Genomic DNA, 54619 nt, shown 5'->3' with positions numbered 1-54619 from the left:
GGCGCCGGCCTGCTGCTCCTCCCCGCCACTGCACGCCGCCAGCATCAGCGCCGCGGCGGCGGCGATACAGCCGCGCCGGCGCGCGCGCGTCCCGGCGCGCTCGGATTTGGAGCAACCCTGCGGCTTCGGCTGCCGATTCGTCATATCGCCTCACTCGAATAGCGGCGCCGCGGACGCCGTAATGCCAAGGATGCACACATATTGCAGTGCAACGAGCGGCGGGCCTAATGCAAAACGCAAGCGTTCACAATAGGCCGGAGCCGGTGTTTGCGGCGCGGCGTCCGAACGAGCTTCCGGAAGCGGTTCATTCGCCGCGGAATTCGGGCGAACGCTTTTCCAGAAAGGCCCGGCCGCCCTCCGCCGAATCCGCCGTTCCGCGGGCACTGCGCTGACACTCCGCCTCATTCGCCATGGCACCGGAATAATCATGGTCGAGCGAATATGCGACCGCGCGCCGCAACAGACCCAGCGCGACAGTCGGTCCCGACGCGAGCCGCTGCGCCAGCGCCAAGGCCTCGTCGTCCAGCGCACTATCGGCAACGACACGATGCACCATGCCCCATTCCACCGCGCGCTCGGCCGGAACGCGCTCGCCCAGCAGCATCATCTCCAACGCCCTGGCCCGGCCGATCAGGCGCGGCAACATCCAGGTCGCGCCTCCGTCCGGGATCAGACCGACATTGACGAAAGCCTGAAGAAAATAGGCCGAATCGCAGGCGATGCACAAGTCGGCGGACAGCGCCAGGCTGCACCCGATACCGGCCGCAGGCCCCCGAACGGCGCTGACGACCGGAACATTCAGATCGGCGATCGCCTGCAGCGTGGGGTGGTAATGCTCGGTCAGCGCCGCATGGGTCGCAGCCCCCGGATCCTCGGCGTCGAGCGCGCCGGCGCCGATATCGGCGCCGGAACAGAACCCCTTGCCCTCGCCCCGGATCAGAACCGCACGCGCACCGTCCAGATCGGCCAGCACCTCCCGGAGCCGGTCGAACATCGCCGGCGGCGCGGCGTTCAGCCGTTCCGGCCGATTGAGCGACATGACCAGCACGTTGCCGCGGCGCTCGGTCAGGATCATGGGCTCGTCGGTCATGTTTGCCGTCCTTTCGCGTCCGTGCGATACTCGGTCTTCAAAAACGCATAGATCGCGGGAGAGTGCAATGGCGACGGCAGCACTGGAAAAGACCGGCATCGGCGAGGCGGAATGGGAAGCACGGCAGCAGCTCGCCGCATGCTACCGCATATTCGACATGCTCGGCTGGTCGGAAATGATCTACAACCACATCACGTTGAAGGTGCCGGGCGAGCGCAACGCGTTCCTGATCAATCCCTTCGGCCTGCACTTTTCGGAAGTGACGGCATCGAACCTCGTCAAGATCGACATCGACGGTAACAAGCTGGACGACAGCTCCTACCCCGTCAATCTCGCCGGATTCACGCAACATGCCGTCTTTCACCGACACCTGTCCGATGCGCATTGCATTATGCACACGCATACGACGGCGGGCATGGCGGTCAGTTCGGTGGCAGGCGGGCTCCGGCCCACCAACTTCTATGCCTGCAATTTCGTCGGCCAGATCGCCTATCACGATTTCGAGGGCGTCACCGTGCGGTCCGAAGAGGGCGAGCGGATGATCGAGCATCTGGGCGACAAGCGCGCGATGTTCCTGAGAAATCACGGCATCCTGGTCATGGGACGCACGCTGCCCGAAGCCTTCATCAAGCATTGGAGCCTGCAACGCGCCTGCGAAATCCAGGTCGCGACCGCTTCCATGGGGACGCCGCTGGAGGTGCCGGACGAAGTGGTTGCCGTCCACCAGCGCGATCTTTCCAAGGTGGCAATCCCCGGCGGTGTGGGAAAGGCCGACTACGACGCCATGGTCCGCCTGGTCGACCGGATCGACACCAGTTGGCGAACCTGACTTTCGCGGCGGCGCCGGCTGTGGAATACACGGCCTCGCAATGACCAGTTTCACCGTCAACAACCAGCCGGTCCATTACGAACTCGATCCCGCGACGCCGCTATTGTGGGCGCTGAGGGACGCATCGAACCTGACGGGCACGAAATATGGATGCGGCACGGGAGATTGCGGCGCATGTACCGTCGATATCGACGGCGAAGCGGTGCGCGCCTGCCAGGTATCGATCGCCGCGATCGAGGGAACGTTCGTCACCACGATCGAAGGGCTGTCGCGCGACCGCACCCATCCGGTGCAGCAGGCGCTGATCGATGCCAACGTGCCGCAATGCGGATTCTGCATTTCAGGTATCGTGATGGCCGCGTCGGTGCTGCTGCGCAAGAACCGTGACCCTTCCGAACAGGAAATAGCGGACGCGCTGACAAATATCTGCCGCTGCGGCATATATCCGCGTCTCGCCACCGCGATCCGACAGGCCGCCGCCATCGCACGCGGGGACGAAACCGCTCCGCCGCCGCCGCGCCCCGGCATCGACGCGGCCGAAGCGGCCCGCAAGGTCCCGGCGCTGACGCCGCCGCCGCGCTGAACCTTTCGATTGGCTTTCGCCAGAGTTCAGACACGGCTCATCGACATTGTGGCATTCCCCGGACATGAACCGCCGGTCCGTGCCGGCGAGCGGAGAGAAGCATGTTGAACAAGACCATTATCGCCGCCCTGCTTGCCGCGACCGCCCTCGGCCCGACGCTGGCAACCGCGCAGGAGCGTGCGGCCATGATCAAGCGCCCGTCCGCCGACCGGGCGCAGCATCGTTCGGAACGGCCGCACCGGGACCGCGTGGCGAGGACCGCAGTGCCGGCAAGTTCGGCCCGATCGACCCTGATCGCGTCCGCCAGGACAGCACAGGACCGGGATCGTCGCGATTCGCGTCGGGCGCGCGGAGGTGATCGACGCGATAAACGGGAAGGCCGTCGCGACGATAACCGCGACCGCCGCCAGGACCGCCGCGTGGAACGTCATGACCGCGGTGCCGACCGCCGCGATTCGCGTGAAGATCGGCGCGATCGGCGGCGGGAGTGGGGGCGCAGCTATGCCGATCGCACCGATCACTATCGGTATGACTGGAACGCGCACGATCGGATGCGCTGGAACCGGAGCTGGCGGTCGGACCGGCGATATGACTGGCGCGACCACAGATCACGCTATCGCTCGACCTATCGCATGCCGCGTTACTATCCGCCTCGCGACTATCATTATGGGTATCGCCGGTTCGCCATCGGCATCGACCTCGGCCCGATGCTCTACCAACAGCGCTACTGGATCAACGATCCCGGCCAGTACCGCTTGCCACCGGCTTATGGGCCGTACCGCTGGGTGCGCTATTACAATGACGCCTTGCTCGTCGACATTCGATCCGGCGAGGTCGTGGACGTGATCTACGACATTTTCTGGTAACACTGGCGACAGGAGGTGGGGCCGGTGCGCCGGATGCGCATCGGTTCCTCTTGCATTTCGCGCGGCAGACGGCACATTGCGCGCCCGTGAATATTCTAGGCACCAAGAGAAATGCGGGCGCCGCCGTCCGCGAGCATATCGGCAGGCAGGTTGCGCAGCGGCTGGACGCCAATCCCGCCGCAAAGAAGGCGCAGATCGATTCGGCGCAGATCTATTATGTGCCCGGCTATCTGAGCGAGCGCGATTGCGACACGCTGATGCGGTTGATCGACGCTGGCAGCCGCCGTTCGACCATCCTCACCGACAATTACGATCCCGAGTTTCGCACCAGCGACAGTTGCGACCTCGATCGCTGGTCGCCGGAAATCCGTCCGATCGACGAACGGCTCGCTTCGCTGCTGGGCATCGACCCGCATAATGGCGAGACCCTGCAGGGGCAGCGTTACGCGCCCGGTCAGCAGTTTCGCGCCCATCACGATTTCTTCCACGAAACCGAGAGCTATTGGGAGCGGATGAAGCAGGAGGGCGGTCAGCGCACCTGGACCGCCATGATCTACCTCAACGATGTCGAGGAAGGCGGCGCGACCTGGTTTCCGCAGGCGGGTGTGCGGTTCAAGCCAAAGCGCGGCCTGCTTCTCGCCTGGAACAACATGAAACCGGACGGCACCCCCAACCACAAGACGCTGCACGAGGGCATGGCCGTAGTGAAGGGCACGAAATATATCGTTACCAAGTGGTTCCGCGAGAGCGCCTGGTTGAAGTAAGGCATCGGCCATGGAGCCGGTCCTCAACATTACGCGATCCATTCTCGGCCAGCCATGGCGCTGGCGCGGTCTCGCCGCCGATGCTCGTGATCCGGCTTTCCGGCCCGACGACCTTCTGACCCAATTGCTGCTCGCGCGCGGGTGCCGGCGGGAGGAACTCGACGCGCACCGCGCACCCAGCATCCGCGGCTTCATGCCCGATCCGTCCATCTTTCGCGACATGGACCGCGCGGCCGAACGGATTGCCGATGCCGTAACTCGCGGTGAAAAGGTGGTGGTGTTCGGCGACTATGATGTCGACGGCGCGACCTCGGCAGCGCTGATGGTGCGCCTGTTGCGCGATCTCGGCCTTACGCCCGGCGTCTATATTCCCGATCGCCTGATGGAGGGATACGGTCCGTCGGGCGAAGCACTGGTCCGGCTGAAGCGGGATGGCGCGGATTTGATCGTGACGGTCGATTGCGGCGCCCAGGCGTTCGAGGCGCTGGAGATGGCGCACGCCGCAGACGCCGAAGTGATCGTCGTCGACCATCACAAATGCGCCGCCACCCTCCCCGTCGCGCATGCGCTGGTAAATCCCAACCGCCTCGACGATGTCGACGGAGCCGCGCACGGACATCTCGCGGCGGTGGGCGTCGCTTTCCTGCTGGGGGCCGCATTGCTGCGCACCCTGCGGCGGCGGGGCTTCTTCGCCGGGCGGCGCGAGCCGCGCCTGCTCGACCTGCTCGATCTCGTGGCGCTCGGCACCGTGGCCGATGTGGCGGCCCTGAAGGGGCTCAACCGCGCCTTCGTCGCCCAGGGCCTGAAGGTAATGGCGCAGCGGCGCAATATCGGCATCAACGCACTGATCGAGGCATCACGGCTGACCCGCGCGCCGACCGCCAGCGACTGCGGCTTTGCGCTGGGGCCGCGGATCAACGCCGGCGGCCGCGTCGGCCGGTCCGACCTCGGCGTTCGCCTTCTCACCACCCGCGACCCGGAAGAAGCCCGCGCGATCGCCGGGGAACTCGACGGCCTCAACGAAGAGCGGCGAGCGATCGAAGCCGCCGTGCAGGAAGCGGCCGAAGCGATCTGCGGCTCGAAGCAGAACCGCTCGGTTCTCGTGGTGGCCGGGCGTGGCTGGCATGCCGGCGTTATTGGCATCGTCGCCGGCCGCCTGAAGGAGAAATTCGGCCTCCCTGCCATCGTGATCGCACTCGACGAGGACGGCACGGGCAAGGGATCGGGGCGATCGATCCCCGGCGTCGACCTCGGCGCGGCGGTGCTGGCGGCAAAGGACAGCGGCCTGCTCCGGGCCGGCGGCGGCCACGCCATGGCGGCCGGGCTGACCATCGATGCCGACGCCGTTTCCGCCTTCGCCGATTTCCTCGACGCATGGCTGGGCGATGCGGTCTCCCGCTCGGTCGCGGACCGGGCGCTGCTGCTGGACGCCGTTTTGGCACCGGCGGGGATCAATCCGACCCTTGTCGAATCGCTCGACGTCGGCGGCCCCTATGGCATGGGCTGGCCCTCGCCCCGGGTTGCGGCCGGGCCGGTGCGGGTGGTGAAAGCCGATGTGGTGGGCAACGGCCATGTCCGCGCGATCGTCGCCGGCGACGATGGCCGCAGCATCAAGGCAATGGGCTTTCGCCAGGCCGAGACACCGCTGGGTACGGCGTTGCTGGGCGCGCCGCCCCACCGCCAGCTCTGGCTGGCGGGCCGCGCCAGAATCGACGATTGGGCGGCCCGGCCGGCCGCCGAACTGCATCTGGATGACGCGGCCTGGGCGGATTGAAAAAAGCGCGGCCGGGCGCTTGACCCCACGAGCGCATTTGCCTAGGTCGCGGCCTTCCACGCTTCGGCATGGCCCCTTCGTCTAGCGGTCTAGGACGCGGCCCTTTCACGGCTGAAACACGGGTTCGATTCCCGTAGGGGTCACCACCGGCAAGCGCAAAGCGAGCCTTTCTCTTGCTTTCTGGAAGGCGAGCCCCGGCATTCCCACGTTCATTCGTGTTCAGCCAAAGATGGGTGGAGCCGCATTACAGCGCATGGGAGAACACACCACCGAAGCTATGCCGTCCGCGAAGTAGCAGCCTGGCCGCGAAGTAGCAGGCTGGGATCGGACGGGAGAAGGAGCGAAGCTTCTGACTCACGTTCTGAGGACGTCTCGAGCGTCCAGTACCAGGACACGGGTCGGAGTTGGTCCGCACCGAGAGCGAATCCCATTCGGACTGCCTCTGACACCTCGTCGATGCCCCGGCTGACTTCACGGCTTCTGCGCCGTCCCAACATCCACTAAACCATTCGAACAATGGTGAGCCCTGCTGGGTTCGAACCAGCGACCTACTGATTAAAAGTCAGTTGCTCTACCGACTGAGCTAAGGGCCCGTGGGCGACAGCACGTAGGCGCGGGTGCGGGCGGGGTCAACCGCGTTTGGCGCGGGCGCGCAACTGCCGCACGGTATGCCCGCTCACCGGGTCGCGCCAGTCGGGTGCGACCTGCGCCAGCGGGTCGAGCACGAAGCGCCGTTCGCGAAAGAACGGATGCGGTATCGTCAGGCCGGGACCGCACCATGCGCCGCCGGACCACAGGACGATATCGCAGTCGAGCGATCGGGCGCCCCATCGTCTGCCCGGCCGCCGCTCAAAGGCTCGTTCCAGCCGCTTCAGCCGGGCGAGCAGATCGGGCGGGGCTTCGACGCTCTCGATGATCGCCACGGCATTGGCAAAGCGCCGGGCCGACGGGCCGACCGGGGCGCTGCCAATGATCTCCGACACCGCCACGACCCTTCCGAGGCGCGCGATCGCCGCCCGCAGCGTCGCCTGCGGGCTGCCGTGGCGCGTGCGCCGGTTCGATCCCAGCGCGATGGCGAAGCTTGTCGTCATGGCCGGCCCCGCTTATCCCGCTGCGATGTCCGTCGCCAGCCCCCTGCCCCATACCGAGCCACCGCATGATTGCCCGCGCTGCCCCCGGCTGGTGGATCTGCGGCGCGATCTGCGCGCGGAGCATCCCGATTGGTGGAACGCGCCGGTTCATGCCTTCGGCGACGAACGGGCCTGGCTCGGCATCATCGGCCTGGCACCGGGCAAGCACGGCGCCAATCGCACCGGGCGGCCCTTTACCGGCGACTATGCCGGCGACCTGCTGTTCGCGACACTGGACAAGTTCGGCCTGTCGCACGGCACCTATGCCTCGCGACCCGACGACGGACTGGCGTTGCACGGTGCGGTGATCGTCAACGCGGTGCGCTGTCTGCCGCCGCAGAACAAGCCGACGCCCAGGGAAATCGCCACCTGTCGTCCGTTCCTGGATCGGCAGATCGAGGCGCTGCCCGACCTGCGCGTGCTCGTAGCGCTCGGCCGGATCGCGCACGATTCGGTGCTGCGTGCCTTTGGCGAGAAACTGTCCGATCGGAAATTCGCGCATGGTGCGGAGCACCGGCTGAGCGGGCGGATCGTGCTGGTCGATAGCTATCATTGCTCGCGCTACAACACGAATACTCGTCGCCTGACGCCCGAAATGTTCGAGGCGGTGTTCGCGCAGGCGCTGGCGCATCGCGGTCCGTCCTGACGATCGACGCCGGCCATGCCATGATGCCGTCGTCGGTCGGGAGAACGCCCATGTCCTTTCTTACGCTGCTAGCCGCGCTCGCGGTGTCCCAATCGACGGCCGTGCCGGCCGGCGGCAGCGCGGCGGCCAGGCCGATGTGCCAGACCGCGGACGTGAAGGAGGTTACCGAGCCGTCGACCGCGCTTCACGTCAAGCCGCTCGAGGAGGAGCCGAAGACGCGTCAGGAAATCGCGGTGTTGCGATTCGAAAATGGCTGCATCGATCCCGTGATCGTCCGCGAGGATGTCGGCTGAGCAGGCGCCGGCGCGCCGATTCAGACATCCTGCACCAGCCGGCCGTATAGTTCCGGCCGCCGGTCGCGAAAGAAACCGAACGCCGCGCGGTGCCGCTTCACCCGATCGAGATCGATCGTCGCGCTCAACACGCCGGTCTCCTCCGCCCCGAATTCGGCAAGTAGGTCGCCGCGTTCGTCGCAGATGAAGCTGTGGCCGTAAAAGGTCTGCCCGTGCTCGGTGCCGATGCGGTTGGCGGCGATCACCGGCACCACGTTCGATACCGCATGGCCGATCATCGCGCGCCGCCAGAGCCGGCTGGTGTCCAGATCGGCATCGTGCGGCTCGCTGCCGATGGCGGTGGGGTAGAATAAAAGTTCGGCCCCCATCAGCATCATCGCGCGCGCCGTTTCGGGATACCATTGGTCCCAGCAGATGCCGACACCCAGCTTCGCTTGCGACGCGTCCCACACCTTGAACCCGGTATTGCCGGGGCGGAAATAGAATTTTTCCTCATATCCCGGCCCGTCGGGAATGTGCGCCTTGCGATAGACGCCGGCGACGCCGCCATCGGGGCCGATCATCGCCAGGCTGTTATAATGATGCGGGCCATCGGCTTCGAAGAAGCTGGTCGGGATATGGATTTCGAGTTCGGCGGCGAGCTTGCGCATCGCCAGCACCGCCTTGTGCTCGCCCACCGGCCGCGCATTGGCGAACAGGCCCTCATCCTCGACGCGGCAGAAATATTCGCCCTCGAACAGTTCGGGCGGCAGCACCACCTGCGCGCCGCCGGCCGCGGCTTCGCGCACCAGTTCGGACACACGGGCGATATTGGCGTCGATATCGTCGGTGAAGCCGAGCTGCAGCGCGGCGACGGTTATCTCGGTCATGGAAAACTCCTTGCGGGCGCGTGCGGGCGTCAGCGGCGGCGCGGAATCTGCTGGCTGATGCAATGAAAGCTGCCGCCACCCGTCAATATATGATCGGCGCGCAGGCCCACCACCTGATGTTCGGGGAACAGGGCCTCGAACGCCGCCACCGCGCGGTGGTCCGCCCGTTGGCCGTATAGCGGCACGACGACCGCCGCATTGCCGATATAGAAATTCATATAGCTCGCCGGCACGACCTCCGCCCCCTTGTTGAGGACACGCCCCGGCGAGGGCACCCGCACGACCTCCACGCCGAATATCTCCGCCGTGCGCGCCGCCGATTGATAGACGTGCCAGTTGGGATCGTTGTCGTCCGGTTCGGGCACCGCCAGCCGGTTTTCGCCGACGAACCGCGCCAGATTGTCGACATGGCCGTCGGTATGGTCGCCCACCAGGCCGTCGCCGAGCCACAGCACGCGGTCATAACCCAGATCGCGGTGAAGCCGGTCCTCGACCTCGGCCTCGCTCATGCCAGGATTGCGGTTGCGGTTCAAAAGGCATTGGCGCGTCGTGACCGCCAGGCCGGTGCCGTCCCCGTCGATCGCCCCGCCTTCCAGCACCCAGTCATGCTCGACGACGGTCAGGCCGTGCTGCTGTGCCAGCCGCGCGCCGACATCGTCGTCGCCGGGCAGGTCGTATTTGCCGCCCCAGCCGTTGAAGCCGAAATCGTGCGCCTTGCCGTCCCCACCAACGATCGCGGCCGTGTCGCGCAGCCAGATATCGCCGAAGGTTTCGATCGCCACGTCGGCGATATCGCCCGCCATGATATGCGCAGCGGTCGCCGCTTCGGTATCGGCGGTGACCAGGATCACCTTCTCGCCGGCGCCGTCGGCGTGCACCGCCTCCGCGAAGTCGGTCACCTCGCGCCGGGCTGAATCGAGATCGCGGCCCCACAGCTCGGGATGGCTCGGAAAGCCGATCCACACCGCGCTGTGGCGCGCCCATTCCGGTGGCGGAGGCGGAGGTCCCTTCGTCATTTCGGCGTTCCTAGGGCCAATGACCGGTCCCGCAAAGACCCATTACCGCCTTATTGCACCGCAGCTCGCGATTTGTCGCGCACCGCCCGGAATTCCGTGCCCTGGTACCAGTTCGGCCACCGGTCGCTGTCGGCCAGTTCGCGGCCGAGCTGGTAATAGATCTGCAGGTCCTGAACGGCGCCCTGCCAGTTCCAGTTCGGATCATATTCGTCGCTCGGCTGGTGATAGCGGTTGGCGGTATAATCGTCCTCCGCCTTCTTGCCCGCCGCGGTGCCCCCGTCGACCAGGTCGATGCCGCTGCCCGCCGACAGCATCGGCACGCCGAGCTTGGCGAAGCTGAAATGATCGGACCGGTAATAATGGCCCGCTTCCGGATGCGATTCGGGTTTGATCACACGGTTCTGCGCGGCGACCAGCGGCTTGACCAGATCCTCCAGCTCGGACTTGCCGATGCCGGTGATGACGAAGTCCTTCGTCGGTCCGATCAGGTTGAGTACGTCCATATTGACGCCGCCGACCGTCTTGGCGAGCGGATAGACCGGATTTTCGGCATAGTATTTCGACCCCAGCAGCCCCGATTCCTCGGCAGTCACGGCGAGGAACACCTGCGAACGGGCGGTCGCGCCCGCCTCGGCATTGGCTTCGGCAAGCGCGACCAGGCCGGCGATACCGCTGGCATTGTCGGCGGCGCCGTTGCAGATGTCGTCGCCGTCGACCGGGTCGCAGTGCCCCAGATGATCCCAATGCGCCGAATAGAGCACGACCTCGTCGGGACGCTTCGTCCCCGGCAGGATGCCGACGACATTCTTCGACGCCTGTCGCCGGATGGTGTTGACGAACGATGTCGATGCCTCGACACCCAGCGGCACGGCGTGGAACCCCTTCTTCCCCGCCGCCGCGGAAAGCGCCGCGAAATCCTTGCCGGCGCTTGCGAAGAGCTGCTTCGCCGCGTCGAGCTGGATCCAGCCGATTGCCTTCGACTGATCCATATGATCGCCGGGCGTGTCCTGTTCGAGTTGCGGGCCGGTCCAGGACGATTGCACGACATTCCAGCCATAGGCGGCGGGTTCGGTCTGGTGGACGATGATCGCGGCCGCGGCACCCTGCCGCGCCGCCTCTTCATACTTGTATGTCCAGCGCCCGTAATAGGTCATCTCGCGGCCATTGAACGTGCCCTTCAAATCCGACTGCTGCCAGTCGGGATCGTTGACCAGGATGACGACCGTCTTGCCCTTCACATCGACACCGGCATAATCGTTCCAGCCGCGCTCCGGCGCGTTGATGCCATAGCCGACGAAGACCACATCGCTGTTTTCCAGATTGATCTTCGGCGTGACGCGGTAGGTCGCGACCACCATGTCGTTGCGATAATCGAAGCTCAGCGGCTGCTTGCCGCCGGTGAAGGTCAGCGGCTGCACGTCCTGCGCGGTAATTTCCACCAGCGGCACGTCCTGCGTCCACTTGCCGTGATTGCCCGGCTTCAGGCCCGCTTCCTGAAAGCGCTTGGTGATATAGGCGATGGTCTTTTCCGCGCCCTCGGTCCCCGGCGCGCGCCCGCCATATTCATCCGACGACAGCGTCTTTGTCACCGTCTTCAGCGTTTCGACCGGGATTTGCGGCGGCGCGACCGATTGCGCATTCAGCGCGGCCGGCGCGACGGTCGCCGAAAGGGTCAGAAGCGTGGCGAGCATGGTGCGCATGGGTGGTATCTCCCTGAATGGTCTTTCCCGTCATTCTTAGCGGCTGTCGCGGCGCTGTCGACTGCTTCGTTCCGCACGCCGTCGGCGAACGCCAACGAAAAAGGGCGGCCCCGGCGGGACCGCCCTCTTGCTGTATTCGACCGGAAACCGGATCAGCGCGAATAGAATTCGACCACCAGGTTCGGTTCCATCTTCACCGGATACGGCACCTCGTCGAGCTGCGGCACGCGGGTGAAGGTCACCTTGGACGCACCGTCCGGCGCGACATAATCGGGAATGTCGCGCTCGGGCAGGCTCTGCGCCTCGATCACCAGCGCCATTTCCTGCGCCTTCGTCCCCAGCGTGATCTCGTCGCCCGGCACCACGCGACGCGACGCGATGTTGCACTTGGTGCCGTTCACCCGGATATGGCCGTGATTGACGAGCTGGCGCGCGGCGAAGATCGTCGGCGCGAACTTGGCGCGATAGACGACCATGTCGAGCCGCTGCTCGAGCAGGCCGATCAGGTTCTGCGAAGTGTCGCCCTTCATGCGCGACGCTTCTTCGTAGGCGCGCTTGAACTGCTTTTCGGTGACGTCGCCGTAATAGCCCTTGAGCTTCTGCTTGGCGCGGAGCTGAATGCCGAAGTCCGACATCTTGCCCTTGCGGCGCTGGCCGTGCTGGCCGGGGCCGTATTCGCGCTTGTTGACCGGGCTCTTCGGGCGACCCCAGATGTTCTCGCCCATCCGGCGGTCGAGCTTATACTTGGCGCTGCTGCGCTTCGACATGAATATTCCTTTGCAATTGCCAACAACGTTGACCGCCCGTTCGGTGGCGGTCGCGATCCCGGTTTCGCCTGCTTGGAGCCTCGCAAGGCCGGCAGGGCCACCGCTTCACCGGGGTGCGGGGCCGATTGCGAAGCCGAGGCTGTTAGCCGCACCGCCCAGGCGAGTCAAGCTGGACAGCCGGACGCACGCACGCCACTAGCGCGATCATGACACAGATTCCCGATCCCCAAGACTGCACCAATATGGCCGAGGTCCGCATCGGCGTGGACGAGGTCGACCGGCAGCTCGTGGCCCTGCTCGCGCGGCGCTTCGGCTATATGGACGCCGCCGCCCGCATCAAGCCCGAACGCGGCGCCGTCCGCGACGAGGACCGCAAGGCCCAGGTCATCGCCAATGCGCGGGCATATGCGCGCGAGGCCGGCATCCCGGACGACGTGATCGGCGACATCTGGGAAACACTGGTCGAAGGCTCGATCGCCTACGAATTCGTGGCGTTCGACGCACGCTGAGGCGGCGGACGGGCGGTCAGCGGGTCGCCGCGCGCCGCAGTCGGTCGTTGATCGCCACGCCGATGCCCACCGCCGGAACGGGCGCGACGGCGATCGCGCGCGATCCGGCGGCGTCCGCGCGGTGAAGACAGTCGAACAGGCGCGCCGCCGCTTCGACCAGATCGCCGCCGGCCGATAGCTGGGCATCGCCTGCCACGTCGCCGAAGCCGATCAGATACTCCCCCTCGCGCGCGCCGGTCGCGTCGAGGCGCAGCGGCTTGTCCGGCGCATAGTGGCTGGCAAGCTGGCCCGGCGCCTCGATCCGCGCGCCCGCCTCGCCCGGCACCGCGCCGAGCACCGCTTGCACCTGCTCCGCCGTGACCGGACCGGGACGCAGCAGACGCAGCGGCGGCCCGGGGGCGACGATCGTCGATTCCAGCCCCGCATCGGTCGCGCCGGCATCGATGATCAGCCCCAGCCCCTCGCGAAAGCGCGATGCGACATGCTCCGCGCGCGTCGGGCTGATGCCGCCGCTGGGATTGGCCGACGGGGCCGCCAAGGGACGGTCGGCGGCCATGATCAGGTCGCGCATCGCGGGATGGGCCGGCATGCGAAGGGCGATGGTATCGAGCCCGGCGGTCACGAGCGATGCGATGGGTGCGTCGCTCCGGCGCGGCAGGACGAGCGTCAGCGGACCGGGCCAGAACGCCTCCGCAAGCGCCAGCGCGGCTTCGCCGAAGACGGCGAGCGACCGCGCCTCGTCCAGCGATCGCACGTGCACGATCAGCGGATTGAAGCTCGGCCGCCCCTTCGCCGCATAGATGCGAGCCACGGCCCGGGCGTCGGTCGCGTCGGCGGCGAGCCCGTACACCGTTTCGGTCGGCACCGCGACCAGGCCGCCGGCGCGAATCACTTCGGCACCGCGAGCGATCGCCCGCGCGCCGTAGCGTAACGTCTCTATCGCACCCTGTCGGTTTGGTTCAGCCACGAAATCCGCGCTATACCGCGACCGACAACAGCACAAGAGAGGACCCCGATGGCCTTCACGCCGCCCGTCGCCGAACAGCGTTTCGTGCTCGATCATGTCGTGCATCTGGCCGAGCTTGCCGACACCGATCGCTTCGCCGCCGCGAGCAGCGACGTGGTCGACGCCGTGCTGGAGGGTGCGGGCCAGCTCGCGGCCGGCGAATGGGCGCCGCTCGACCGCGCGGGCGACACCGTCGGCGCGAAATGGACCGAGGACGGCGTGGTGATGCCGGACGGCTTCCGCGCGGCCTATCGCGCCTATGTCGATGGCGGGTGGGGCACGGTCGGCGTGTCGGAGGCCTTCGGTGGGCAAGGTCTGCCCTATGTGCTGGCCACCGCCGTGCTGGAGACGCTGGGCGCGGCGAATTTGAGCTTCGCGCTGGCCCCGACGCTGACCATGGGCGCGGTCGAGGCGCTGACGCACCATGGCAGCGAGGAGCAGCAGCGGCTGTATCTGCCCCGTCTCGCGAGCGGTGAATGGACCGGCACCATGAACCTTACGGAGCCGCAGGCGGGGTCGGACGTGGGCGCGCTGAAAACCCGCGCCGAACCGCGCGCCGATGGCATCTGGTCGATCACGGGCACGAAGATATTCATCTCGTTCGGCGATCACGACCTGACCGACAATATCGTGCATCTCGTTCTGGCGCGAACGCCCGATGCGCCGCCGGGCACCAAGGGACTGTCGCTCTTTCTGGTGCCCAAATACCGGCTGGACGCCGACGGGCGGCCCGGTGCGCCCAACGACGTCAAGGCCGTCTCGATCGAACACAAGATGGGGCTGCACGCCTCACCGACCTGCGTGCTGAGCTTCGGCGAACATGGCGACTGCGCGGGCGAACTGATCGGCGCGGAAGGCGGCGGCATGGCGGCGATGTTCACCATGATGAACAACGCTCGCCTGAATGTCGGCCTCGAAGGCGTGCAGGTCGCCGAACGCGCCACGCAGCGCGCCGTGACCTATGCCCGCGAGCGGATCCAATCCGCAAAAGCGGGCGCCCCCGGCCGCGAGCCGGTCGCGATCATCGAGCATCCCGACGTCCGGCGCATGCTGCTGCGGATGAAGGCGCAGACCCAGGCGATCCGGGCGCTGGTCTATTACGCCGCCGGCCAGGTGGACCGCGCCGCACTGGGCGATGCGCGCGCGAAGCAGCGCCTCGACCTGCTGACGCCGCTCGCCAAGGCACACGGCACCGACATCGGCTGCGAGGTCGCCGACATCGGTATCCAGGTGCATGGCGGCATGGGATATGTCGAGGAAACCGGCGCGTCCCAGCATTTTCGCGACGCCCGCGTGACGCGCATCTACGAAGGAACCAACGGCATCCAGGCGGCCGATCTCGTCGGTCGCAAGCTGTCGCTGGACAGTGGCGCGACGTTGCGCGCCCTGATCGACGAGATGCGGCGCGAATCGCGCGGGGACGCCCTCCTCGCCCTGCTGGACATGTGTGAGGCGGTGGGGCGGCACATGCTGTCGGTGAGGATCGAGGACCGGCTGGCGGGAAGCTGTCCGTTCCTTACCATGCTTGCGACGGCGGTATGCGGCTGGTTGATGGAACGCGAGGGCCGCGCTGTGGAGGCGTCCGGCGCCGAACCGGACTTTGCGGCGATGAAGGCGGCCGCCGTGCGCTTCTATGTCGATCAGATCGTGCCCGAGGCACTGGGGTTGAACGCTGCGGCGACGGCGTCGGCGGATGCGCTATATGCGGTATCCGCCGACGCCTTCGCCGCCTGAGCGGTCATGCCGCGAGCGGCGCCTTTTCCGCCGGGCGCGTCGTGCGGATCAGGCCAACGCCCGTCATACCGCCCTCGTTGATCGGCACGGCGGCATGGCAGAACGAACATTCCGCCGTCATGCGGCCGACTTCCCACTGGGTGTTGCCGCAACCGGGGCAGTGATTCACTTCGTTCATCCGATAGGAAACCCGGTATCCCGAGCGACCTGGAATCGTCTTCTGTCGAACCTGGACCATACTCGTTACTCCCTTCCAAAGTCGGAAAGGAAACCGGGCGATGATATGTTTTGTTCCCGCGACGAACCGAACCATGCCATGGTTGCCAGCCGCTGTTGCGCCGGCACAACAGCGGCGAATCGGCACGCTCGCTACGCTTTAGGTGCAGTGCAACAACTCAGGCAGGGTGAAAAATTTCTTTGGGAAGGCAGCGCCGGACCCGAGCCTCACGCTGTTTCGCGATCGAGCAGATCGGCCGGGTCGAGCCCGATCAGCGCGATATGGTCGCGGACCTTCGGCCAGTGGCTTGAGAGGAAGCGTTCGCGCTCGGCGACACGCAGCCGATCGACCGCGCCGGGAAGGATGAACATACCGACGCCGCGGCGAACCTCGACATAGCCATCGTCCTGGAAGGTCTGATAGGCCTTGGCGACCGTCAGCGGATTGGCGCCATATTGCGCCGCCAGCGCGCGCACCGAAGGAAGCTGGTCGCCCGCTTCATATTCGCCGCGCAGGATCGCAGCCGCGATCATCGCACGCAACCGCAAATAGACCGGGCCGTCCTCGGTTTCCCATGCTGTCATGCTGGCTTAATACACCAGTTGCCCACCATGTCCAACCCCTAACCCTGCCATGTGCTGGCGATCCGTTCCGTCTCCGGGCGCGGCCGTTCCTCGACCGGTTTTCCCGGTGATCCGACGAACAGAAAGCCGGCGATGCGCTCATGCGGCGCCCCGAAGGCATCGCGCACCGCATCGGAATAGGCCGCCCATCCCGTCAACCAGCCTGCGACGAAACCCATTGCATGCGCGGCATGCAACAGGTTCATGCAGGCAGCGCCTGCCGACAGTTCTTGCTCCCAGAGCGGGATATGGCTGTCGGTCCGCGGCGACGACAGGGCCACGACGAGCGCCGGCGCCTGGCGGGCGAACTGGTCCATCGCCTCGATCTCCAGCCGACCGGCATCGGGCTTTTCGGCGCGATAGGCGGTGACGATGACCTCCGCCAGGCGGTCGCGCCGGTCGGCCGGAACGATCACGAAGCGCCACGGGGCGAGCTTGCCGTGGTCGGGCGTCCGGCCGGCGATCTCGATCATCTGCCGGATCTGCCCCTCGTCCGGACCCGGCGCGATCATATCGCGCGGCTTGCCGGAACGGCGGGTTGCGAGATGGGTGAGCGGTGTCGTGTTGTCGTTCAGCATAGGCCCGTCAGCTAAGCACTGCGCGCCCGGTCGACAATGCGCTTGGCATCGGCGTCTGTGCCGTTAGGTTCGCCTCATCGACAAATTGCCGCGGCCGGCCGCGGCGAACCGGATTCGAAAAGGATCGCCTTGTGAGTTTCAACACCATCATCCTGTTGGGCGGGATTGCCGTATTGGCGGCGTTCCTGCTCGCGGGCGCCTATGCCGTTACGCGCCCGCAAAAGGAGGTCTTCGGTCACCCAAAGGGGCTGTACGTCCTGTTCTTCGCCGAAATGTGGGAGCGTTTCTCCTATTACGGGATGCGCGCGCTCCTCATCTTCTATCTCACCAAGCACTGGCTGTTCGACGATTCGAAGGCGAACCTGATCTACGGCGCCTATACCTCGCTGGTGTACATCACGCCGGTGCTGGGCGGGTATCTCGCCGACAAGTGGCTGGGCCAGCGCAAGGCCGTGCTGTTCGGCGCGGTGGTGCTGACCGGCGGCCATTTCCTGATGGCGTTCGAGGGCACCGGCGGCCAGAGCGATCCGACCATCAACATCTTCTGGCTGGCGCTTTCCTTCATCATCGTCGGTTCCGGCTTCCTGAAGGCCAACATCTCGGTCATCGTCGGCCAGCTCTACTCGATCACCGATGTCCGCCGCGACAGCGCCTACACCATCTTCTACATGGGCATTAACGTCGGCGCCGCCGTCGGCACGATCATCGCCGGCTGGCTGGGCGAGAATTGGGGCTGGAGCTGGGGCTTCGGCGCCGCCGGGGTCGGCATGCTCCTGGGCCTGGTCGTGTTCATCGGCTTCAAGCCCCTGCTGCAGGGCAAGGGCGAGCCGACCGATCCTCAAGTGCTCAAGAAGGCTGTGGCGGGCGTCAACCTCGAATGGCTGATCTACGGCGCGGGGCTCCTCTCGATCGCGGTCATCTGGGCGCTCATCCAAGCGCAGGACGTGGTCGGGTCGTTGATGCTGGTTTCCGGCGTGGTCTTGCTCCTCTACGTGTTGGCGACCGGCATTTTCGAACTGCCCTACGGATCGTTCGCCCGGGCGCCGAGCGGACCGACCAACGCATTCCGCGGAGCATCGGCACTCATCGTCATCGGCAGCGCGCTTTATGTCGGCACCGTGCTCGGCCTGTGGGCCGTTCCCGAAAGCCTTGCCGGCATCGTTGCGCTCGCCGGCTTCGCATTGTTGCTGGGTGTGATCCTGCAGCAGGGCATGACGAAGACCGACCACGCCCGTGACCGGATTTACGTGATTATCTTCCTGATCGCGCTGAACCCGATCTTCTGGGGCCTGTTCGAGCAGGCCGGCGGCAGCCTGAGCCTGTTCACCGATCGCTATGTCGATCGCGCAGGCATCGACGCTTCGCTGTTCCAGTCTGTGAACCCGATCTACATCATCCTGCTCGGGCCGCTACTGGCGATGCTGTGGCCGATGCTCGGCAAACGCGGACTGGAACCATCGACGCCCGCCAAGTTCGGCATCGGCCTCATCCTGCTCGGCGCGGGCTTTCTTGTACTCAACTACGGCGCGCATGCAGCCGGGATGGCAACCGCCACGCCGGTGATCTTCATCTTCCTGATCTATTTCCTGCACACCTCTGGCGAGCTTTGCCTGTCGCCGGTCGGATTGTCGGCAATGAACCGCCTTGCGCCCAAGCACATCGCCAGTCTGATCATGGCGGCCTGGTTCTTCGGCACCGCGGGAGGCAACTTCGTCGCCGGCTTGATCGGCCAGGCCACGGGCGGCGAGGACGGTGACGCATCCAAGCAATCGATTCTCGCCATCTATTCCCAGATCGGCTGGGTCACCGTGGGCGTCGGCGTGGTCGTTATGTTCCTGGCGATTTTCGTGAAGCGGCTGTCGCACCTCGACACGTTGAAGGACGAACCCGACCATGCGATGGAGGGCGACAACGAACTGGCCGAGCCGCAAGCGGCGGGCTTCGATCCGAAGCCGGAGGAATTGCGGCCGTCCTCACGCTGAGGGGAATGGAGGAAATGGCGAACCTGGTCCTGGCCTGCATCGCCTTTGTCGGGTCGCATTTCCTCCTTTCCCATCCCTTGCGCGCGCCACTGGTGACGCGCTTCGGCAACCGGCGGTTCCTGGGGCTCTATTCACTGGTCGCCCTCATCACCCTGGGCTGGGTCGTGCTCGCCTATCGCGCGGTGCCGATGCAGCGTTTCTGGTGGCATGTCGGGGACGGACTCTGGGTGCTGGCGACGCTGATCATGCTGGTGGCGAGCGTGCTGCTCGTCGGGTCCTTCCACGGCAACCCGGCTCTGCCGCGCCCCGAGGAGCCGGAAAGCGCCCGTCCCCCCGCCCCGCGCGGCGTCTTCGCCATCACCCGCCACCCGATGATGTGGTCCTTCGCATTGTGGTCGCTGGCGCATATCCTGGTGCTGCCGGTCGCGGCCAATTTCGTCCTGACGCTCGGCATAGCGATCCTGGCGCTCGGCGGCGCGGCGCTGCAGGATCGGAAGAAGGAACGGCTTCAGCCCAGGCTCTGGAGCCGGTGGGAGGGCGTAACGTCCTTCTGGCCGTTCGTCGCGCTCACCGAGGGACGCGCACAATGGGCCGCCGCCTGGCCGCGCACGCCGGCCTTTGTCGGCGGAATCCTGTTATGGCTGGCCGCAAGCTGGGCGCACATGCCGCTCGCCGGCTGGCCCGCCGGCATCTGGCGCTGGATCGGCTGAGGAACTCGGACGGGCCGGAGGCACAGTGGAGCTGGTCGCTCGCTTCGCCCTCCAGTATGTTATCCCAGGCAGTTGTGGTCGATAGTCGATCGCGCGCACCTCGGCGTCATACGGTCGATCTTGCGCAGGCACAGCTTCGCCGCGCTTCAGGCCGGCGCCGATGCGCTCAAGCTCTTCCCGGCAGATGCCGCGAGCCCGGCCTTGCTGAAGGCACAGGGCTCGACAGCGTTCCCCCGCAGCGTTTGGCGACGGCGGCAACGGCGGCGACCGAAAACAATTGGAGCAAAAGCGATGGCGATGCTGTATGCGCCCGGCAAAAGCCTCGACGCGATCGGCTCGATCGGCCGTCGCGACTCGCTTCGGCCGACATTCATTCGAGAACCGGCCGCCACACAGACACATATCCTGCCCCGCCGTCCACGGCCTGGCCAATCCGCGAGCATCATGACCTTTTCCACCCTTCCGACCGTATTCGGCGACGCGCTTGCCGAACGCGGCTATGCCGAGCCCACTGCCGTTCAGGCCGCCGTTCTCGCGCCCGAGGCACTCGGCCGCGATCTGATCGTCTCCGCCCAGACCGGCTCGGGCAAGACCGTCGCCTTCGGGCTTTCGCTGGCTGACGACCTTCTCGGCAGTCTTGCCGCGCCAGCGCGCACCCCGCTCGCGCTGATCGTCGCGCCGACGCGCGAATTGGCGTTGCAAGTGAGCCGGGAACTGGGCTGGCTCTATGCCAGGGCCGGCGCGCGCATCGCCACCTGCGTCGGCGGCATGGACGCATCGAAGGAACGGCGCGCATTGCGCGGCGGCGCGCATATTGTCGTCGGCACGCCGGGGCGACTGCGCGACCATCTCGAACGCGGCGCGCTCGACCTGTCCTCGCTCCGCGCGGTGGTGCTCGACGAAGCCGACGAAATGCTCGACATGGGGTTTCGCGAAGATCTCGAGGAAATCCTCGACGCGACGCCGGAGGGTCGGCGCACGCTGCTGTTTTCCGCCACGATGCCAAAGCCCATCGTCGCGCTGGCCAGACGGTATCAGCGCGATGCGCTGCGCATCGCGACCGCCGGCGACGACCGCGGGCACGGCGACATCGCCTTTCAGGCGGTGACCGTCTCGCCCGCCGAAATAGAAGCCGCGGCAATCAATCTGTTGCGCTTTCACGAGGCCGAGACGGCGATCCTGTTCTGCGCCACGCGCGACAATGTCCGCCGGCTGCACGCCACCTTGCAGGAGCGCGGTTTCGCCGTCGTCGCGCTGTCGGGCGAACATTCGCAGTCGGAGCGCAACCAGGCGCTTCAGGCGCTGCGCGACCGGCGCGCCCGCGTCTGCGTGGCGACCGATGTCGCCGCGCGCGGGATCGACCTGCCGAGCCTGAGCCTCGTCATCCATGTCGAGATTCCGCGCGACGCCGAAACGCTGCAACACCGCTCCGGCCGTACAGGCCGTGCGGGAAGGAAGGGAACGGCGGTGCTGATCGTCCCCTATCCACGCCGCAAGCGCGTTGAATCGATGCTGCGCGGCGCGCGGATCAACGCCGACTGGATCGAAGCGCCGACGCCCGAGACGATCCGCGCGCGGGATCGCGAACGGCTGCTGTCCGACCTGCTCCAGCCCGCCGAGTATGACGACGAGGATCGCGCGTTGGCGCAGCGCCTGCTCGCCGAACGCTCGCCCGAGGACATCGCCGCGGCGCTGGTTCGCGCGCACCGCGCCGCCATGCCGCAGCCCGAGGACATGATCGAGAACACGCCCGAGGCGCGCCGCGCCGCACAGCAGGAGCGCCACCGGCCCGGCTTTGAAGACGTCATGTGGTTCCGCCTCGATATCGGGCGCCGGCAGAATGCCGATCCGCGCTGGCTGCTCCCGCTGCTGTGCCGGCGCGGCCATATCACCCGCAACGAGGTCGGCGCGATCCGCATCGGCGCCAACGAAACCCATTTTCAGGTGCCGCGCGCCATTGCGGGCAAGTTCAACGCCGCGCTTGCCCGCACGGCGAATGACGATGGCGATGAAGAGAGTGTCCGGATCGAGCCATCCGACGGCCCCCGCGAAGCTGCGCGCGGCAACCGAAATGCGAAGGCGCGCAAGCCCCGGCAAGGCGGCCCGAAAGCACGCGGCGGCGGACAGGCCTCTCGCGCTGCCGGAGCCAGGGGACGGGACGGTGCGAAGGGCAGCGGAAGGGGCCGCAGGCAGCGCCCGTCCTAAAGGTAAGTCCGACCGACCTTGAACGCCATTCCGGACCCTTGGGCCGGCTCAGGAAAAGCCTCATTCCAGCGCAGCCTTCCTTGTACTTCCGCGAAGGCGGAACCCGGTCTATGGGCTGACAGCATTCGCCTCCCGGTTGGCATTCCGACCGGGCAAGAAGTCGGAATGCCGCTTGACAAAGCCGTGCAACGCCAGCATTTCCGGGGCTTCGCGGGCGTAGCTCAATGGTAGAGCAGAAGCTTCCCAAGCTTAAGACGGGGGTTCGATTCCCCTCGCCCGCTCCAGTATTTTGTCAAATCCCCCCGTCCACGACCTGCCTGCCGGCGTGCTCCAACGCTGCGGTGAGATCGGCGGTGCAGCGGTCGACCAGTGCCTGCCGGGTGGCCCGCACGACGAAATTGGCGCCGACCCTGCCCTCGCGGAAAAATGGGTAGCTGCCGATCGCGACGCCGGGATGCCCCTTTTCCGCCGAACGCAGCAGATCCGCCACCTCGCTTTCCGCGACCCAGCAGCCGATAGTGCGCGATACCAGCGGCGCACCACCTTCCAGCGTGCCGGTAAGCGCATCCAGCATGCCCGCGGCGATGTGCGGCACGCCGGCCAGAATGAAGATGTTGCCATAACGGATGCCCGGCGCGCCCGACATGCGGTTGGGGATCAGCCTGGCCCCCTCCGGCACGCGCGCCATGCGCAACCGGGCATCGGTCAGGCCGCCCCGATCGGCATAATGCCGTTCCAGTACCGCGCGTGCTTCCGGGTGAACCACCACATCCACCCCCACGGCGCGGGCGATGGCGTCGACGGTGATGTCGTCATGGGTCGGTCCGATACCGCCAGTGGTGAACAGATAGTCGTTGCGCCCGCGCAGTGCGTTCACCGCCTCTACAATGGCGTCCTCGCGGTCCGCTATCACCCGCACCTCCGCCAGCCGAATACCCTGCGCGTTCAGCCAGACCGCGATTTGCGCGACGTTCCTGTCCTGCGTGCGGCCGGACAGGATTTCGTCGCCGATGACTGCGAGTGCCGCCGTCCAGATACGTTCCGCCATGGTTGCCGCCATAGCCCGGCGCGGTGCTCTCGCAAAGCGCGCAAAGGGTCGCTATATCGCCCACCATGACCGAATATATAGCAGCCGATACCGATTTTCCGCTCGCCCGCACGGGCGCCATCAAGCTCTATCCCTTCGAACAGTTCGAGGGGATGCGCCGCGCCGGACGCCTGGTGGCGGAGATTCTCGACGCAGTGGCGCCGCATGTCGTGCCGGGCGTGACGACGCGGGAGCTGGACGACTTCATCCACAAGATGATCGTCGATGCCGGCGCCGTGCCGGCGACGCTCGGCTATCGCGGCTATACGCATTCGAGCTGCATCTCGATCAATCATGTCGTCTGCCACGGCATCCCGTCCGATCGGCAGATCAAAGACGGCGACATCATCAATATCGACGTGACGCCCATCCTCGACGGCTGGCATGGCGATTCGAGCCGCATGTACCTGGCCGGAAACGTGCCGCTGAAGGCGCGCCGCCTGGTCGACGTGACCTATGAATGCATGATGCTCGGCATCGAACAGGCCAGGCCCGGCAATTATCTGGGCGACATCAGCCACGCGATCCAGGAATATGCGGAAAAGCACCGCTACGGCGTGGTGCGCGATTTTTGCGGCCACGGCGTCGGCAAGCTGTTCCACGACGCGCCCGAGGTCGTTCATGTCGGCCGCCCCGGCACCGGCCCGGAACTGAAGCCCGGCATGATCTTCACCATCGAGCCGATGATCAATATCGGCCGCCCCGACGTGAAGCTGCTCGACGACGGCTGGACGGCGGTCACGCGCGACCGCTCGCTGTCGGCGCAGTTCGAACATTCGATCGGCATCACCGAGGATGGCTGCGAAATCTTCACCGTCAGCCCCGGTGGGCTGCACCGCCCGCCCTACGACGCCCCGTCGGAATAGGCCCGCCGCGCCGCGTTCGCCGCTTCGTGCGCCAGCCGGGTCGGCAGCGGCAGGCGGCGGCCGTCGGTGAGCTTCAGCACCCATTCGACAGCGGTTTCCAGCGAGATGCGGTGGCCGGTGCTGACAAAGATCGGGTTGGCGCGCGGTCGGGTACGCAGCGCCATGGCCACCACCTCGCCGCGGTCGACGAGCGGCGCGCGGTCGCCCGGATCCGGTCCCAGTTCGCCCTCGACTTTTCCGCAAAGGATGGTTTTGGCGCAGCCGATCGAGGGGACATCGGCCACCACGCCCAGATGCGTGGCGATCCCGCAGCGGCGGGGATGCGCGATCCCGTGCCCGTCCACCAGGACCAGATCGGGCCGGCGCGCGATACCATCCAGCACTTGCAGCAGCGCGGGACATTCGCGGAACCCCAGATATCCGGGCACATAGGGAATCGGCGGAACGACGCTGATAGTATGTGCTGCGAACGGATCGGCAAGCGGCCAGGGCAGCGGTGCGACCGCCGCGTGAATGGGGCCGCGCGTATCACGCCATTTCATCGATGTGTCGACGCCCGCCACCACCGAGACGGGCCCGAAACGGTCGCGATGTTCCGCGGCCCGAGCAATCTCGCGCTGCGCAATCGTGGCCGCTTTCAGGTCGGGTGGATCGATCCAGTGCCTCGGTCGGTTCATGATTGCGACAACGCATGCAGCCGGTATCGGATGCTGCCTATTTTCTGGGCATCCGGTTCGGGTTGCCGCATAAGCCGGCACGCAATTGTGTCGTCGGTGATACAAGAACGCGCGTTCTTGCAGTGCGGCAACTGGCACGTTTATTGAACTATCCGACGATGCTCTCCGGGGAGGACCACGTACAGCGATGAAAAAGATCGAGGCGATCATCAAGCCGTTCAAGCTCGATGAGGTGAAGGAAGCACTGCACGAGGTCGGCGTATCCGGGATCACCGTGACCGAGGCAAAGGGTTTCGGCCGACAGAAGGGTCATACCGAACTCTATCGCGGCGCCGAATATGTCGTCGATTTCCTGCCCAAGGTGAAGCTGGAGGTCGTCGTCGAGGACGGGCTCGCCGAGCGCGTTGTCGAAGCGATTGCGGGCGCCGCCCAGACCGGCCGGATCGGCGACGGCAAGATTTTCGTCATCCCCATCGAGACCGCGCTGCGCATCCGCACCGGCGAACGCGACGCCGAAGCGATTTGACGCAGCGCACAAGTCGCAAATAATGGTTCGCAGTCCCTGCAATATGATTGCGCGATTCGCGGACCCTACGTTCCAAGAGGAAAGGCACTATCCCCATGGCCAATGACGCCGGCAGCATTTTGAAGATGATCGAGGAAAACGAGGTCGAATGGGTCGACCTGCGTTTCACCGACCCCAAGGGCAAGTGGCAGCACCTGTCGATGGTGGCGAGCGCGCTCGGCGAGGACGAACTGGCCGACGGGCTGATGTTCGACGGGTCCTCGATCGAGGGCTGGAAGGCGATCAACGAGTCCGACATGGTGCTGAAGCCGGATCTCGATTCCGTCTATATGGATCCGTTCTCGGCCACGCCGATGCTGATCCTGTTCTGCGACGTGGTGGAACCGTCGACCGGCGAACTCTACGCCCGCGACCCGCGCTCGACCGCGAAACGCGCGGAGGCGTATCTGAAGAATACCGGAATCGGCGATACCGTCTATGTCGGCCCCGAGGCCGAATTCTTCATGTTCGACGATGTCCGGTTCGAGACGAGCTACAACACCAGCTATTATCAGATCGACGACGTGGAATTGCCGACCAACAGCGGCAAGGAATACGAGATGGGCAACATGGCCCATCGCCCGCGCGCCAAGGGCGGCTATTTCCCCGTGGCGCCGGTCGACAGCGCCGTCGACATCCGCGGCGAGATGGTCTCGACCATGATGGAAATGGGCCTGCCCTGCGACAAGCATCACCATGAGGTGGCGGCCGCGCAGCACGAGCTGGGCCTGACCTTCGGCACGCTGACCCAGACCGCCGACCGCATGCAGATCTACAAATATGTCGTGCATCAGGTCGCGCACGCATATGGCAAGACGGCGACGTTCATGCCGAAGCCGATCATGAGCGACAACGGATCGGGCATGCACACCCACTTTTCGATCTGGGAGGGCAAGGAGCCGCTGTTCGCGGGCAACGGCTATGCCGGCCTGTCGGAGACGTGCCTCCATTTCATCGGCGGCGTCATCAAGCATGCACGCGCGCTCAACGCCTTCACCAATCCGACGACCAACAGCTACAAGCGGCTGGTCCCCGGCTTCGAGGCACCGGTGCTGCTGGCCTATTCCAGCCGCAACCGCTCCGCCTCGTGCCGCATCCCCTACGGTGCGGGATCGAAGTCGAAGCGCGTGGAATTCCGCTTCCCCGACGCGATGGCCAATCCCTATCTCGCCTACGCCGCGCTTCTGATGGCGGGTCTCGACGGTATCCAGAACAAGCTCCACCCCGGCGAGGCAATGGACAAGAATCTGTACGACCTGCCGCCGGCCGAACTCGTCAACGTGCCGACCGTGTGCGGTTCGCTTCGCGAAGCGCTGGTGGCGCTGCAGGAAGACAACGAGTTCCTGCTGAAGGGCGACGTGTTCACCAAGGACCAGGTCGAGGCCTATGCCGAGCTGAAATGGGCCGAGGTGATCCGCTTCGAAACGACGCCGAGTCCGGTGGAATACGACATGTACTATTCGGCCTGAGGCACCTTGCCGGGCCGCGGCGGCGTTGGCCGTCGCGGCCCGTTCGACCAAGCTCCGCTTATGTCGAGCCTATTCACCCGGCCGGAAATGCTCGTCGGGACAGGCTCCGGCATACTCTGAGCGGAAGGGGTGGGTGTGCGGCTGTCGGCCAGGCGCGCGCGCCTGCTCGTCGGAGCAGCCCGGAATGGCGCCGCGCGCAAGCCGCCCGTTCCGGTGCGCGGGAAAGGAAGCAGGATCGGCGCGTTGACCGGTGGCAATCGAAGGAGAGATCCGATGCCGCTTACTGCTATCGCGCTCAATTGCACGCTCAAGGACGATCCGTCGGAAGCCTCGTCGACCGACAGGATGATCGGGGTGTTGGAAATCGCCTTCGCGCAATACGACGTCGAGTTGGTCGAAACCATTCGCTGCGCAGCCCACAACGTCAAACCGGGGGTGACCTCGGACGAAGGCGCCGGGGACGCATGGCCGCAATTGCGCGAACGGATTCTCGGCGCAGATATCCTGATCTTCGGCGGCCCGATTTGGATGGGGCAGATTTCCAGCGTCGCCAAGCGCGTGCTGGAGCGTATGGACGCCTTTACCGGGGAAACCGACGACCAGGGCCGGATGCCGAGCTATTCCAAGGTCGCCGTCGCGGCGATCGTCGGTAACGAGGATGGCGCGCACTGTTCCTCGGCCCAATTGTTCCAGTCGCTGAACGACAGCGGCTACACCATTCCCGCCGTCGCCGCCTGCTACTGGGTAGGCGAAGCGATGGGTTCGGTCGACTTCAAGGATCTCGACCAGGTGCCGGACAAGACCCGCAAAACCGCCGGCATGGTGGCCGGCAATGCCGCACATCTGGCAAAGCTGCTGAAGGAAAAACCCTATCCCGGCTGATTCGGACCGCCGGGCAGCGGCCGATCAGCCCTGCCCGCGCGGATGGGCGTTGCGATAGACATCCAGAAGATGCGCCGCGTCGACCGCGGTATAGACCTGCGTGGAACTGAGGCTGGCATGGCCCAGCAGTTCCTGCAGCGCCCGCAGGTCGGCGCCGCGCCCCAGAAGGTGGGTCGCGAAGCTGTGGCGCAAGGCGTGCGGCGTCGTCCGGTCCGACAAGCCGAGGCGGCCGCGCGCCGCGCGAACCGATCGGCGGATGATCGCAGGCGACAGCGGCCCGCCCTTCGCGCCGCGGAAAAGTGCCGCCTCACGCGCGGCGCCGTAAGGGCTCAACCGCACATAGGTCTCCACGGCGTCGCGCACCTGCGGCAGCAAGGGCACGATCCGCGTCTTGTCTCGCTTGCCCGTAACGGAAAGCGTCTCGCCTAGCGGCAGAATGGCGCCCGTCAGGCCCAGGGCCTCGCCGATACGCAGCCCGGCGCCATAGAGCAGCATCAGGACCGCCCAGTCCCGTGCCGCGATCCAGGGTTCGCGCGCTTCTTCGGATACCTCCTCGGCAAGCGCCACCACTTCATCCGGCGCGATGGGCCGCGGAACACCCTTTTGCACGCGTGCGCCGCGAAGGCGCGGCACCGTGTCGCGACCGGTGGCAAAGCGCAGAAAGGCGCGCACTGCGGAAAGTTCACGCGCGGCCGACGCGTTCGTCAGTCCGCGCGCGCGCCGGTGCGCGAGATACGCACGGAGATCGGATGCGACGATGCGGCCGAGATCGTCGCGCGATACCGGTCCGCCCCAATGCGTGCGAAGAAAGGCCAGCAACCGCTCGGCAGTGGCGCGATAGGCGCGAACCGTATGCGGCGACCGCCGCCGGTCGCGATCGAGATGGCGGGCGAAGGCCAGGGGCAGCGGGGGGTCCGACATGGCGGCGGTGATTCTAGGCCCGTGCGCCGCAGGGTGACAATAGCGTCGCGCGGCGCCGGCAATGACGGCAATTGACAGGAGCGGCGGTTTCACGGAACGTCGCCGCCGGACGGCCGCAGGATCGGTTCATTCTCATCGGCGGCGTTGGCACAGGGGGCTGAATGATACAGAGACGATTGTCGCGCGGCGGCATCGCGCGACTGGCGGGCGCAGTGCTGCTCGCCTGTTCGGTGGCGGCGTGTGCGTCGACGGACACAGGCAAGACGGAAACGGCGTCCTCGAAGGCGCCGGCCGGATCGCGCGGCTATGATCGCGATCCCTATCCATCGACCTATCACCGCTATCCCGGGGCGCCGACGCTCGTTCGCAACGTCACGATTTTCGATGGCGAGGGCGGCCGCATCGACAACGGCGCCGTCTTGTTCGCCGATGGCGAGATCGTGGATATCGGCACGTCGGTCGAAGCGCCGCAGGGCGCGACCGTCATCGACGGTACGGGCAAGGTGCTGACACCGGGCATCATCGACGTCCACAGCCATCTCGGCGACTATCCTTCGCCCTCCGTCCCAGCCCTCTCCGACGGAAACGAAGCGACAAGCCCGGTGACCGCCGAAGTCTGGGCCGAGCACAGCGTCTGGCCGCAGGACCCGGGATTCAGCCGCGCACTGGTCAATGGCGGCGTCACCACGCTGCAGATCCTGCCCGGCTCCGCCAACCTGTTCGGCGGACGATCGGTCGTGCTGAAGAACGTGCCTGCGCGAACCGTTCAGGCGATGAAGTTTCCCGGCGCTCCCTACGGCTTGAAAATGGCCTGCGGCGAAAATCCGAAGCGCGTTTATGGCAGCCGCGACCAGGCGCCATCGACGCGCATGGGCAATATCGCCATCGACCGGCAGACCTGGGCAAAGGCCCAGGCCTATGACCGGAAATGGACGAAATATGAGGAGGAAGGCGGCGACGTTCCCGATCGCGATCTCGCCATGGACACGCTGCGCGGCGTGCTGGACGGCGAAATCCTGGTCCACAACCATTGCTACCGCGCCGACGAAATGGCGGTCGTGATGGATATGGCGAAGGAGTTCGGCTATCACGTCACGGCCTTCCACCACGCCGTCGAAGCCTACAAGATCGCCGACCTGCTGAAGGCGAACGATACCTGCGCGGCCGTCTGGGCCGACTGGTACGGCTTCAAGATGGAAGCATATGACGCGATCCAGACGAACCTTCCGCTGCTCGAGAAGAACGGCGCGTGCGCCATGATCCATTCCGACGACGAGAACGGAATCCAGCGGCTGAACCAGGAAGTCGCCAAGACGCTTGCCGCGGGCCGCCGCGCCGGCATCGACATCTCGGACGCCGCGGCCTGGAGGTGGCTGACCTACAATCCGGCCAAGGCGCTGGGCATCGCCGACCGGACCGGTAGCCTGAAGCCCGGCAAGATGGCGGACGTGGTGCTGTGGAACGGCGATCCGTTCAGCGTTTACAGCCGCCCGGAAAAGGTGTGGATCGACGGTGCGCTGCTCTACGATATGGACGACCCGGCGCGCCGACCGGTCTCCGACTTTGAACTCGGCCAGCCCGGCGCGGGAGACGTGAAATGAAGCACCCTTCCCTATTGCTTATCGCGGCGGCGGCGACCGCAGCCATGGCGATGCCGGCCGCGGCCCAGGATGTCGCGATCACCCATGCCAGGCTGGTGATCGGCGACGGCTCCGCCCCGATCGAAGACGGCACGGTGGTGGTCCGCGCCGGCCGCGTCGTGGCGGCCGGCGCTGGCGTTTCCGTGCCCGCCGGAATGGATGCGATCGACGCAGGCGGCCGCTGGGTCACGCCAGGCATTGTCGCGGGCTTCACCCGACTTGGCATCGTCGAGGTCGACGGGGTGCGATCGACCGACGACAGCGCCGCCGGCGACAGCCCCTTTCACGCATCGCTCGATGTGGCGCCCGCGGTGAACCCGCTTGCCATGCCGGTCGAAATCAATCGCGCCGCCGGCATCACCCGTGCCGTCGTCGCGCCCGCGACGTCGGATTCGATCTTCGCCGGACAGGGCGCCGTGATCGATCTCGGCCGCGATCGTGACGCCATCACGAAGCGCCACGCCTTCCAGTTCATGGAATATGGCGAGGACGGCGCGCAGGAGGCCGGCGGCAGCCGCCCCGCCGCCTTTGCCATGTTCCGCAACGCCCTGTTGCAGGCCCGCGATTATGCGCGCGACCCCGACGGCTATGCCGATCAGGGCAAGGACGCGCTCGTCAACGCCTATGACGCCAAGGCGTTGATGCCGGTGGCGGAGGGCGAGGTGCCGCTGCTCGTCCATGTCGAACGCGCATCCGACATCCTGGCGCTGCTCGACCTGAAACGCGAATTGCCGAAGCTGAAACTCGTGCTGGTCGGCGCGTCCGAGGGCTGGACCGTTGCCGACCGCATCGCCGCCGCTGGCGTTCCCGTCATCGCGAGCGCGTTGAACGATCTGCCCGCCGCATTCGAAAAGGTCGCCGCCACCCAATCCAATGTCGGCCGGATGCAGGCCGCCGGCGTCACCGTGGCCCTGGGCACGATCAACGACAATGACGCGCGGCAGGCACGCCATGAAAAGCAGTATGCCGGCAACCTGGTCGCGCTGACCAAAGTACCCGGTGCCACGGGGCTGCGTTGGGACCAGGCCTTTGCCAGCATCACGTCGGGCGCGGCCGAGGCGATCGGCATGGCCGACCAGATCGGCTCGCTGCGCCCCGGCCGGCACGGCGATGTCGTGATCTGGAGCGGCGACCCCCTCGAACTGGACAGTGTGGCGCAGACCGTGTTCATCGACGGCGTGAAGCAGCCGCTCGAAACCCGGCAGGACAAGCTGCGCCAGCGCTATATGCAGCCGACCGAGGGCAGCCTGCCGAACGCGTACGAACGCTGAGGCGCGGTGATGGCGCGGCGGCGGGTCGCGCGATCAGCCGCCGCCGATCCCCTCGACCACCCGGCCCGTGCCTTCGCAGCGGGGACAGGTCTCGTCACCCTCCTTGCCGCTTCCATTGCAGCGCGGACATATATCTTCGCCGGTGCCGGGGGTGTCGGGAGCGGCTTCGTCGCCGGGACTGGTCGGTCGGGACATTGCGGTTCTCCTTGTCACGCATCTTTCGCGACCAACGAGCGCCGCGGCGCTTCGCTCCCGCCGGTGGGGCCGCGCCCTGTGGTCTGGCAATCATCGTATCGGCGCGTTAGGCAGGTCGCGATGATGAAGAAACTGCTCGCGGCGGTCGCGCTGCTGTTGATGGCCACCCCTGCGGTGGCCCGGAACTACAATCCGCGCGAAACCTTCGCGCCGCTCGACCTGGGGCAGACGGTTAACCGCTATCGCTCGTCGAACGGCATGCCGGGACCGGATTACTGGCAAAACCGCGCCGACTACGCCATCCGCGCGACGCTGGACACGAAAGCGAAGGTGCTGCGCGGATCGGTGCGGATCACCTATACCAACAACAGCCCCGATACGCTGCGCGTCATCTGGCTGCACCTGGAGCAGAATCTCTACAAGGCCGGTTCGCGCGGGTACAAGGCGGCCGGCGGTCCGGTGCGCGGCGTAACCGGCGGAATGGCGCTCGATAGCGCGAAGATCGCGATCGGAGGCGACGCCGCCGCAACGGTCGAGCCGCTGATCAGCGATACGCGCGCGCAGCTTCGCCTGCCCGCGCCGCTCGCATCCGGCGAAACCGCTGTGATCGAGATCGCCTATCACTTTAGCATTCCCGGCACATTCGGCGGGCGCATGGCATGGGGCCGGTCGAAGGACGGGGAAATCTACGACCTGGCGCAGTGGTATCCGCGCGTCGCCGTCTATGACGATCTGCGCGGCTGGGACCCGCTGCCCTATCTCGCGCAGGAATTCTACCTCGAATACGGCAATTTCGATTACTGGCTGACGGTGCCGAGCGACATGATTGTCGCGGGTTCGGGCAAGCTGATGAACCCGGAGGAGGTGCTGACGAAGCGGCAGGTCGGGCGACTGGAAAAGGCCGCGCATTCGGACGAGACGGTGATGATCCGCTCGCCGGACGAGATCGGCGATCCCGCGACCCGGCCGAAGCGCGGCGGCACGCTGACCTGGCATTTCCGCATGGAAAATACGCGGGACGTGGCGTGGAGCGCGTCGTCCGCCTTCGCCTGGGACGCGGCGCGCATCAACCTTCCGAACGGCAAGCATTCGGTGGCGATGTCGCTCTATCCGGCGGAAAGCGCCGGGCCGGAGCGCTGGGGCCGGTCGACCGAATATATGAAGGACGCGGTCGAGCGCTTTTCGGCGAAATGGTATCCCTATCCCTGGCCCGCCGCGATCAACATCGCCGGACCCGCGACGGGCATGGAATATCCCGGCATCGTATTCGACGGCATTCCCGACAAGGGCAAGGTGCTGTTCTGGATCTCCGCGCACGAGATCGGCCATAGCTGGTATCCGATGATCGTCGGCTTCGACGAGCGCCGCCATGCCTGGATGGACGAAGGGTTCAACACCTTCATCGACGTCTATGAATCGGACGAGTTCAACGGCGGCGAATACGCCCCCAAGCGCGACAGCGAATATGCGCCGGGCGGCGGCAATCCGGTCGACGAGATATTGCCGATCCTCGCCGACAAGGACGCCCCGCCGATCGTCAGCCGCGCAGACACGGTGATCGAGACGTGGCGGCATCCGGTCACCTATTTCAAATCGGCGCTGGGGCTGATCCTGCTGCGCAAGCAGATATTGGGGCCGGAGCGGTTCGACCATGCCTTCCGCCGCTTCACCGCGGCCTGGGCTTACCGGCATCCGCAGCCCGCCGATTTCTTCCGCGCGATGGCGAGCGATGCCGGCGAGGACCTCGATTACTGGTGGCGCGGCTGGTATTTCAACAATTGGCAGATGGACCTGGCGGCGACGAAGATCGCCTATGTCGACGACATGCCGGCGAAGGGCGCGCTGATCACCGTAGCGGCGAAGGACAAGCTGATCATGCCGGCGACGCTGCGCGTGACCTTCGCCGACGGCAGCGTGAAGGACGTGCGGCTGCCGGCCGAAACCTGGATCCGCCAGGCGGCGAGCGCGGTACCGGTCGGCGGCACGTCGAAGGTGGTTCGCGCCGAGATCGACCCCGGCCACAAGCTGCCCGACAAGGACCGCAGCAACAATGTGGTAACAGGTTGATCCCCCACTCACCCTGATCCACCCCGCACACCCTGAGCTTGTCGAAGGGCGGTTCTTCGCAGCATCCGTGAAGGACGCTGCTTCGACAAGCTCGGCAAAAACGGATCTGATCGGCGATGAGTAGACACGATAGGCCCGGCGCGGCATGGCGCATCCCATGAATCCGCGTTTCGAGTTCACCATCCACGCCACCGACGGCGCGGCGCGCACCGGCACGATCGCCATGCGCCGCGGTGCAATCCGCACGCCTGCCTTCATGCCGGTCGGCACCGCCGCCACGGTGAAGGCGGTGAAGCCCGCCGACGTGCGCGCAGCCGGCGCCGACATCATCCTCGGCAACACCTATCACCTGATGCTGCGTCCCACCGCCGAGCGCGTTCACCGGCTGGGCGGGCTGCACGGCTTCATGGGCTGGGACCGGCCAATCCTGACCGATTCGGGCGGCTATCAGGTGATGAGCCTGTCCGACCTCACCAAGGTCACAGAGGAGGGCGTGGCGTTCAAGAGCCATCTCGACGGCTCGCGCCACATGCTCAGCCCGGAACGTTCGATGGAGATCCAGCGGCTGCTCGGCTCCGACATCGTCATGGCGTTCGACGAGCTGGTGCCGACCACGGCGGACCGCGACAGGCAAGCGGCGGCGATGGAACGGTCGATGCGCTGGGCCAGGCGCAGCCGCGAAGGCTTCGATGCGGGCGGCGAGCATGCCGAAAACGCCGCACTGTTCGGCATCCAGCAGGGCGCGCTCGACGAAGGGCTGCGCAGCGCCTCGGCGGAGGCGCTTACCGATATCGGCTTCGACGGCTATGCCATCGGCGGGCTCGCCGTCGGCGAAGGCCAGGAAGCAATGTTCGGCGTGCTCGACTATGCACCGGACCAATTGCCGGCGGAGCGGCCCCGCTATCTGATGGGCGTGGGCAAGCCCGACGACATCGTCGGCGCGGTGGAACGCGGCGTCGACATGTTCGACTGCGTGCTGCCGACGCGCTCGGGGCGCACCGGCCAGGCGTTCACGCGGGCTGGCCCGATCAACATCCGCAACGCGAAATTCGGCGAGGACACGGGACCGCTCGACCCCGCCTGCCCCTGCCCCACCTGTGCGGGCTGGAGCCGTGCCTATATCCATCATCTGGTGCGCGCCGGCGAAATCCTTGGCGCGATGCTGATGACCGAGCACAATCTGTGGTTCTATCAGCGATTGATGGCCGATCTGCGCACAGCGATCGCGCAGGGGGGCCTGAAAGCATTCGCCCACGATTTTCGGGCGCTTTATCACGGACGATGACGGCGTGCCGGCACGTAAAGGGCTTGCAACACGTTCAAGAGGTTGGAATGCCTGGCGTAGGATTATGGGCTGGAGGATGGCTTGAGCGACCCCACGGACAATGAGATCACGGCCGCAGTGCGCGAGTCCAACTCTTCACGCGTCGGCGCGGCATCGACGGCCGACCCTGGCAAGCGCCGCAACTGGCCGCTCGCCGGTATCGGCATCGGCATCGGATCGGCGGCACTGGCGGCGGCGGCGATCTACGCCAGCAAGTGGCGGCGCGAACGCTGACCCCCCGCGGGGACGAATCCTGTCTTAACCATATAGCGTGCCGCCACGGGACGGGCCGAAATCGGCACGCGCCGGACGGTGCCGGCTGCGCTATCAGGCTGCCATGTTCGCGCGTCGGCACGGGCGGAGTCGCCCGCACTCCATCGCCACGTTATCCACGCTCGCGCTGGGCGGCATTTTCTGCGCCCACGGCGCGATCGCCTCGTTCGATCAGCTCGGTCGGCCGAAACCCGTTTGGCGGACGGAGAACATGCGGCTGGACGCCGCGCTGCCACGGGCAATCGACACGACCGGCGGAGAAGATGCCGACGCCGCCGCTTCGGTGATGCCGGCAAGGCCCTTCACCCCGCGCGGTAGCGCGCTCGACCGAGTGAGGGCCGCACAGTGCCTGACCAGCGCACTCTATTACGAAGCGGCACGAGAGCCAGAGGACGGACAACGTGCGATCGCCCAGGTAATTCTCAACCGGGTGCGCCACCCTGCATTTCCCGACACAGTGTGCGGCGTCGTCTATCAGGGGTCGGAACAGGCCGGATGCCAGTTCAGCTTCGCCTGCGACGGCTCGGTCGCGCGACGGCCCGATCAACGCTACTGGCGCCGCGCCGCCCGGGTGGCGGACGCCGCTTTGTCGGGCCGGGTCTTCGCGCCGGTCGGCCTGGCGACGCATTACCACACCTACGCGGTCCACCCCGCCTGGAACCGGTCGCTGGTGATGACCGGCATGTTCGGCGCGCACCTGTTCCATCGCTGGAAAGGGTATCGGGGAACGCCCGCGGCTTTCCACGAACGCTATGTCGGCGGCGAACCGGCACCCGGCCCGCATTTCGCGCCGTCGGCGCCGATACCCGCCCCCGCCGCCGCGACGGCGCAGCCGGTGCCGCAGCAAGAGGCGGAGGCCGACGCCCCCGCACCGATACCGAGGCACGAACGCTTGGCCGATAGCGGCCCGCCGGCCTCACCCGATCCATTGCCGCAATCGGCGATTCTCGACAAGTGGAAGGATTCCGGCAAGCCCCTGCGCTGACCGCTCTGCCGGATCGGCACCGCCCCGACAGGAGCGGTGCCCGACAGCCTTACCGGTAGTGCGACGATCGGCGGACCTGCCGATCGTGTGTCTGCACCCGCACGCGTTGGGACAGGGCGGCATAGCGGCGGTCGAGCGCGACGCGCTCGGCCCGGCTCAGGCCATGTCCGCTATGGCGATAGCGCCGTTCGAGCTTTGCAAGCGCCCGCGCCTGCGCCTGCAGCCTGCCGGCTTCACGGCCGTTCAACGCGCCGGAGCGAAGACCGTCGGCGATCCGGGTCTCGACCGCGGCCTGCCGCTGGTGAACCTGTCCCCGTCCGGCCGCGATCGCGGTGGCGGGAAGAACGGCGCCGGCAATGCCGAGCCCTGCGACGAGCATGATGACCTTCTTCATGGCGACACTCCGTTTCGACGCGGCCGTTCGCCGGCCGCATCGCAACAATGGCGCGGGAATGTCGTCCGGATATGTCGGCAGCGGCGGGAAAGTGTCGCGATCTGTCTCGGGTCGGGTGGGTCCGTTCAGCTTTCGGATGCGGCTGGTTCGGCCTTCTGCGCCACGATCCAGCGGTCGATATGCGCTTCCAGCACGTCGAGCGGCAGCGATCCTTCCTCCAGCACCGCGTCATGAAAGGCGCGCAACCGGAAATCGTCGCCCAGTTCGCGCTCGGCCTTCCGGCGCAACGCCCTGATCCGCAACTCCCCGATTTTATAGGCCAGCGCCTGGCCCGGCCAACTGATGTAGCGATTGACCTCGGCATCGATATTGGCGTCGCTGAGCGCGGTATGCGCCTTCATGAACGCGACCGCCTTCTCCTTCGACCAGCCCATCGAATGGATGCCCGTGTCGACGACGAGCCGCGCCGCGCGCCAGGCGTCGTAGCTGAGCCGGCCCATGCGTTTCGCCGGCGTATCGTACATGCCGATTTCGTCGCCCAGCGTTTCGGCATAGAGCGCCCAACCCTCGGTAAAGGCGGTGAAGTGCGCGAGATAGCGGCGCATGGGCGGCAGATCGAGTTCCTGCTGCAATGCGATCTGCTGGTGATGGCCGGGGACCGCCTCGTGCATCGTCAGGGATGGCATTTCCCAGAACGGCCGCTGATCCAGCTTCGAGGTGTTGACGTAATAGGTGCCGGCGACGCCGTTCTGCGGAGAACCGGGGCTGTAATATGCGGTCGTCGTCCCCTCGGCGGTTTCCGCCGGGATCGGCTTGATGCCATAAGGCAGCCGCGCAAGCCGCCCGAAAAGCTCGGGCATGTGACCGTCGATCGTCTTGGCGATGAGCGCCGAACGGGCGAGCAGTTCCTCGGGCGTCTCGGCGTAATATTGCGGGTCGGTGCGCAGATGGTCGATAAAGGCGTCGCGGCTGTCATAGCCCGCCTGCTTCGCGACCGCTTCCATCTCCTTGTCGATGCGGGCGATCTCGTCGAGGCCGATCCGGTGGATCTGCGCCGGCGTATAGTCCGTCGTCGTCTCGACGCGCGCACGATAGGCGTAATAGCGCTTGCCGTCGGGTTGGGCCGAAACGCCCGCCGTCTTCGCGCAGTGCGGCATATAATCCTGGGCGATGTAATCGGCGGCCTTGCGGAACTCCGGGTTCAGGACATCGGTGATGACCGTCTTCGCCCGCGCCTGCAGCGCCTGCCACCGTCGGACGGAGATCGTGCCGGGGCGCGGTCCGGCAAAGGGCTCGTAGAAGCGCGATTCCGTCGGGTCCTCGGCCACAAGACCGCTGATCGTGCCGGCGAAGCCGTCGAGCGCGACGCAGGGCTGGACATAGCCCTGCGCGACCGCCTGCTGCGTGATTTTCAACAGCTCGGCATTTTGCGCGGGGAATTTCGACAGGCGCGTCAGGTAATTGGCGAAATCGGCCTCCGTGTCGAACCGGCTGCCGGTGGCAAGCCACGCCAGCCCCTGCCACGGCGAGGAATAACTCGTGAACAACACCGTGCGCTGGCCAAATCCGTTGCCCTCGATATCGTCGGACAGGATGCGGTGAAGCACCGCCTTGTCGATTCGTCCTTCTTCCGACAATCCGGTCTCGGGGATCGCCTCGAGACGGGCGAGGAAACGCTTCTCGTCCGCCAGCTCCCGGTCGCGCGCGGCGAGCGACACGTCGCCGAGCTGGTCGTCATAGCGATGCACGCCGACCGAGCTTGCAAAGGTGGGATTGTGCTTCAGGACCCATTGCCAGTGATCCTTGAGCAGCGCGTCCAGATCCTCCGACGGTCCCGCCACGGCCGGCGTTGATATCGCCAGCACCGCTCCCATCACCAACGACATCAGTGCCCTGCGCATCGAACCTCCCGCCTTCCGTTGCCCTGCCGCAACCTCGCGCGTCGGAGGCGCGCTGGCAAGCCTTGAAGGGCGATCCGTCCTAGCCGCCGCCGGGTCCGTTCGCCTGCATCGGTGCGCGCGACGGCACCTGTTGCTGGTCGCCGCGCGGCCCGCGCGTCCAGTCGATCCGGTAAAGGTCGAAGCGCCGGTCGGTCAGGTTGCGCACCGTGCCTTCGGCCCGCGCCCAGGTGAGGTCGGCAAGATTCACATCGGCGATGGTCAGCGTCTCGATATTCTCGCTCGCCTCCGCCGCGATACCGTCGCGCGCGAAGGGAAAGTCGCACGGCGTGAGGATACAGGACTGGGCATATTGCACGTCCATATTCTCGACCCCCGGCAGGTTGCCGACATTGCCCGACATGACCACGAAGCACTGATTCTCGATCGCGCGCGCCTGGGCGCAATAGCGCACGCGCATATAGCCCTGGCGATTGTCGGTGCAGAACGGCACGAAGATGATCCGCGCGCCCTCGTCCACCAGTCGCCGGGCCAGTTCGGGGAATTCGCTGTCATAGCAGATGAGGACGCCGACCGGCCCGACATCGGTCTGGATCACGTCGACACTGTCGCCGCCCTTGATCTTCCACCAATAGCTTTCATTGGGTGTCGGATGGATCTTTTCCTGCGCGTGCACCGAACCGTCGCGCAGGCAGACGTAAGCAACGTTCTGGATGTCGCCGTCGTCGGTGCGCGTCGGGTGCGATCCGCCGACGATGTTGATGTTGTACCTCAGCGCCATGCGGCTGAGTTCGTCGACCAGCGGCCGACGGTGATCGGTGAGGCGTTCGATGGCGTCTGCCGGCGACAATCTGCCCCGTTCGAACGACAGCAGCGACAGGGTGAACAGTTCCGGGAACACCACGAAGTCGGACTGGTATCCGGCGGCGACGTCGACGAAATATTCGACGTTGCGGACGAACTCGTCGAAATCCTTTACCGCACGCGCCTGGAGCTGACAGGTCGCCAGCCGCACGCCCTCCACATCGCGCGGCACCCGGTGCTTGGGCGGCTCGGCCGGATCGACATAGGGGTTACGCCACACCATGTGCGCGGCATACGCCATCGATTGCTTGTCCTCGGGCAGATAGTCCTCGAGCACGCCGATCGGTTCGAACCCGTTGGCGAGCTGGAAACCGATGACGGGATCGCGCAGCTTGCCCTCGCGGACCTTGTCCAGATAGTCCTGCGGGCCGTCGACCCGGTTCCGGGCGCGGCGATAATTGGGCATCCTCCCGCCGAAGACGATCCCCTTCAGCTCCATCCGTTCGCACAGCGCGCGCCGCGCCTCGTAGAGCCGCTTGCCGATGCGCAAGCCGCGCTGTTTGGTCGCAACCGCGAGTTCGAATCCGTAGAGCCAGTCGCCGGTCGGATCGTGGCGGCTGCCGAAGCCGTTGCCGCTGATTCCCTCCCAGTCGTGCGGCGCCAGCGCGACATGCTCGTCGATGCGCGAAGAGGCGCAATAGCCGACGACCTCGCCCTCATAGAGCGCGACGAACTGGCCTTCGGGGAAATTGTTGATCTGCCCCCGGATCATGCCCGGCGTATAGTTTTCGACGCCGGTATAGACCCGCCCGATGAGCGACAGGATGCCGGGGATGTCGGCGGGTTTTGCTTCTCGTACTTCCAGTTTCGCCGGGGAGCGTCTCGACATGCAGGAGGCCTCTCATTGTGGTAGTGATGCGATACAAGCGTTGCTGCCGAATTTTCGATCCGGAATGAGCCGATGCCAGAGGGCGAACGGGTCCAAAGGCACCTACCCTACACCTGATCCAGCACGCCCGATCCCGTTCGGGCTGAGCCCGTCGAAGCCCTGCCCTTCTTCTGACGCGGAGAAGAAGGACAGCACCGACAAGCTCAGGGCAAACGGGTCCAACTAAAGGCGCCCGTTTGCCTACGCCGCCAGTAGGCGCTCGGCCTGCGCCCGGGCCTCGTCTGTGATCTCGGCGCCCGACAGCATCCGTGCGATCTCCTCGCGGCGTGCCTCGGCACCGAGCGGGGTGACGCCGGTACGGGTGACGATACCGTCATGCGCCTTGGCGATCAGCAGGTGATGGTTGCCGCGCGCCGCGACCTGCGGACTGTGCGTCACCACCAGCAACTGGGCACCGCCTGCCAGGCGCGCCAGCCTTTCGCCGATGGCGTCGGCGACGGCGCCGCCCACGCCGCGGTCGATCTCGTCGAAGATCAGCGTGCGCGCCCCGCCCTCTTCGGCGAGCGCCACCTTCAGCGCCAGGATGAAGCGCGACAGCTCGCCGCCCGAGGCGATCTTGATCAGCGGACCGAAGGGCGCGCCGGGATTGGTCGCGATCTCGAACTCCACGCGGTCGCGCCCCTGTGCGGTCCACTGCGCCTCGGGCAGCGGCTCGACGCGGGTGCGGAAGCGGGCGGCGTCCAGCTTGAGCGGCTTCAGCTCGGCCGCGACGGCGGCATCGAGTCGTTCGGCGGCCTTATTGCGGGCAATACTAAGCGCATCGGCGGCTTCGCGATAGGCGCGGTGCGCGGCTGCGGCTTCCGCCTCGATCTTCGCGATCCCGGCACCACTGCTTTCGATCCGCTCCAGCCGCGCAGCCAGTGTCTCGGCAAGCTCCGCCAGATCGTCGGGCTGCACCTGGTGTTTGCGCGCGAGCGCACGCAGATCGAACAGCCGCGCCTCGTCGGCTTCCAGCGCGGCGGGGTCGAAGGCCAGCGCTTCGGCCGCTTCGTCGACCCGTTCCTGCGTCGTTCCCGCCTCGATAATGGCGCGATCGAGCGCTTCGAGCGCATCGGCCAGTGCTTCGTGATCGCCCGAAATCCGGTCGAGGATGCGCGCCGCCTGACGCAATCGCGCCAGTCCGCCGTCCGACCCGTCGAGCAGATCGGCCACCCCCTGCAGGTCGCCGGCGATCTTCTCGCCCCGCTGCATGGTGGCGCGCCGTTCGGCGAGTTCTGCCTCCTCGCCCGGTTCCGGCGCGAAACGGGTCAGCTCCGCCACGGCATGTTCCAACCATTCCCGGTCGCGCTCGGCCGCTTCCTGCTCGGCCCGCGCCTCGGCAAGCTGCGCGTCGGCGGCACGCCACGCGCGATACGCACCCGCCACCGAAGCGGTATCGAGCCGGCCATAAGTGTCGAGCAATGCCCGGTGCCCGCGTGAATTGAGCAGTCCGCGATCGTCATGCTGCCCATGGATTTCGACGAGATGCTGACCGAGTTCGCGCAACAGACCGGCGGAAACCGGCTGGTCGCTGACGAAGGCCCGGCTGCCGCCATCGGCCCGCACCATACGCCGGATCATCAACGGCTCGCCCGGTTCGATCACGACACCGGCCTCGCCGAGCATTTCGGCGATCGCGCCATCGGCGGCGGGCGGAACGAAGCTCGCGGTCACCATCGCCCGGTCGGCCCCCTGCCGGACAAGGCCGGTATCGCCGCGCGCGCCCAGCGCCAGACCGAGCGCATCGAGCAGGATCGACTTGCCCGCGCCGGTTTCGCCGGTCAGCACGCCCAGCCCGGCATGGAAGTCGAGGTCCAGCGCCTCGATCAGCACGACATCGCGGATCGACAGCGCGGTCAGCATGGCGGCGGACGCCTCCCGGTCAGGTCAGGCTCCGGCGTCGGCCGATTGCGCGGCCTTCGGCGCCTTGTCACGGAACAGTTCATAGGCCCGCTGATACCAATCGCTGCCGGGATAATTGGCCCCCAGCGTGGCGGCCGACTTGCGCGCCTCTTCCGGCATGCCCAGCGCCAGATAGGTTTCGGTCAGGCGCATCAGCGCTTCGGGCACCTGCGTCGTCGTCTGGTAATTCTCGACGACGGTGCGGAACCGCATCGAAGCCGCCAGCCACCGGCCGCGATCCTCGTAGAAGCGGCCGACTTCCATCTCCTTGCCCGCGAGATGATCGCGCACCAGATCCATCTTCAACCGCGCATCGGCGGCATAGCGGCTCTGCGGATAACGGCGCTGCAATTCGCCGAGCGCATCGAGCGCCTGCTGCGTGATGCCCTGATCATGCGCCACGTCCGAAATCTGCTCGTAATAGGAAAGCGCCACCAGGTAATAGGCATAGGGCGCATCCGCATTGCCGGGATGCGCCGCGATGAACCGCTGCGCCGACTGGATGGCGTGGGTGTAATCCTTGTCCAGATAATAGCTGAACGCGCCCATCAACTGGGCACGGCGCGCCCAGACGGAGAAGGGGTGCTGGCGCTCCACCTCGCTGAACAGGGCGGCGGCCAGCTTGTACTGCCCGTCGTCGAGACGCTCTTTCGCTGCGGAATACAGCGTGCCGACGTCGCGCGCGACATAGGGAACATCGGTCGAGCCGCCAGTTTTGGCACAACCGGAAATCGTGGCCGCGCCGGCAAGCATCAGGCCCAGGACGAGCGAACGGGACATCGTGTTACGCATGGTCGTGCCTCATAGCCGAGCCTTGGCGGGGCAAACAACGATTTTCGCATGAACGTGTCGACAACCGGTGCGACGACGGGGATCGCGCAACCGGCATGTTGTATTTATATGCCCGCCATCACTCTTTGTCTGGAGGACCTGCCTTGCCCGCTACCATGCTCGCCACGCACCGCGTCGCCAAACCCTGGGGTCGCCATGACCTGTGGCCCGGTTTTCCCGATCCGCCGGCCGATGAGGAGCCGATCGGCGAGGTGTGGTTCCAGACGCCCGGCGATTCGACGCCCGACCTTCTCGTCAAATATCTGTTCACCAGCGAAAAGCTGTCGGTGCAGGTCCATCCCGACGATGCCCAGGCGCATGCCCGCGGTTTGCCGCGCGGCAAGGACGAATGCTGGCTGATCCTGGACGCCGAGCCCGATTCGACCATCGCGCTGGGAACCAGGGAACCGGTGGACGACGAGACGCTGCGCCGCGCCGCGCTCGACGGGAGCATCGAACAGTTGCTCGACTGGAAACCGGTCAAGGCGGGCGATTTCTTCTATTCCGCTTCGGGAACGATCCACGCGATCGGTGCCGGAATCACGCTGATCGAAGTGCAGCAGAATTCGGAAACGACATACCGCCTATACGATTACGGCCGGCCACGCGAATTGCATCTCGACGAAGGAATCGCGGTGGCGGACGCAAAACCCTATCGCCCGCAGCCGATGCCGGGAAAAGTGGCCGGAGATCGCGACATCCTCGTCGAAGGCCCGAAATTCGTCCTGGAACGGTGGCCCGGTGGGGAGAGGACCGTGACGCTGCCCGAAGGGCGCACCGCCTGGCTGGTCCCGATTCGCGGGCGAGGCGTGGTCGACGGCGTGCCCTGGAAAGCCGGTGAATGCCTCACCCTGACCGGGTCCTGCGCAATACACGGCGACGCCGAAAGCGACCTTCTGCTCGCCTATCCGGGCACCGAGCGGATCTGATCCTGCGCGGGCGGGCGGCGGGTCTAAAGGATGCCGCCGCCCAGCATCAGCCGCACCACGCCGATCACGATCACCAGAATATTCAGGTTGCGGCCGCCGTTCCGGCTCGACAGCGCCCCGATACCCGCGCCGACGATCGCGATGGGCACCACGATCCAATTGAGCGCGCCGATCAGCGGCGTGAAGGCGACAACCGCGAACAACAGCGCGAAAATACCGATCAGAATCGAAAACAGGTTGAGCATGGGTGCAATAATGATGGGAACGGCGCGTATTGGCAAGATAATACACCTACTGCTCCCCTCGCAGTTCCGGTCCGGGACGCATGCTTAACGAAAAATTTGCCGGTTAACCTTTAACTTCAATGCTTTCTTGGCCGCGATCCGACATGGTTCGACGGTAAAAGGAGCAACGGCACATGATCGCGACCCCTCGCCACACCCGGCGTCGAACCGCAGCGTTCCTGCTGCTACCCTTGGCCCTCGCGGCCTGCAGCGGCAATGACGACGATCAGGATCTCGGCGCGCTGGACAACCAACTGATCGGTCAGGGCAACGGCGTCGACCCGGCGATCACCGGCGCCCTGCGGGACCAGATCATGGTCGACCCCGATCTGGTCGGCCAATCGAACGGCGGCGCGATCCGGCCACCCAGCCAGCCCTATTCGGCCGGCGTTCCCAAGACCGGAACCGCCCGGCGCGCGGCAGCCGACGGCAAGCTGATGCGCGCGCCGGCGCCTGTGAAGGCAAAGGCCTGCTCCGAATGCGAGGCGGGTCGCGAATCGCTGACGATCGGCGCGCTCGCCGCCAACCAGCCCGCGGCGAAGGGGTGTGCTGCCGACCTCGATTATTCGGCGAAATGGGCGCAACGCCTTCCCGACGGCCTGGCCCTCTATCCCAGGGCGCATGTGATCGAAGCCGCGGGTTCGACCGGCGGCCGCTGCCATCTGCGCGTCGTCAGCTTCTGGGCCGATCAGCCCATGCAGCACATGCTCGACTGGTATTATACGCAGGCCCGGCGCGCAGGGTATGACGCCGAGCATCAGGTGGACGGCAACGAGCATATCCTGGGCGGCACGCGTACAAGCGACGGCGGCGCTTATGTCCTGTTCATGACGCCGCGCAAAGGCGGCGGCACCGATATCGATCTGGTCGCCAATCGCGGCGTCTAGCGTCGCGGTCGCCGGCGGTTTCCTTGGCCGGGAATCCCGTTTACAGCGCCGGTCATGGATTCCATCGCACCCGTCCGGTCCGTCGCATGAGCGACGTCCGCCAATATACCGTCGATGCGGACGATGACGGCATCCGGCTCGACCGTTGGTTCAAGCGGCACATGCCGGAGGCGACGTTCAACATCGTGTCGCGCTGGGCCCGCACAGGCCAGCTTCGCGTCGACGGCACCCGCGCCGCGCCCGGCGACCGCATCGTCGCCGGTCAGGTCATCCGCGTGCCGCCCGCCGAACCCGCCAAGGCGCCGAAGAAGAAGCGTGAGCGGGCACCGCTGACGCCCGAACAGGAAGCGTTCGCGCGCGAACTCGTCATCCACCGCGACGACCAGGCGCTGGTGCTCAACAAGCCGCCGGGCCTTGCGACGCAGGGCGGCACCAGGACGACGGAGCATGTCGACGGCCTGCTCGATGCACTGACCTTCGGATTGGAAGGGCGGCCCAAGCTCGTCCACCGGCTGGACAAGGATACGTCCGGCGCATTGCTCGTCGCGCGCACGGCGCGGGCGGCCGCATATTTCTCGAAGCATTTTTCCGGTCGCAGCGCCAGGAAGATCTACTGGGCGCTGATCGTGGGCGTGCCGGAGATCGCCGACGGCGTAATCGACCTGCCGCTGTCGAAACAACCCGGCACCGGCGGCGAGAAGATGCATGTGGACGAGGAGAACGGCCAGCCAGCCCGGACCCGGTATCGCATCATCGAGCGCGCCGGAAACAAGGCGGCCTGGGTCGAGCTACAGCCCTTTACCGGCCGCACCCACCAGCTTCGCGTCCACCTCGCCGCGATCGGTCATCCGATCGTGGGCGACGGCAAATATGGCGGTCAGGAAGCCTTCCTGACCGGCGGGGTCAGCCGCAAGATGCATCTGCACGCCCGGCGGCTGCGCATCGGCCATCCCGACGGCGAAAAGATCGACGTGACCGCCGAGCTGCCGCACCATTTCGCAGAGAGCATGGGGATGCTCGGCTTCGATCCCGCCCTTGGCGATGCGCTGCCGATCGAGGACGGGCCACCGCCCGCCTCCCGCGCCGAGAAAAAGCAGAAGGCGAAGGCGCACGCCAAGGCGGTTCGCAAGGAACGGCGCGGCGAGCGGCGCCGGCGCGGCAAGGACTGATGCACCCGGCCCCCGTGGACGAAGCCAGCACGACGCCCCGGATGCTCGACGGCATCCGCGGTGTCGTGCTGGGCGTGCAAGCGTGGCGCGGCACGACGAAGCGCGACCGGAACAAGCCCGACGCCGCGCGGCTCGCCGCGGCGGATGCGCTGGAAGGGCGGGGACGCCGCGCTGCTATCGCCCGTTGGATGCGCCACGCATGAGCAATCGCCTCGCCCTGTTCGACTGCGACGGCACGTTGGTCGACAGCCAGGCCAATATCTGCCTGGCGATGGAAGAGGCGTTTTCCGCCCACCGCCTCGACCCGCCGACGCGCGAGGCGATCCGGCGCATCGTCGGCCTCAGCCTCGTCGAAGCGGCGGCGCAATTGCTGCCGGAGGCCGATGACGCGCTTCACCGCATCATCGCCGAGACCTATCGCCAGCAGTTCATCAGAATGCGCACGTCCGGGACCATGCTGGCCGAACCGCTATATGACGGTATCGTTGAAACGCTGGTCGCGCTGGATGCGGCCGGCTGGCTGCTGGGGGTCGCCACGGGCAAGTCCGATCGCGGCCTGTCGCTGATCCTTGCGCATCACGAAATCACCCGCCATTTCGTCACTTTGCAGACCGCCGACCGCCATCCATCCAAGCCGCATCCCGCGATGGTCGAGGCCGCCATGGCAGAGGCGGGCGCGGAACCGGAAACGACGGTGATGATCGGCGACACCAGCTTCGACATGGCAATGGGCGTGGCAGCGGGCGTGCATCCGCTGGGCGTCGGTTGGGGCTATCATGCGCCGCACGAACTGACCGCGGCCGGCGCGCGCCATGTCGCCAGCCATGCCAGCGGGATCGGCCCGCATCTGGAGACGCTATGACCGACCCGGACCGGACGGCGCGCACGCGCTATTTCGCCATGACCCTGACCCGTATCGCCGGCGCCGCCGGCGCGGTGCTCGGGGTGCTGCTGCTGGCGCGCGCGACCGACACGACAACCAGGATTCTGGGCGTCGCGATCGTTCTCGCCGCGCTCTACATGATCGCGACCGTGCCGCGCGCGCTCGCCCGCAAGTGGCGCACTCCGAAGCCATGAAGCGGTTTTGGAGGGACGTGAGCGTGGTCCCGGAAGGGGACCGGCGGAGCATTGCGCTGGACGGCCGCCCCGTGCGAACGCCGGGTCGCGCCCCGCTGGCCGTGCCGACGGCGGCCCTCGCAGACGCGATCGCGGAGGAATGGCGCGCGGTGACGGAAACCGTCGATCCACGTGCCATGCCGCTGACGGGTCTCGCCAATGCGGCGATCGACCGGGTGGGGCCCGATCGCGCGGCCTTCGCGGCGGGTCTCGCGCGCTTTGGCGAAAGCGATCTGCTCTATTATCGTGCCGAAGGCCCCGTCGAACTGGTCGCGCGGCAGGCGAATGCCTGGGACCCGATTCTCGACTGGTGCCGTGGCCGCTATGGCATCCGTTTCGAGATCACGGCCGGCGTGATGCACGTGCCGCAGCCGGAAACCACCGTCACGCGCCTTGCCGGGGCGGTGGCCGCGTACGATCCCTTCGTTCTGGCGCCGCTGTCGCCGATCGTGTCGCTCACGGGTTCGCTGGTCCTGGCGCTCGCGCTGGCCGAGGGCGCGGCAACGCCCGATGCGGTCTGGACGGCAGCGAGTATCGACGAAGACTGGCAGGCAGAACAATGGGGCGAGGACGATCTCGCCACGGCTGCAACCGCGAACCGCCGTGCGGAATTCCAGGCCGCGGCGCGGTTCCTGGAACTGTCGAAGGGCCCGCTTACCTCCCCAGGTGACGGATAAAGCCGATCAATCCCGTCTGGCGGGACCGTTTCAACCGCTCTGCGGCCAGGATCGTCTTCACAGAGCGGAAGCATGTTTCGACATCGTCGTTGACCAGCACATAGTCGTACGCGTCCCAGTGGCTGACCTCGCGCTCCGCGCGCACCATGCGCCCCTCGATGATATCCTGGCTGTCGGTCGCGCGGCGTTCGAGCCGCTGACGCAGTTCGGCCATGGACGGCGGCAGAATGAACACGCGCACCACGTCGCCGCCGGCGAGCTGATAGAGCTGCTGCGCGCCCTGCCAGTCGATGTCGAACAGAATGTCCTCACCTTCGCTCAGCGTGTGGAAGACGTCCGCCTTGGGCGTGCCGTAGCGATGGTCGAAGACGTGCGCCCATTCGAGGAATTCGTTGTTGGCGACCATCTCGCGAAAGCGCTCGACATCGACGAAATGGTAATCGCGGCCATCGACCTCGCCCTCGCGCGGCGGACGGGTCGTATAGGACACCGACATCGACAATTTCGGCTCGTCGGCCAGCAATTTGCGCGCGATGGTCGACTTGCCCGCGCCCGACGGCGAAGACAATACGAACAGCACGCCGCGACGCTTGAAGCCGTGCGGATCGGATTCGATGGGATTGGCCATGCCCGCTAGTGGCGCGGGCAGTGCCGGTCCGTCAAGCGCCGGAGGTTCGTCCGTGGCGGCGCACCCGTTTTCCTCGCCGGTTCGCCGCTGGCCCATATCGTCCATGCCGGATACGGACTTCGCATGTGGGGATTAGTCTTCGGCGGACGAAGCCAAACCGTTCGTGCCGAGCCTGTCGAAGCACCGCCCTTCGCCGCAAGAAGATGGCAGCCCTTCGACAGGCTCAACGGCCGGGCGGCTCAGCGCCCGACCATTTACCGCCCGACCATCGCTTCCGGGCGCACGACGCGGTCGAACGTCTCCGCGTCGACCAGGCCCAGCTCCAGCCCCGATTCCTTGAGCGTCAGACCCTTTTCATGCGCGTGCTTGGCGATCTTGGCGGCATTGTCGTAGCCGATCTCGGGCGCCAGCGCCGTCACCAGCATCAGCGAGCGGTCGACCAGCTCCCTGATGCGCCCCTCATTCGCCTTTATGCCGTCGACGCAGCGTTCGGCGAAACTTTCCATGCCCGTGGCCATCAGGTCGATCGAGCGCATGATGTTGGCGCCGATCAGCGGCTTGAAGACATTGAGTTCCATCTGCCCCTGCATGCCGCCGACGGTCACCGCCTGGTTGTTGCCGATCACCTGCGCCGCGACCATCGTCAGCATCTCGCACTGGGTCGGGTTGACCTTGCCCGGCATGATGGAGCTGCCCGGCTCGTTCGCCGGAAGCTCCAGTTCACCCAGCCCGGAACGCGGACCGGAACCGAGCAGGCGGATGTCGTTGGCGATCTTGGTAAGCGCCACCGCCAGCGTGTTGAGCGCGCCCGACAGGAAGACGAGACCGTCCTTGCCTGCGAGCAGTTCGAACTTGTTCTGCCCCGTCACGAAATCGAGGCCGGTGATGTTCGCGATCTCGGCGGCCACGTCCTCGGCATAGTTTTCCGGCGTGTTGAGGCCCGTGCCGACGGCGGTGCCGCCCAGCGCGACCTTCAGGATATTTCCCTTGATCGCACCCTCGAAGCGCATCCGGCAGCTATGCAGTTGCGCGGCATAGCCGGAGAATTCCTGGCCCAGCGTCAGCGGCGTAGCGTCCTGCAGATGGGTGCGACCGATCTTGACGATGTCGTCCCAGTCCTTCGCCTTCTCGGCAAGCGCGTCCTCCAGTCGCTCCAGCGCCGGATAGAGCTTGTTCGTCACCGCCCGTGCCGAGGCGACGTGCAGCGCCGTCGGAAAGCTGTCGTTGGACGACTGGCTCATGTTCACGTGATCGTTCGGATGGACCGGCGACTTGCCGCCCTTCGTGCCCGACAGCATCTCGTTGGCGCGGCCGGCGATCACCTCGTTGACGTTCATGTTGGTCTGGGTGCCGGAGCCCGTCTGCCAGATGACGAGCGGGAACTGGTCGTCCAGCTTGCCGTCGATCACCTCCTGCGCCGCCTTGTCGATGGCATCGGCAATCCCGGCGTCGAGCCCGTGCTTGCGGTTCACCCGCGCCGCCGCCTGCTTCACGATCGCCTGAGCGTGGACGATGTCGATCGGCATGCGCTCGGCCGGCCCGAACGGAAAGTTCTGGATGGAGCGCTGCGTCTGCGCGCCCCAATAGGCGTCGGCGGGAACCTCGACGGGTCCGATCGAATCGGTCTCGGTACGGGTATTCGTGCTCACAACATCTCCGTTCGCTTCGAGCGAAGTCGAGAAGCCCTGACGGGCGCCTGGTTCGAATTCCCGTTCGCCAGCCATGTCTCGACTTCGCTCGACACGAACGGGGGCGGAGCGAATGCCCCTATTTCTTGCGCTTGAAATCCACCGCGACGACGTTGGAGCCGTCTTCGACCGCCTTCGCCGTTTCAGGATCGTTCTCGGCAACGTCATGGCCGTCGGGACCGTCCGGATCGTCCTGCACCTGGAAGCGCAGCTCGAAATTGACCGCCGGATCGTGAAACCCCGCAATCGCCGAAAAGGGCACGACGAGCGTCGTCGGGATCTGGTTGAAGCTCAGCCCGATCGAGAACCGGTCCTCATCCACCGTCAGGTCCCAGTACCGGTGCTGGATGACGATCGTCATCTCGTCGGGAAAGCGCTCGATCAGGCGATCGGGCACTTCCACGCCGGGCGCCTGGGTCTTGAACGTGATATAGAAATGATGCTCGCCGGGAAGCGCCCCGGCGTCCCGCACCTGGCCCAGCACGCGGCCGACGACGGCGCGCAGTGCCTCTTGCACGATGTCGTCATACGGAATCAGGCTGTCGGGCACGTTCTCTGTCATTTCGCCTGTGCTAAACGTGTTTGCCGCATGGTCAAGATTGCATGGCACCGCATGCGCGCTATGTGGGGTGCGATATGCGAACGGCCACCATCTCCCGCACCACGAAGGAGACCGCGATAGAGGTCGCGGTCAACCTCGACGGCACCGGCGAATACGACATTTCGACCGGGATCGGCTTTCTCGACCATATGCTGGAGCAGCTTTCGCGCCATTCGCTGATCGACCTGGCGGTGAAGGCGACCGGCGACCTGCATATCGACCAGCACCACACTACCGAGGATACCGCCATCGCCATCGGCGAGGCCGTGGCCAGGGCGCTGGGCGAGAAAAAGGGCATCCGCCGCTACGGCGACGCGCTGTCGCCCATGGACGAGACGCTGACGCGCACCGCGCTCGATATTTCGGGGCGGCCCTATCTGGTGTTCGACGTGGAATTCACCCAGACCCGTCTGGGCGAGATGGATACCGAACTTTTCGAGCACTGGTTTCACAGTTTCGCGCAGGCGGCAGGCATTACGCTCCATGTCGAGACGCTGCACGGCGCGAACAACCATCATCTGATCGAAAGCGCCTTCAAGGGGCTGGCGCGCGCGCTGCGCAGTGCGGTCGAGATCGACCCGCGCAAGGCCGACGCGATCCCCTCCACCAAGGGGATGTTGTGATGGAAGCCGTACCGGCGACCGTCATGTCAGCGAAGGCTGGTATCTCCGGCGGCATGGGCAGCGCCCGGTTTCCAAAGACCCCAGCCTTCGCTGGGGTGACGGAGGGGCGGTGACGCTTGCGCTCATCGACTATGGCGCGGGCAATCTGCATTCGGTGCACAATGCGCTAAAAGCAGCCGGTGCCGAGGACGTCGTGGTGACCGGCGATCCCGCGGTGGTACGCTCGGCCGACCGCGTGGTGTTGCCGGGCGTCGGGGCGTTTGCCGCCTGCGCCGGCGGACTGCGCGCCGTGGACGGCATGGTCGATGCGCTTGAATCGCGGGTGCTGAAGGATGCGGTGCCGTTTCTAGGCGTCTGTGTCGGCATGCAGTTGATGGCGACTGCCGGCGAGGAATTCGGGCGTCACCGCGGCCTCGGCTGGATAAAGGGCACGGTCCGCGCGCTCGAACCCGGCGCGGGCGTGCGGGTGCCGCACATGGGCTGGAACGACGTGATGCCGGTGGCCGACCAGCCGCTGATCGTACCGGGCGAGGCGTATTTCCTGCACAGCTATGCGTTCGATGGGGACGATATCCTGGCCGTCACCGACCATGGCGGCCCCATCACCGCGGCGATCGGCCGCGACAACATGCTGGGCGTCCAGTTCCACCCCGAGAAGAGCCAGCGCTTCGGCCTGGCGCTGCTGGAAAGGTTTCTCGCATGGCGCCCCTGACGCTCTTTCCCGCCATCGACCTCAAGGGCGGCGCGGTGGTACGCCTGGCCGAAGGCGACATGACGCGGGCGACCGTCTATGGCGACGACCCGGCGGCGCAGGCGACGCTATTTGCACGAGCGGGCGCGGATCACCTCCACGTCGTCGATCTCGACGGCGCCTTCGCCGGGCGCGCCGTCAATGCCGAGGCGGTAGAGCGAATCGTCGCCGCCTTTCCCGGCAAGGTGCAACTGGGCGGCGGAATTCGCGACATGACGGCCGTCGAGCACTGGCTCGGCCTCGGCGTCGACCGGGTCGTGATCGGCACGGCGGCGCTGGAGCATCCCGATTTCGTGCGCGCAGCGGCGAAGGCGCATCCGGGCCGGATCGTCGTCGCGGTGGACGCAAAGGGCGGCATGGTCGCCACCCGCGGCTGGGCCGACATATCGACCGTTCCGGTCGCCGATCTCGCCCGCCGGTTCGAGGATGCGGGCGTGGCGGCGCTGCTGTTCACCGATGTCGGGCGCGACGGCCTCCTGAAAGGCTGCAACGTGGCGGCGACGGTCGAGCTGGCGCGCGCGGTTGCGATCCCGGTGATCGCAAGCGGCGGCGTCGCGGGAATCGAAGACATCGAGGCGCTGTCGGCGTTCGTCGAAGACGGGGTCGCAGGCGTGATCACCGGCCGGGCGCTGTATGACGGCCGGCTCGATCTGGCCGAAGCGTTGCGGGTAGCCAGTTCCTCCCCGGAACGGGGAGGGGGTCCGCCGCGAAGCGGTGGTGGAGGGGGAGCGCCATCGGGCGATCCGCCTGCTGCCAACCCCCTCCACCAGCCTGCGGCTGGCCCCCCTTCCCGTTCCGGGGAGGAAGGATGACCGTTCGCGCGCGTGTCATCCCCTGTCTGGACGTCGCGGACGGCCGCGTCGTCAAGGGCGTGAACTTCGTCGATCTTCGCGATGCAGGCGATCCGGTCGAGCAGGCGCGCGCCTATGATGCGGCGGGCGCCGACGAACTGTGCTTCCTCGACATCTCGGCGACCCACGAAGGCCGCGGGACGATCATCGACGTGGTGCGGCGTACCGCCGAGGTCTGTTTCATGCCGCTCACCGTCGGCGGCGGCGTGCGCTCGGCCGAAGATGCCCGCGCGCTGCTGCTCGCCGGCGCCGACAAGGTCGCCGTCAATTCCGCCGCCGTCGCGCGGCCGGAAGTGGTCGCCGACATCGCCGACCGGTTCGGCAGCCAGTGCATCACCGCCTCGGTCGACGCCCGGCGCACGGGCAAGCGTTGGGAAATCTTCACCCATGGCGGGCGACGCGAGACCGGTATCGACGCCGTCGCGCACGCAGTGAGGCTGGCAGAGCTGGGCGCGGGCGAATTGCTGGTCACCTCGATGGACCGCGACGGCACGAAGGGCGGCTACGACCTCTCCCTCATCCGGGCCATCGCGGATGCGGTAAGGGTGCCGGTGATCGCATCGGGCGGCGTCGGCACGCTCGATCACCTCGTCGCCGGCATTCGCGACGGCCATGCAAGCGCGGTGCTTGCCGCCTCGATCTTCCATTTCGGAGAGGCCACCATCGCCCAGGCGCATGCCGCGCTTGCGTCGGCCGGCATAGCGGTTCGCCGCGCCCCTGTCGGCTGAGTTTACAACCCGCGCCGATGCCGGAGGGGCGTTAACTCCGTAACGCCTTGATTCAAGTACACTCTGCCGGTTCTGGCACTCCCCTTGCTTACCATGTCGCCGAGGACCGAACATCTTTCGGAGCAAGCATCATGACCAAGTTTCTCGGCAGCACCCTGATCATCGTCGGCGCGACCCTGCTGCCGCTGTCGGCGGCGAGCGCGATGGATCACTTCCCTTCCCCGCCGGACGGTGGTGGCGGCCATCACGATTCGGGCGGCCCCACACCCGTGCCGGAACCCGGAATGCTGGCGCTGTTCGGCACCGGACTGGCCGGTCTTGCCGCGGGTCGGGTGCTGTCGCGTCGCAAACGGAAGGACGACTGAGGCCGTCTCTTAACCTCGCGGCATGGTTTCGGATGCTAGGGGCGGAAGCGTGAGCCGTATTCCGCCCCTTATCGCGTTCATGTCGCTGACCGCCGCGGCGCCGCATTCGGGCGTGGTGACGCGCGACGGTTTCGAGCCGTCGGACGTGGCGCTGTTCGTCGTGGCGGCGACCGGTATCTGGCTCGCGCGGCGGGCCATGCGTGCAAGGGCGAAGGTCCGTCGCTCGCAATCGCGGGATTGACACCGCCGCCGGTGCTGCGATGCACGGACGCCATGTCAGATTCCGATCCGCTGACCGCACTCGAGGCGGTGATCCGCGAGCGCCTCGGCGCCGATCCCGATACTTCCTATGTCGCGAAGCTGCATGCGCGCGGCCGCGCGAAGATCGCGCAGAAGCTGGGCGAGGAGGCGGTCGAGACGGTCATCGCCGCGCTGGGCGAGGATCGCGACGC

At 66.4% G+C, this 54619-nt stretch carries 59 protein-coding genes, 3 tRNA genes and 1 pseudogene (2 of these 63 running past the window's edge); 38 read left to right on the top strand and 25 right to left on the bottom strand.

Annotated elements, in window-relative coordinates:
• Together RPR59_RS04870 and RPR59_RS04865 are read right to left on the bottom strand one after the other, a co-directional pair.
• Positions 1–144, bottom strand: partial view of an efflux RND transporter periplasmic adaptor subunit gene (locus RPR59_RS04870; RefSeq protein WP_432280289.1) — the 5' end (the start) only. 1143 nt of this gene lie to the left of the window's left edge; only the first 144 of its 1287 coding nucleotides appear in the window; it begins with the start codon at positions 142–144; its stop codon lies beyond the left edge, outside the window.
• 160 nt (positions 145–304) lie between these two features.
• Positions 305–1090: an enoyl-CoA hydratase-related protein gene (locus RPR59_RS04865; RefSeq protein ID WP_313917242.1), complete on the bottom strand. Its 786-nt coding sequence runs from the start codon at positions 1088–1090 to the stop codon at positions 305–307.
• A gap of 67 nt (positions 1091–1157) precedes the next feature.
• On the opposite strand from RPR59_RS04865, the gene RPR59_RS04860 reads away from it, so the two are divergent.
• The 6 genes from RPR59_RS04860 (at position 1158) to RPR59_RS04835 (ending at position 6052) form a co-directional block, all read left to right on the top strand.
• Complete coding sequence (locus RPR59_RS04860; protein WP_313917240.1) at positions 1158–1919, top strand: class II aldolase/adducin family protein; 762 nt, start codon at positions 1158–1160, stop codon at positions 1917–1919.
• A gap of 40 nt (positions 1920–1959) precedes the next feature.
• Positions 1960–2502: a (2Fe-2S)-binding protein gene (locus RPR59_RS04855; RefSeq protein ID WP_313917238.1), complete on the top strand. Its 543-nt coding sequence runs from the start codon at positions 1960–1962 to the stop codon at positions 2500–2502.
• A gap of 101 nt (positions 2503–2603) precedes the next feature.
• Complete coding sequence (locus RPR59_RS04850) at positions 2604–3368, top strand: RcnB family protein (protein WP_313917236.1); 765 nt, start codon at positions 2604–2606, stop codon at positions 3366–3368.
• An 86-nt stretch (positions 3369–3454) separates the two neighbouring features.
• Positions 3455–4132 (top strand): prolyl hydroxylase family protein, encoded by a 678-nt coding sequence (locus tag RPR59_RS04845; RefSeq protein ID WP_432280288.1) that lies wholly within the window; start codon positions 3455–3457, stop codon positions 4130–4132.
• Between the two features lie 10 nt (positions 4133–4142).
• Positions 4143–5906, top strand: a complete 1764-nt coding sequence (recJ, locus tag RPR59_RS04840) for a single-stranded-DNA-specific exonuclease RecJ (RefSeq protein WP_313917234.1) — start codon at positions 4143–4145, stop codon at positions 5904–5906.
• A 70-nt stretch (positions 5907–5976) separates the two neighbouring features.
• A tRNA-Glu gene (locus tag RPR59_RS04835) sits at positions 5977–6052 on the top strand.
• 371 nt (positions 6053–6423) lie between these two features.
• Here RPR59_RS04835 and RPR59_RS04830 read toward each other — a convergent pair.
• Together RPR59_RS04830 and folK are read right to left on the bottom strand one after the other, a co-directional pair.
• Positions 6424–6499, bottom strand: a tRNA-Lys gene (locus RPR59_RS04830).
• Between the two features lie 36 nt (positions 6500–6535).
• Complete coding sequence (gene folK, locus RPR59_RS04825) at positions 6536–6997, bottom strand: 2-amino-4-hydroxy-6-hydroxymethyldihydropteridine diphosphokinase (RefSeq protein ID WP_313917232.1); 462 nt, start codon at positions 6995–6997, stop codon at positions 6536–6538.
• 25 nt (positions 6998–7022) lie between these two features.
• On the opposite strand from folK, the gene RPR59_RS04820 reads away from it, so the two are divergent.
• Positions 7023–7682: a uracil-DNA glycosylase gene (locus RPR59_RS04820; RefSeq protein ID WP_313918326.1), complete on the top strand. Its 660-nt coding sequence runs from the start codon at positions 7023–7025 to the stop codon at positions 7680–7682.
• Between the two features lie 50 nt (positions 7683–7732).
• Positions 7733–7975 carry a hypothetical protein gene (locus tag RPR59_RS04815; RefSeq protein WP_313917230.1) on the top strand — a complete coding sequence of 81 codons (243 nt, stop codon included), beginning with the start codon at positions 7733–7735 and terminating at the stop codon, positions 7973–7975.
• A gap of 20 nt (positions 7976–7995) precedes the next feature.
• On the opposite strand, the gene aguB is transcribed toward RPR59_RS04815, so the two are convergent.
• The 4 genes from aguB to rpsD form a co-directional block, all read right to left on the bottom strand.
• The gene (gene aguB / locus RPR59_RS04810) at positions 7996–8844 is read right to left on the bottom strand and encodes an N-carbamoylputrescine amidase (protein WP_313917228.1); all 849 of its coding nucleotides are present in this window, start codon (positions 8842–8844) and stop codon (positions 7996–7998) included.
• A 29-nt stretch (positions 8845–8873) separates the two neighbouring features.
• Positions 8874–9860, bottom strand: coding sequence for an agmatine deiminase family protein (locus RPR59_RS04805; RefSeq protein WP_313917226.1), 987 nt, complete (start codon positions 9858–9860; stop codon positions 8874–8876).
• A gap of 50 nt (positions 9861–9910) precedes the next feature.
• Positions 9911–11560, bottom strand: coding sequence for a M28 family metallopeptidase (locus tag RPR59_RS04800; protein ID WP_313917225.1), 1650 nt, complete (start codon positions 11558–11560; stop codon positions 9911–9913).
• Between the two features lie 152 nt (positions 11561–11712).
• Entirely contained in the window at positions 11713–12327 is a 615-nt protein-coding gene (gene rpsD / locus RPR59_RS04795) for a 30S ribosomal protein S4 (protein ID WP_313917222.1), read from the bottom strand.
• Between the two features lie 206 nt (positions 12328–12533).
• Here rpsD and RPR59_RS04790 point away from each other — a divergent pair, with 206 nt between their 5' ends.
• Positions 12534–12836, top strand: a complete 303-nt coding sequence (locus RPR59_RS04790) for a chorismate mutase (RefSeq protein ID WP_313917220.1) — start codon at positions 12534–12536, stop codon at positions 12834–12836.
• 16 nt (positions 12837–12852) lie between these two features.
• Here RPR59_RS04790 and RPR59_RS04785 read toward each other — a convergent pair whose 3' ends face one another.
• Entirely contained in the window at positions 12853–13803 is a 951-nt protein-coding gene (locus tag RPR59_RS04785; protein WP_313917218.1) for an L-threonylcarbamoyladenylate synthase, read from the bottom strand.
• A gap of 48 nt (positions 13804–13851) precedes the next feature.
• Between RPR59_RS04785 and RPR59_RS04780 the strand changes: the two genes are divergently transcribed.
• On the top strand, positions 13852–15576 hold the full coding sequence (locus RPR59_RS04780) for an acyl-CoA dehydrogenase family protein (RefSeq protein ID WP_313917216.1): 1725 nt from the start codon (positions 13852–13854) through the stop codon (positions 15574–15576).
• Positions 15577–15580: 4 nt separating this feature from the next.
• Here RPR59_RS04780 and RPR59_RS04775 read toward each other — a convergent pair whose 3' ends face one another.
• The 3 genes from RPR59_RS04775 to RPR59_RS04765 all read right to left on the bottom strand — a co-directional run bounded on the left by RPR59_RS04775 (position 15581) and on the right by RPR59_RS04765 (position 16994).
• Positions 15581–15889: a hypothetical protein gene (locus tag RPR59_RS04775; RefSeq protein ID WP_313917214.1), complete on the bottom strand. Its 309-nt coding sequence runs from the start codon at positions 15887–15889 to the stop codon at positions 15581–15583.
• 131 nt (positions 15890–16020) lie between these two features.
• Positions 16021–16377 (bottom strand): GntR family transcriptional regulator, encoded by a 357-nt coding sequence (locus RPR59_RS04770; RefSeq protein WP_313917212.1) that lies wholly within the window; start codon positions 16375–16377, stop codon positions 16021–16023.
• A 38-nt stretch (positions 16378–16415) separates the two neighbouring features.
• On the bottom strand, positions 16416–16994 hold the full coding sequence (locus RPR59_RS04765; protein WP_313917210.1) for a nitroreductase family protein: 579 nt from the start codon (positions 16992–16994) through the stop codon (positions 16416–16418).
• A 131-nt stretch (positions 16995–17125) separates the two neighbouring features.
• On the opposite strand from RPR59_RS04765, the gene RPR59_RS04760 reads away from it, so the two are divergent.
• The 4 genes from RPR59_RS04760 to RPR59_RS04745 all read left to right on the top strand — a co-directional run bounded on the left by RPR59_RS04760 (position 17126) and on the right by RPR59_RS04745 (position 22175).
• Positions 17126–18976: a peptide MFS transporter gene (locus RPR59_RS04760; protein ID WP_432280287.1), complete on the top strand. Its 1851-nt coding sequence runs from the start codon at positions 17126–17128 to the stop codon at positions 18974–18976.
• Between the two features lie 14 nt (positions 18977–18990).
• A complete protein-coding gene (locus RPR59_RS04755) occupies positions 18991–19686 on the top strand; it encodes an NnrU family protein (RefSeq protein WP_432280286.1) in 696 nt (231 codons plus the stop codon).
• A 444-nt stretch (positions 19687–20130) separates the two neighbouring features.
• Complete coding sequence (locus tag RPR59_RS04750; protein WP_313917206.1) at positions 20131–21891, top strand: DEAD/DEAH box helicase; 1761 nt, start codon at positions 20131–20133, stop codon at positions 21889–21891.
• A 210-nt stretch (positions 21892–22101) separates the two neighbouring features.
• Positions 22102–22175, top strand: a tRNA-Gly gene (locus RPR59_RS04745).
• Positions 22176–22183: 8 nt separating this feature from the next.
• Here RPR59_RS04745 and RPR59_RS04740 read toward each other — a convergent pair.
• Positions 22184–22939 (bottom strand): competence/damage-inducible protein A, encoded by a 756-nt coding sequence (locus RPR59_RS04740; protein WP_313917203.1) that lies wholly within the window; start codon positions 22937–22939, stop codon positions 22184–22186.
• Between the two features lie 65 nt (positions 22940–23004).
• Here RPR59_RS04740 and map point away from each other — a divergent pair, with 65 nt between their 5' ends.
• The gene (gene map / locus RPR59_RS04735) at positions 23005–23844 is read left to right on the top strand and encodes a type I methionyl aminopeptidase (RefSeq protein ID WP_313917201.1); all 840 of its coding nucleotides are present in this window, start codon (positions 23005–23007) and stop codon (positions 23842–23844) included.
• Here the strand turns inward: map and RPR59_RS04730 are convergent.
• Complete coding sequence (locus RPR59_RS04730) at positions 23823–24659, bottom strand: endonuclease V (RefSeq protein WP_313917199.1); 837 nt, start codon at positions 24657–24659, stop codon at positions 23823–23825. The genes map and RPR59_RS04730 overlap by 22 nt on opposite strands.
• A gap of 49 nt (positions 24660–24708) precedes the next feature.
• On the opposite strand from RPR59_RS04730, the gene RPR59_RS04725 reads away from it, so the two are divergent.
• From RPR59_RS04725 to RPR59_RS04715, 3 genes are all read left to right on the top strand, one after another.
• Positions 24709–25047: a P-II family nitrogen regulator gene (locus tag RPR59_RS04725; RefSeq protein ID WP_313917197.1), complete on the top strand. Its 339-nt coding sequence runs from the start codon at positions 24709–24711 to the stop codon at positions 25045–25047.
• A gap of 95 nt (positions 25048–25142) precedes the next feature.
• Positions 25143–26555, top strand: coding sequence for a type I glutamate--ammonia ligase (glnA, locus tag RPR59_RS04720; RefSeq protein ID WP_313917194.1), 1413 nt, complete (start codon positions 25143–25145; stop codon positions 26553–26555).
• Positions 26556–26828: 273 nt separating this feature from the next.
• Positions 26829–27437, top strand: coding sequence for a flavodoxin family protein (locus RPR59_RS04715; protein WP_313917192.1), 609 nt, complete (start codon positions 26829–26831; stop codon positions 27435–27437).
• Between the two features lie 24 nt (positions 27438–27461).
• Here RPR59_RS04715 and RPR59_RS04710 read toward each other — a convergent pair whose 3' ends face one another.
• The gene (locus RPR59_RS04710) at positions 27462–28358 is read right to left on the bottom strand and encodes a tyrosine recombinase XerC (RefSeq protein ID WP_313917190.1); all 897 of its coding nucleotides are present in this window, start codon (positions 28356–28358) and stop codon (positions 27462–27464) included.
• A 161-nt stretch (positions 28359–28519) separates the two neighbouring features.
• On the opposite strand from RPR59_RS04710, the gene RPR59_RS04705 reads away from it, so the two are divergent.
• Both RPR59_RS04705 and RPR59_RS04700 read left to right on the top strand, forming a co-directional pair.
• Complete coding sequence (locus RPR59_RS04705; RefSeq protein WP_313917188.1) at positions 28520–29959, top strand: amidohydrolase; 1440 nt, start codon at positions 28520–28522, stop codon at positions 29957–29959.
• Positions 29956–31269: an amidohydrolase family protein gene (locus RPR59_RS04700; RefSeq protein WP_313917186.1), complete on the top strand. Its 1314-nt coding sequence runs from the start codon at positions 29956–29958 to the stop codon at positions 31267–31269. The genes RPR59_RS04705 and RPR59_RS04700 overlap by 4 nt, the downstream gene beginning before the upstream one ends.
• A 33-nt stretch (positions 31270–31302) precedes the next feature.
• Here RPR59_RS04700 and RPR59_RS04695 read toward each other — a convergent pair whose 3' ends face one another.
• Positions 31303–31464, bottom strand: coding sequence for a hypothetical protein (locus RPR59_RS04695; protein ID WP_313917184.1), 162 nt, complete (start codon positions 31462–31464; stop codon positions 31303–31305).
• A gap of 120 nt (positions 31465–31584) precedes the next feature.
• Between RPR59_RS04695 and RPR59_RS04690 the strand changes: the two genes are divergently transcribed.
• From RPR59_RS04690 to RPR59_RS04675, 4 genes are all read left to right on the top strand, one after another.
• The gene (locus RPR59_RS04690; RefSeq protein WP_313917182.1) at positions 31585–33531 is read left to right on the top strand and encodes a M1 family metallopeptidase; all 1947 of its coding nucleotides are present in this window, start codon (positions 31585–31587) and stop codon (positions 33529–33531) included.
• Positions 33532–33688: 157 nt separating this feature from the next.
• Positions 33689–34816, top strand: a complete 1128-nt coding sequence (gene tgt, locus RPR59_RS04685) for a tRNA guanosine(34) transglycosylase Tgt (RefSeq protein ID WP_313917179.1) — start codon at positions 33689–33691, stop codon at positions 34814–34816.
• A gap of 81 nt (positions 34817–34897) precedes the next feature.
• Positions 34898–35089, top strand: coding sequence for a hypothetical protein (locus tag RPR59_RS04680; protein WP_313917177.1), 192 nt, complete (start codon positions 34898–34900; stop codon positions 35087–35089).
• A 103-nt stretch (positions 35090–35192) separates the two neighbouring features.
• A complete protein-coding gene (locus RPR59_RS04675) occupies positions 35193–36113 on the top strand; it encodes a cell wall hydrolase (RefSeq protein ID WP_313917175.1) in 921 nt (306 codons plus the stop codon).
• 49 nt (positions 36114–36162) lie between these two features.
• On the opposite strand, the gene RPR59_RS04670 is transcribed toward RPR59_RS04675, so the two are convergent.
• From RPR59_RS04670 to RPR59_RS04650, 5 genes are all read right to left on the bottom strand, one after another.
• Complete coding sequence (locus RPR59_RS04670) at positions 36163–36507, bottom strand: hypothetical protein (protein WP_313917173.1); 345 nt, start codon at positions 36505–36507, stop codon at positions 36163–36165.
• Positions 36508–36632: 125 nt separating this feature from the next.
• Positions 36633–38408, bottom strand: coding sequence for a DUF885 domain-containing protein (locus RPR59_RS04665; RefSeq protein WP_313917171.1), 1776 nt, complete (start codon positions 38406–38408; stop codon positions 36633–36635).
• Positions 38409–38487: 79 nt separating this feature from the next.
• Positions 38488–40098, bottom strand: coding sequence for a GNAT family N-acetyltransferase (locus tag RPR59_RS04660; RefSeq protein ID WP_313917168.1), 1611 nt, complete (start codon positions 40096–40098; stop codon positions 38488–38490).
• Positions 40099–40338: 240 nt separating this feature from the next.
• A complete protein-coding gene (gene recN, locus RPR59_RS04655; protein WP_313917166.1) occupies positions 40339–42000 on the bottom strand; it encodes a DNA repair protein RecN in 1662 nt (553 codons plus the stop codon).
• Positions 42001–42024: 24 nt separating this feature from the next.
• Positions 42025–42831, bottom strand: a complete 807-nt coding sequence (locus RPR59_RS04650; RefSeq protein WP_313917164.1) for an outer membrane protein assembly factor BamD — start codon at positions 42829–42831, stop codon at positions 42025–42027.
• 143 nt (positions 42832–42974) lie between these two features.
• Here RPR59_RS04650 and RPR59_RS04645 point away from each other — a divergent pair, with 143 nt between their 5' ends.
• Positions 42975–43799 (top strand): cupin domain-containing protein, encoded by an 825-nt coding sequence (locus RPR59_RS04645; protein ID WP_313917161.1) that lies wholly within the window; start codon positions 42975–42977, stop codon positions 43797–43799.
• Between the two features lie 23 nt (positions 43800–43822).
• Here RPR59_RS04645 and RPR59_RS04640 read toward each other — a convergent pair whose 3' ends face one another.
• Positions 43823–44044, bottom strand: coding sequence for a hypothetical protein (locus tag RPR59_RS04640; RefSeq protein ID WP_313917159.1), 222 nt, complete (start codon positions 44042–44044; stop codon positions 43823–43825).
• A gap of 173 nt (positions 44045–44217) precedes the next feature.
• Here RPR59_RS04640 and RPR59_RS04635 point away from each other — a divergent pair, with 173 nt between their 5' ends.
• From RPR59_RS04635 to RPR59_RS04610, 6 genes are all read left to right on the top strand, one after another.
• Positions 44218–44970: a hypothetical protein gene (locus RPR59_RS04635; protein WP_313917157.1), complete on the top strand. Its 753-nt coding sequence runs from the start codon at positions 44218–44220 to the stop codon at positions 44968–44970.
• A gap of 86 nt (positions 44971–45056) precedes the next feature.
• A complete protein-coding gene (locus RPR59_RS04630) occupies positions 45057–46139 on the top strand; it encodes an RluA family pseudouridine synthase (protein WP_313917155.1) in 1083 nt (360 codons plus the stop codon).
• Complete coding sequence (locus tag RPR59_RS04625; RefSeq protein ID WP_313917153.1) at positions 46139–46342, top strand: hypothetical protein; 204 nt, start codon at positions 46139–46141, stop codon at positions 46340–46342. The genes RPR59_RS04630 and RPR59_RS04625 overlap by 1 nt, the downstream gene beginning before the upstream one ends.
• Positions 46339–47001 carry an HAD-IA family hydrolase gene (locus RPR59_RS04620; protein ID WP_313917152.1) on the top strand — a complete coding sequence of 221 codons (663 nt, stop codon included), beginning with the start codon at positions 46339–46341 and terminating at the stop codon, positions 46999–47001. Before RPR59_RS04625 ends, RPR59_RS04620 begins: the two co-directional genes overlap by 4 nt.
• Positions 46998–47216, top strand: coding sequence for a hypothetical protein (locus RPR59_RS04615; protein ID WP_313917150.1), 219 nt, complete (start codon positions 46998–47000; stop codon positions 47214–47216). The genes RPR59_RS04620 and RPR59_RS04615 overlap by 4 nt, the downstream gene beginning before the upstream one ends.
• Positions 47213–47932: an ATP12 family chaperone protein gene (locus RPR59_RS04610; protein ID WP_313917148.1), complete on the top strand. Its 720-nt coding sequence runs from the start codon at positions 47213–47215 to the stop codon at positions 47930–47932. The genes RPR59_RS04615 and RPR59_RS04610 overlap by 4 nt, the downstream gene beginning before the upstream one ends.
• Here RPR59_RS04610 and gmk read toward each other — a convergent pair.
• The 3 genes from gmk to RPR59_RS04595 all read right to left on the bottom strand — a co-directional run bounded on the left by gmk (position 47910) and on the right by RPR59_RS04595 (position 50810).
• Positions 47910–48560 carry a guanylate kinase gene (gmk, locus tag RPR59_RS04605; RefSeq protein ID WP_313918323.1) on the bottom strand — a complete coding sequence of 217 codons (651 nt, stop codon included), beginning with the start codon at positions 48558–48560 and terminating at the stop codon, positions 47910–47912. The genes RPR59_RS04610 and gmk overlap by 23 nt on opposite strands.
• Positions 48561–48814: 254 nt before the next feature.
• Positions 48815–50209 (bottom strand): class II fumarate hydratase, encoded by a 1395-nt coding sequence (fumC, locus tag RPR59_RS04600; RefSeq protein WP_313917145.1) that lies wholly within the window; start codon positions 50207–50209, stop codon positions 48815–48817.
• Positions 50210–50327: 118 nt separating this feature from the next.
• On the bottom strand, positions 50328–50810 hold the full coding sequence (locus RPR59_RS04595; protein WP_313917143.1) for an SspB family protein: 483 nt from the start codon (positions 50808–50810) through the stop codon (positions 50328–50330).
• Positions 50811–50884: 74 nt separating this feature from the next.
• Here RPR59_RS04595 and hisB point away from each other — a divergent pair, with 74 nt between their 5' ends.
• From hisB to RPR59_RS04560, 7 genes and pseudogenes are all read left to right on the top strand, one after another.
• Entirely contained in the window at positions 50885–51472 is a 588-nt protein-coding gene (gene hisB / locus RPR59_RS04590) for an imidazoleglycerol-phosphate dehydratase HisB (protein WP_313917140.1), read from the top strand.
• A gap of 109 nt (positions 51473–51581) precedes the next feature.
• On the top strand, positions 51582–52184 hold the full coding sequence (hisH, locus tag RPR59_RS04585) for an imidazole glycerol phosphate synthase subunit HisH (RefSeq protein ID WP_313917138.1): 603 nt from the start codon (positions 51582–51584) through the stop codon (positions 52182–52184).
• Positions 52172–52897: pseudogene (hisA, locus tag RPR59_RS04580) on the top strand (1-(5-phosphoribosyl)-5-[(5-phosphoribosylamino)methylideneamino]imidazole-4-carboxamide isomerase); the annotation flags it as partial. The gene hisH and the pseudogene hisA, both read left to right, overlap by 13 nt.
• Before the next feature lie 134 nt (positions 52898–53031).
• Positions 53032–53802, top strand: a complete 771-nt coding sequence (hisF, locus tag RPR59_RS04575; protein WP_313917136.1) for an imidazole glycerol phosphate synthase subunit HisF — start codon at positions 53032–53034, stop codon at positions 53800–53802.
• Positions 53803–53933: 131 nt separating this feature from the next.
• The gene (locus RPR59_RS04570) at positions 53934–54167 is read left to right on the top strand and encodes a PEP-CTERM sorting domain-containing protein (RefSeq protein ID WP_313917134.1); all 234 of its coding nucleotides are present in this window, start codon (positions 53934–53936) and stop codon (positions 54165–54167) included.
• Positions 54168–54216: 49 nt separating this feature from the next.
• On the top strand, positions 54217–54408 hold the full coding sequence (locus RPR59_RS04565) for a hypothetical protein (RefSeq protein WP_313917132.1): 192 nt from the start codon (positions 54217–54219) through the stop codon (positions 54406–54408).
• A gap of 32 nt (positions 54409–54440) precedes the next feature.
• Positions 54441–54619, top strand: partial view of a phosphoribosyl-ATP diphosphatase gene (locus RPR59_RS04560; RefSeq protein ID WP_313917130.1) — the 5' portion only. Its footprint extends 145 nt past the window's final position; 179 of the gene's 324 nt are visible here — the first part of the coding sequence; the start codon lies at positions 54441–54443; its stop codon lies beyond the right edge, outside the window.

It is taken from the genome of Stakelama saccharophila (genome assembly GCF_032229225.1).
Classification (GTDB): Bacteria; Pseudomonadota; Alphaproteobacteria; order Sphingomonadales; family Sphingomonadaceae; genus Sphingomonas; species Sphingomonas saccharophila.
Note: the sequence above shows the minus strand (reverse complement) of the source record. Positions and strands in the feature narration are given on the sequence as shown.

What these genes read in the sequence shown, in the direction of transcription:
- RPR59_RS04855 (WP_313917238.1), top strand. Translation starts at nt 1,960, where the DNA reads ATGACCAGTTTCACCGTCAACAACCAGCCGGTCCATTACGAACTCGAT.
- RPR59_RS04820 (WP_313918326.1), top strand. Translation starts at nt 7,023, where the DNA reads ATGTCCGTCGCCAGCCCCCTGCCCCATACCGAGCCACCGCATGATTGC.
- RPR59_RS04865 (WP_313917242.1), bottom strand. Translation starts at nt 1,090, where the DNA reads ATGACCGACGAGCCCATGATCCTGACCGAGCGCCGCGGCAACGTGCTG.
- RPR59_RS04725 (WP_313917197.1), top strand. Translation starts at nt 24,709, where the DNA reads ATGAAAAAGATCGAGGCGATCATCAAGCCGTTCAAGCTCGATGAGGTG.
- tgt (WP_313917179.1), top strand. Translation starts at nt 33,689, where the DNA reads ATGAATCCGCGTTTCGAGTTCACCATCCACGCCACCGACGGCGCGGCG.
- RPR59_RS04650 (WP_313917164.1), bottom strand. Translation starts at nt 42,831, where the DNA reads ATGCGTAACACGATGTCCCGTTCGCTCGTCCTGGGCCTGATGCTTGCC.
- RPR59_RS04690 (WP_313917182.1), top strand. Translation starts at nt 31,585, where the DNA reads ATGATGAAGAAACTGCTCGCGGCGGTCGCGCTGCTGTTGATGGCCACC.
- RPR59_RS04775 (WP_313917214.1), bottom strand. Translation starts at nt 15,889, where the DNA reads ATGGTTCGGTTCGTCGCGGGAACAAAACATATCATCGCCCGGTTTCCT.
- RPR59_RS04715 (WP_313917192.1), top strand. Translation starts at nt 26,829, where the DNA reads ATGCCGCTTACTGCTATCGCGCTCAATTGCACGCTCAAGGACGATCCG.
- aguB (WP_313917228.1), bottom strand. Translation starts at nt 8,844, where the DNA reads ATGACCGAGATAACCGTCGCCGCGCTGCAGCTCGGCTTCACCGACGAT.
- RPR59_RS04800 (WP_313917225.1), bottom strand. Translation starts at nt 11,560, where the DNA reads ATGCGCACCATGCTCGCCACGCTTCTGACCCTTTCGGCGACCGTCGCG.
- glnA (WP_313917194.1), top strand. Translation starts at nt 25,143, where the DNA reads ATGGCCAATGACGCCGGCAGCATTTTGAAGATGATCGAGGAAAACGAG.
- RPR59_RS04660 (WP_313917168.1), bottom strand. Translation starts at nt 40,098, where the DNA reads ATGTCGAGACGCTCCCCGGCGAAACTGGAAGTACGAGAAGCAAAACCC.
- RPR59_RS04750 (WP_313917206.1), top strand. Translation starts at nt 20,131, where the DNA reads ATGACCTTTTCCACCCTTCCGACCGTATTCGGCGACGCGCTTGCCGAA.
- RPR59_RS04700 (WP_313917186.1), top strand. Translation starts at nt 29,956, where the DNA reads ATGAAGCACCCTTCCCTATTGCTTATCGCGGCGGCGGCGACCGCAGCC.
- gmk (WP_313918323.1), bottom strand. Translation starts at nt 48,560, where the DNA reads ATGGCCAATCCCATCGAATCCGATCCGCACGGCTTCAAGCGTCGCGGC.
- RPR59_RS04595 (WP_313917143.1), bottom strand. Translation starts at nt 50,810, where the DNA reads ATGACAGAGAACGTGCCCGACAGCCTGATTCCGTATGACGACATCGTG.
- RPR59_RS04665 (WP_313917171.1), bottom strand. Translation starts at nt 38,408, where the DNA reads ATGCGCAGGGCACTGATGTCGTTGGTGATGGGAGCGGTGCTGGCGATA.
- hisB (WP_313917140.1), top strand. Translation starts at nt 50,885, where the DNA reads ATGCGAACGGCCACCATCTCCCGCACCACGAAGGAGACCGCGATAGAG.
- RPR59_RS04755 (WP_432280286.1), top strand. Translation starts at nt 18,991, where the DNA reads ATGGCGAACCTGGTCCTGGCCTGCATCGCCTTTGTCGGGTCGCATTTC.
- RPR59_RS04570 (WP_313917134.1), top strand. Translation starts at nt 53,934, where the DNA reads ATGACCAAGTTTCTCGGCAGCACCCTGATCATCGTCGGCGCGACCCTG.
- rpsD (WP_313917222.1), bottom strand. Translation starts at nt 12,327, where the DNA reads ATGTCGAAGCGCAGCAGCGCCAAGTATAAGCTCGACCGCCGGATGGGC.
- recJ (WP_313917234.1), top strand. Translation starts at nt 4,143, where the DNA reads ATGGAGCCGGTCCTCAACATTACGCGATCCATTCTCGGCCAGCCATGG.
- RPR59_RS04740 (WP_313917203.1), bottom strand. Translation starts at nt 22,939, where the DNA reads ATGGCGGAACGTATCTGGACGGCGGCACTCGCAGTCATCGGCGACGAA.
- RPR59_RS04635 (WP_313917157.1), top strand. Translation starts at nt 44,218, where the DNA reads ATGATCGCGACCCCTCGCCACACCCGGCGTCGAACCGCAGCGTTCCTG.
- folK (WP_313917232.1), bottom strand. Translation starts at nt 6,997, where the DNA reads ATGACGACAAGCTTCGCCATCGCGCTGGGATCGAACCGGCGCACGCGC.
- RPR59_RS04610 (WP_313917148.1), top strand. Translation starts at nt 47,213, where the DNA reads ATGAAGCGGTTTTGGAGGGACGTGAGCGTGGTCCCGGAAGGGGACCGG.
- RPR59_RS04850 (WP_313917236.1), top strand. Translation starts at nt 2,604, where the DNA reads ATGTTGAACAAGACCATTATCGCCGCCCTGCTTGCCGCGACCGCCCTC.
- map (WP_313917201.1), top strand. Translation starts at nt 23,005, where the DNA reads ATGACCGAATATATAGCAGCCGATACCGATTTTCCGCTCGCCCGCACG.
- RPR59_RS04765 (WP_313917210.1), bottom strand. Translation starts at nt 16,994, where the DNA reads ATGCTGAACGACAACACGACACCGCTCACCCATCTCGCAACCCGCCGT.
- RPR59_RS04710 (WP_313917190.1), bottom strand. Translation starts at nt 28,358, where the DNA reads ATGTCGGACCCCCCGCTGCCCCTGGCCTTCGCCCGCCATCTCGATCGC.
- RPR59_RS04615 (WP_313917150.1), top strand. Translation starts at nt 46,998, where the DNA reads ATGACCGACCCGGACCGGACGGCGCGCACGCGCTATTTCGCCATGACC.
- RPR59_RS04805 (WP_313917226.1), bottom strand. Translation starts at nt 9,860, where the DNA reads ATGACGAAGGGACCTCCGCCTCCGCCACCGGAATGGGCGCGCCACAGC.
- RPR59_RS04630 (WP_313917155.1), top strand. Translation starts at nt 45,057, where the DNA reads ATGAGCGACGTCCGCCAATATACCGTCGATGCGGACGATGACGGCATC.
- RPR59_RS04675 (WP_313917175.1), top strand. Translation starts at nt 35,193, where the DNA reads ATGTTCGCGCGTCGGCACGGGCGGAGTCGCCCGCACTCCATCGCCACG.
- RPR59_RS04770 (WP_313917212.1), bottom strand. Translation starts at nt 16,377, where the DNA reads ATGACAGCATGGGAAACCGAGGACGGCCCGGTCTATTTGCGGTTGCGT.
- RPR59_RS04815 (WP_313917230.1), top strand. Translation starts at nt 7,733, where the DNA reads ATGTCCTTTCTTACGCTGCTAGCCGCGCTCGCGGTGTCCCAATCGACG.
- RPR59_RS04640 (WP_313917159.1), bottom strand. Translation starts at nt 44,044, where the DNA reads ATGCTCAACCTGTTTTCGATTCTGATCGGTATTTTCGCGCTGTTGTTC.
- RPR59_RS04790 (WP_313917220.1), top strand. Translation starts at nt 12,534, where the DNA reads ATGACACAGATTCCCGATCCCCAAGACTGCACCAATATGGCCGAGGTC.
- RPR59_RS04625 (WP_313917153.1), top strand. Translation starts at nt 46,139, where the DNA reads ATGCACCCGGCCCCCGTGGACGAAGCCAGCACGACGCCCCGGATGCTC.
- hisF (WP_313917136.1), top strand. Translation starts at nt 53,032, where the DNA reads ATGACCGTTCGCGCGCGTGTCATCCCCTGTCTGGACGTCGCGGACGGC.
- RPR59_RS04780 (WP_313917216.1), top strand. Translation starts at nt 13,852, where the DNA reads ATGGCCTTCACGCCGCCCGTCGCCGAACAGCGTTTCGTGCTCGATCAT.
- RPR59_RS04705 (WP_313917188.1), top strand. Translation starts at nt 28,520, where the DNA reads ATGATACAGAGACGATTGTCGCGCGGCGGCATCGCGCGACTGGCGGGC.
- RPR59_RS04670 (WP_313917173.1), bottom strand. Translation starts at nt 36,507, where the DNA reads ATGAAGAAGGTCATCATGCTCGTCGCAGGGCTCGGCATTGCCGGCGCC.
- RPR59_RS04695 (WP_313917184.1), bottom strand. Translation starts at nt 31,464, where the DNA reads ATGTCCCGACCGACCAGTCCCGGCGACGAAGCCGCTCCCGACACCCCC.
- RPR59_RS04620 (WP_313917152.1), top strand. Translation starts at nt 46,339, where the DNA reads ATGAGCAATCGCCTCGCCCTGTTCGACTGCGACGGCACGTTGGTCGAC.
- recN (WP_313917166.1), bottom strand. Translation starts at nt 42,000, where the DNA reads ATGCTGACCGCGCTGTCGATCCGCGATGTCGTGCTGATCGAGGCGCTG.
- RPR59_RS04860 (WP_313917240.1), top strand. Translation starts at nt 1,158, where the DNA reads ATGGCGACGGCAGCACTGGAAAAGACCGGCATCGGCGAGGCGGAATGG.